We start from the raw sequence: 57,458 nt of genomic DNA, 5'->3' as shown, positions 1-57,458 counted from the left end.
GAAAGGCATCCTGCGCGTGGACCGGCGCAACAAAGTGGCCATGGTGGAACCGGGAGTTACCTTCGGAGAGCTGCGAAGCGCCGCGGCACAGGCGGGCATGCGGGTGCTTTCGCCCCTGCTGCCCCGCCACAACAAGTCCGTCCTGGGAAGCGCGCTGGAAAGAGAACCTATCCTCATCCCCAAGTATCACTGGGACATGACCGATCCCCTAATGTGCGTGGAGGCGGTATTCGGCACTGGCGACGTCTTCCGCACCGGCTCGGCGGCTGGTCCCGGTACCCTGGAGGAGCAGTGGGCCGTAGGGTGCGCACAGAAGAATCCCATGGGACCCGGGCAGACCGATTTTCTCCGCCTCATCCAGGGATCTCAGGGGAGCATGGCCATGGTTACCTGGGGCACGGTGAAGCTGGAGTTGCTGCCCGCCGAGGAAAGAGCTTACTTGGTCACCGCCGCCGACTTCAGTGCACTGCTCGATTTCACCTACGCCATCCTGAAGTTCAAGCTGCCCGATACCTGCATCATCCTCAACGGCGCGAACCTGGGCGCGATAGCTGAAAAGGACAGCGGGAGCCTGCCCCCATGGACTCTTGTCTATTCCATCTCGGGGTATACATACCGGCCGCGGGAGAGAGTGGCTTACCTGGAGAAGGATATCGCGGACATTGCTTCCATGATCGGGGTGGAAACCGCACGTCTCGCGGGTGGCATCGATGCCGGTGAGCTGGTGCGCGGGCTGGAGATCCCGTGCCCGCCACCGCACTGGAAGACGCGCGTGCGGGGAGCGTGCCGGGAGGTCTTTTTTCTGACCACCCTGGACCGGGTGCCCGCGTTCCTGTCCGCTGTGGAAAAGGAGATATCAGCGAACGGTTTCGCTGCGCGCGATCTCGGGGTGTACGTGCAACCCATCCGTCAGGGTACCGGGTGCCACCTGGAACTCGATCTCTTCTTCGACCCCACGAATGAGGCGGAAGCCGCGAAGGTCAAAACGCTCTACGAGAGCATCAGCCGCACCAGTATCGAGATGGGAGGCTTCTTCTCACGGCCCTATGGTATCTGGGCGGACCTGGCCTACGGGAGGGCGCCGGATACCGTGGCGGCGCTGGCGAAGATAAAGGGCATCCTCGATCCGCGTGGCGTGATGAACCCGGGTCGTCTCTGCTATGGGAAGGAGGGGTGAGACATGGCTTTACGGGATATGGAAAGGGATATGGCGGGGTGCTCAAGGTGCTCGAGCTGCAAGTGGATACCCCATAGCCAGGTCAAGAGCTGGAGATTCGCCTCGGGCTGTCCCTCCAGCACCCGTCATCATTTTCACGCCTACTCCGGCAGCGGGAAGATGATCATGGGCCTGTCTTTGCTGCATGGCCGGAGCGAACTCAACGACGGCGTGGCGGAGATCATCTACAACTGTCAGCTATGCGGCTCCTGCCAGGTATCATGTCAGGTGTACCGGGACGATATCGACCTCAGCGACGTGCTCCTCGAGCTGAGGGGTAAGTGCGTGGAGGACGGTTTCCTCATCCTCGAGCACATGGAGATGCTGCAGTCAATGAAGAAAGAGGACAACCCCCTGGGTATGCTCAAGGCCGACCGCGGCCGCTGGGCGGAGGGGCTCGATGTGCCGGACATCGGTCAGCGTCAGGTGGAGGTCCTCTTCCACGCCGGATGCCGCTACTCATACGACGAAGACCTGCGCGAGACGTTGCGGGAGACGATCTCCCTGTTGAGCGGCAGCGGGGTCGATATCGGCATCGCGGGCAGGGAGGAGGCTTGTTGCGGCGGCCGGGCGTACGAGTTGGGCTATCAGGGGGAGATGCGCAACTTCGCGGATGACATGGCTGGACGGGTCAAGGCCTCGGGCGCGGCTATTCTGGTCACGGCCTGCTCGGACTGCTACTACACCTTCAAGTACCTCTATCCCAAGCGGGGGCTGGACCTGGGGGTGGAGGTTCTGCACGTTACCGAGTTAGTGGGCCGCATGATCAAGGAGGGAAGGATCGAGCCGGCCGGGGATGTCCCCATGCGCGTCACATACCATGACCCCTGCCACTTGGGGCGGCGCGGCGAGACCTACAAGGCCGGATGGGACGGTGGTGATAAGCTCCAGCGGCCGGTGCGTTTCAAACAGAGCGGGCGCATGGGAGTCTTCGATCCGCCGCGGGATATCATCAGGGCGCTGCCCGGGGCTGAGCTGGTGGAGATGGAACGCATACGCGAGTATTCATGGTGTTGCGGTGCCGGGGGAGGCGTACTGGAGGCCTTCCCGGATTTCGCCGCGTGGACAGCCGCGGACCGCCTGGAGGAGGCCGCGGCTACCGGTGCGGAAGCGCTGGTCACCGCCTGCCCGTGGTGCGTGAGGATCTTCAGGGACACCGTCACGGAGACGGGAGTGGAGATGAAGGTCTATGACGTGATGGAACTGCTCTCTGCGTCTCTTGGAGGTGTTTGAGATGATGAAAGATGAAGTCTACCGGGAACTTCAGGAAGCACTGGGTCCCGAGAACGTCTCCCGCGAACCGGCGGTGCTGGATGGCTATACCTGGCAACCCTTCACCGACATCCTCGGCCTCCCCGATTCGTGGTGCCGCTACCGGCCCGTGGCGGTGGTGCTGCCCGGAAGCACCGGGGAGGTGCAGGAGGTGGTAAGGATCTGCGGCCGCAACGGCCTGCAGTTCAAGGCCATGAGCACCGGCTGGGGAGCCTGGAACGCTCTGGGCGGAGAGAACACCGTACAGATAGACCTGAAGAGGATGAACCGCATCCTGGAGATCGACGAGAAGAACATGTACGCGGTCGTGGAGCCGCTCGCCATCTGTTCCCAATTGCAGGCGGAAGCCATGAAGAGGGGATTGAACTGCCATATCATAGGGGCCGGCTGTGGCTCCTCACCCCTGGCCAGCGCCACATCCCTCTGCGGCTACGGATGGAGCGGCCTCACCACCTCCTACAGCGCCCGCAACGTACTGGGTGTGGAATGGGTGCTTCCCGATGGAGAGGTATTGCGGATCGGGACTCTGGGGCAGGACGCCGGGTGGTTCAACGGCGATGGTCCCGGGCCAAGCCTGCGCGGTGCCATGCGCGGCTTCATGGGCGCCTGCGGCGGCCTGGGGGTGTTCACGCGCTGCGCCATCAAGCTCTTCCCCTGGCCCGGCCCGGAGGAGCCACAGGTCGATGGCCTGCTGATCGACGTTACCGCGGACGTGCCGGATACCCACGCGATGTTCTTGATCGCCTTCCCCGACCTGAAACGTTGGGCCGACGCGGCCTACCACATAGCCGATGCCGAGATAGGGTACATAATGTGCAAGAATTCCATAGGCGCCATGGCCGCGACCATGATACCCAGGGGGCTCAAGAGACTTACGCGCTTCCCGGTCTTCAAGGAGATGCTCAAGGCCTTGCGCTTCCAGTTCCAGTTCATGATCTGTGCGCGCACCCCGCGGGAATTCGCGTATCAAAAGGCGGTCCTGGAGGAGATCGTCGAGGAATGCGAGGGCATATGCATCGACCTGCGCAAGCTGCCGGAAATGCACGGCGCTTTCTGGTGGGGATTCGTGCGCGCGGCCATGCCACCACTCATCTTCCGCATGGGCGGGACCTTCGGGACTTCATATGGAGCCCTGGAGGGGTTCGACCACCCCGCTTACCAGTCCCAGGAGGGTGCGCGCTTGAAAGCGCTGTTCACCGAGGCGGGAAGGCTTATGGACGACCTGGCGGATAACTCCTGGGGAGGGATCTACGAGGGCAGCACGGGCTTTGGCCACCAGGAGGAGCTCTATATCTACGACCCGCGTGACCCCGAGCAACTGGAAGCCGCGGAGGACTACCTGGCGAGCACGCTCACGGACACCGCACTGAAGAAACTCGGACCTGGCCTTGGCTTCGCGGGAGGCGCCATCGTGGCGGAGATCTTCGGGCCTCTCATCGGCGACTATCACGAGTGGCTGCGCCGCATCAAGGCCGCCTTCGACCCGGACAACGTAAGCGACCCCGCCTTTTACGTGTCCCCAGACCCGGAAAAGCTCATCATGCAGGAGGTGGAGCTGAGACCGCGTATGGCACTCAACCTGCTGGCCGCTGGGCAGGACGAGAAAGGCGGAAGCGAATGAACGCCCCAAGCACATGGTCCAGGAGCGCGCTAGCGGGTGACCTCCAGGCCGCGGTTGCGCCGGATCCATCGCTCGACGTTGCCGAACACCGCGCCGTCCACGATGAGGCCGATCACCAGGACGACGATCATCATGGCCATGAGGCCGGCGGCATCGCTCAGCTCGCGCGCGAACTGCAGGCGGACGCCGATGGATGGCCGTGACGCGATGATCACCAGCAGCTCGCCCGCCATGAGTGACCGCCAGGCGAAGGCCCAGCCCTGTTTCAGCCCGGCGACGTAGGCGGGGAGCGCGGCCGGGAGCACCACGTGCCGCCACGAGTTGAGGCCGCGGGCGCCCAGCACCTGGCCGGCCCGCAGCAGGATGGGCGGGATATTGTCGATGCCCGAGATGAGCCCGTTGGCGATGGCCGGAGCGGCCCCCAACACCACCACGAAGAGGATGGCCCCCTCGGTGAGGCCGAAGAGCAGGATGGCGAAGGGGAACCACACGATGGACGGCATGCTCTGAAGGCCTGTGATCATGGAGCCCACGGCCCGGCGCAGGACGCTGGACTGCGATACCGCCAGGCCCGATATCGTCCCCAGCGATACGGCGAGGGCAAAGCCGAACACGGCCCGCTGCATGGTGATAGCCACCGCCCTCCAGAAATCGGCGGTGGTTATGAGTTCACCGAGGCGTCCGAACGCCTCGTAGGGCGGCGGGAGCACGTAGGTCGGCTTCCAGCCGCTCAACACGGCCAGCTCCCATACTGCGAAGACCAGAGCTATCGCGGCAAGCTTCGGCCACAGGGACCTCCAGAGGGCGAGCGCCAGTGACCGCCTGTCCCGCCGCGGGATGTCGAGGGCGTCTACTCCCCGGATGTCCTGGTCGAGGGGGGAGATGGGTTCAGCCATGTCTCCTCACCTCGTCGCGGAGCCGCTCGGTGATCACCCGGGCGACCTCGCCGACCTCGGTCGAGTCGATGCGGCGCGGCCGCGCCAGCGCTATCGGGAACTCCTCGATCACCCGGCCGGGCCTGCTGGAGAGGAGCACCACCCGGTCGCCCAGGCGCACGGCCTCGCTCACGTCATGGGTCACGAAGAGCACGGTCACTCCCGTGGCGCGCCATATGCGTTCAAGCTCATCCTGCAGGATCCCTCTGGTCATCGCGTCGAGGGCCCCGAACGGCTCGTCCATGAGCATGATCTCGGCGTCCTGGGCGAGAGCGCGCGCGAGCGTGGCCCGCTGCTGCATGCCCCCGGAGAGTTCGTGGGGGCGGCAGTCCCCGAATTCGTGCAGGTGCACGAGTTGCAGCAGTTCATCCACGCGCTGCCGGCGCCCGTGCTTATGGAGGCGCCGGAACCGCATGGATGTCTCCACGTTCCGCCGCACCGTGAGCCAGGGGAACAGCGCGGGTTCCTGGAAGACCATCCCCACCCCGCGCCCGTCGGTGGTGATGGAGCCGCGATCGATGCTGTAGATGCCGGCGATGAGGTTGAGCAGGGTTGTCTTGCCGCACCCGGAAGCGCCGAGCAGGCAGACGAACTCCCCGGGAAAGACGTCCAGGGAGAAATCGGCGAGGGCGAGGACCTCGGACCGGCCGTTACCATAGGTCTTCCATAGGTGCTCCACGCGGACCGTGGGGGCCTCCGCCGGGCCCTCCCCGACTGCTGCGACAGCACCAAGGTCCTGGGCGGAGATGGTCATTGACTGACCTCCGGACGGCCTTCCTCGCGGAGGACCTCGTTGAGGATGTCGAGGGCGTAGATACCTTTCAGGTCGACCGGTTCGAGCAGCCCCACTTCAATGGCATCGTCGGCCGATCGCTGCAACGAGGACGCGATGGGGTCAAGGGTGAAGGTGAGGTTGTTCCAGGAACCCGAGATCACATCTGGTGCCAGGGCTTTGCCGGTGAGCTGCTCGATGTTGGCGTTAACCGCGGCCTGTGCCTGGAACGGGTCCTGGTTGGCGAAGTCGACGGCGCGGATGAGCCCGCGCAGCACGGCCCGCACCTGGTCCGGGTGCTCGTCCAGGAAAGAGGTGGCCACGATGAGGTGGGTCGTGACGAACTGGCCTTCGGGCCACAGGTCGGCCTCGTTCACCAGGACGTGCCCGCCACCCTCGAGCACCAGGCGGGTCGCCCACGGTTCCGGGACCCAGGCCCCGTCGATGTCGCCCGAGCGGAAGGTCTCAAGGGTCTGGGCATTGGATTGCGGGAGGATGGAGACGTCGCCACCTCCCTCCAGGGTGGTGGCATATCCCTGGTCGGCAAGCCAGGCGCGCAGGGCCACGTCCTGGGTGTTCCCGAGGGATGGCGTTGCGAGCCGCGTGCTGGCCAGGTCGGCGGGGGTGTCGACGCCCTCGCGGACCACCAGCGCGGCGCCGCCCGACGTGGTCCCCGATACGATGCGTACCGCTTCTCCGCCCGACTGGGCGAAGGCGTTGATGGCCGGGTTCGGCCCGATGAAGGTCATGTCGATGGCTCCCGAGAAAAGCGCCTCGGTGGCCTCCGTGCCCGCGTTGAAGGTGGCGGTCTGCAGGGAGACATCACCCAGCTCCTCCTGGAAATACCCTTCGGTGACGCCCAGGATAGCGGGCGCGTGGGTAACGTTGGGGAAGTAGCCGAGGCGGACCGCTGCGGGAGCAGCTGTTCCGGTCTCCCCGTTCGAGCAGGCGCCAAGGAAAGCCACGATGGCGAGCAGGGAGATGGCGATAGCGAAGATCATGACCGAGCGAAAGACGTTTGACATTGCGAGGGACCCTCCTCCCCATACTCGATCTACCAAGCCGACCAACCAGATCTATGCCCTATCAATCCTTGACGGAAGCAACACGGTCGAAGCCGTAGTAATTATATATAATTATATATAACTAGGCAAGATAACCCACCCAGGCCGTAAGATCTACTCGCCTTAAGCCGAAATCGCAGCTAGGGAAGGATATTCGGGGCAAGTGCTCCGCTCCGAGAGTGAGGTTTATCCATACCGAAAGCGGCCGATGCTTGAGAGCCGCCAGGGTGATATTCCGCCCTTTAGGCGAGACGCGAATCCCTTACGAGCCGGCGAGGCCCTCTTTCATAAGAATGGAGTACTATTGGAGCGGGGAATCAATATCGGTCTTCTCCGTGGCTATCTACATGCGCAGCGGAAAGGGGGATATCCTGATGTTCGATCAAGCGGAATTCGAGAAGGCCCTGGCCATGCCGAGGTTGCAACAGCCGGTACCGGAGTTCCTCACCGGCAACCGCGCCGGCGGCAAGGTCCGCGTGCTCACCGAGCCCGAGCTCAATGCCATGACCAGGCAGTGGTTCGTGGACTACGAGCGCAAGATCCAGTACTATGCCGAGCGCGGCATGGATATCGGCTGGACGCTGGAATGGGCCAAGAAGTACTGGTGGAGCTGGCTGATGCGCGACATGTCCCTGAATGAAGAACTCTACGAGCCGGACCTCCGCTACACCGACGTGTCGTCGTTCGGCCGCACCATCGTCGGCCTGGACGAGTTCGTGAAGTACAATTTCGCGTTCTTCGACGCCATCCCCGACTGGCGCTACGATCCCCTACCCGGACAGGTCTTCGTCGACTATACCCCGGAAGGGGAGGTGCGCATCCTGGTACGCTACCTCGGCAGCGGGCACTGGAGCGGCCCCCTCCGCCTCTACCCCTACGACGAGACCGCCCCGGCCATCTACGGGACGGGTGTTTTCATCCAGTGCCACGGCTTCGACCGCTACTATTTCAACCGGGAGGGGCGGATGTACGAGGGGGACACCAGTTATGACATCTTCGAGGCGACGCAGGCCGCCGGCATCCTGCCCCGCGATGACAGCTGGATGTTCCGTACGCTGTTGAAATCAACCAAGCTGGTGGGAACATTGCGCGGCATGCGCCAGAAGGTCCCCTTCCTGCAAAAGCCGGAATAAGCACTGCCGTCCTTGCCGATGGTGGTAGGGCCGATATAGGTGAGCGCCGGCAGGCTGCGCACCGCGCGGAACGGGGGCCGCTCCCCGCGGCTCACAAGCCCATGAGCGCGCGTCCCTTCCGCTCCAGGTAGGTCCTGTATGCGGCGATGGCGGCCTTTACGGCGGACGCGATGAGCCTCCTGGAAACGGGGTTCTGCACCAGGGGGCCGTGGAAAAACCGGCCGAAAAGCCTTATCCGTGCTGCGTCCCCCTGGCTGACCCGGGGGAGCGGCGCGTCGATATCCACGGGCCTGGGGAAGAAGCGCCGGGGTGAAAAGAACCACTTGAGAACGAGGTTGGTGGTGAGGGCGAGGATGTCCCACGCCCGCTCCTGGTTGCGGTGGGCTGGCATCTCCCCGGCGGCCATCTGCACCAGCTCCAGGGGCAGGTAGACGTCGAGGTCGCTGGCGGTCAGCACCTTGATCAGCGAGAGGAATGCGTAGCAGCCCGGGCAGGGTACGACCAGGGCGTCCGCGCCGGTGGCCTCGGCCTCCTGCCACCTGAGGTAGAGGGCCTGCAGCAGGTTGAGCAGGGTGTGGACGGGATTATCTGAGGTGGGACCGTACAGCGTGGGCACGGTCCCGGCCCAGCCACAGCAGAGCGCGTTCTCCCGGCAGTGGCGCATCTCGGCCACCCGGCATCCGGTGCGCTCCACTATCTCGCGCGTGGTGTCGGGGAGGACGGCGTCCATGTACCTGCCGCAGCAGTTATCGTGGACGGTGACCTTCATGCGCAAGGGCTGCTTTATCTCTATCTTTCCGCCGCGCAGCCGCTCCAGAAGCCAGGTGTCCAGGAGCTCCACCTCGAAGCCGGCTTCCACGCCGAACCTCTCGGGCAGGACGTCGGTGAACATCGAGGCCTCGACGACCATGAAGCAGTACATCTTCTTCACGCCCAGCTCGGTGAACTTCTGAACCGCCAGGCGGCCCAACCGTTCCGCCTCCGCGAAATCCCCGATCCGGTAGGCGTCCTCTCCCATGCCGAACATACTGTCGCTGCCCATGATGGCGGGCCTGAGGTCGTCGAGCAGCGAGGTCTGGGCGATGAACGGCACCAGGTTGTTATAGAAGCCGGTTACGAGGACCTCCTCCCTGGGCTGCCGGAGGTTATCCTCCCACGCGCGCAGGAGCGACAGCTCATCGTCTCCCATCAGCACCCTGATGGTTGACCACATGTTCTCGGGCTCGTTGGGGAAGATGAACTTGGCCATGTGGGGAAGGCCCTGGGCCTTTTTCATCTCGCCGTAGCGCTGCAGGATGAGGCCGTAGGGGCTGGCTTCCCGGGGACAGGCGAACTCGCAGACGTTGCAGGTCTCGCAGCGCCGCAGCACCAGGGACCCAGCCACATCGCCGCGGATGAGCTTCTCTATCTCCCGCTTCGCGTCATCCCCGGAAAGCTCGAGCACGGGGCAGCGCTGAAAACAGATGCCGCAGCGGTCGCACTCATCCTCCCTGAAGAAACGGAAACCGGCCGGTGGTCCCATGCTAAGCCCCCTGGTTTCGACCGGATGGAAATGACGGCCGCATGTATGACACGGTCAGCCCCCTTCCGTGGCCGCGGCGGGATCCTTGCCCTGGCGCAGATCGAAGATGAGGATGTCCAGGCTCACCAGCACGATCCACAGCGGGAACAACAGGTTCAGATAGGGAACGGAGTTCGCTGCCACCAGCAGCACCAGGGCGATGGCGAGGCCGAGCAGTCCCAGCCAGCGCCTGATGAAACCGGTGCGCAGCGCGACGGTGGAGGTGGAGATGATGAACACCGCGCCCATCCGCATGGCGAACACGTTTAGAAGCGCCAACCCCGTTCTGCTGCCGAGGTCCCACAGATCGTGCTGGCTGGCCGTGCCTGGAGGAGCATCGAAGCTCGCCAGCAGCCCGAAGGCCATAGCCGTGGCCGCGAAGAGCAGCGCGACGAAGAGCAGCCCGCTGCCCAGGAAGACGGTGGCGAAGAACTTGTCCTCCCAGTCTCCAAGGCGGTCGCGGATCACGCCGATGAACCAGAGGAAGGCGATGCCCGCGAAGGGGACGAGATTGATGGCGATCACCACGGACGTCTTACGGCCGCCATCACTGAGCCATTGACCGGCATCAGCGGGGTCCGAGGGCATGGAGATCCTCATGAGCATGATAGCGGCGGCCAGGAGCACTGCGAAGAGGATGCCGGCGATGGCGGCGGCGCGGGGCGCCTTCAGCCCCCTGGGCGTCATGCTATCCATGGTGATCGCTTCATCTGCCGGTCCATCGGTCATGGCTTTCACCTCGGCTTTCCGCTTCACGGCGTTACGATGTTGAACCAGGGATCGAAGTCGTCCATGAGGCCGAATACCTCGGCTAGCTTACTCGCATCGCCCTCGATGGTGACCTCCCCGGATGAGACCTTGTCCGCCACGTTGGCCTGTTGGGTCAGGATCTCGTTAAGCGCCGAGCGGGTGAGGGCGAGGACGGCATCGGGGGTCACGTCCCACTTCCCGGTGAGATAGTTAAGCACCCCGTTCTCCAGTTGGAGCAGGTATGCCTCGCCCGTGTCGGTGAAGTCGAAGCCGATGCTCGCGGCATGGCCCTCGGCCCTGGGCCCGTTGAGCCGTACCGCCATGTAGTCGAAGATCAGGCCCACGCTCATGGCCGTGATGGCGTCATCGCTGCCGCTCTTCGCCTGCTCGACCGGGACCACTCCTTCGCGCAGCTCCATGGCGCCGGTGAGGTAGAAATTGCGCCAGGGGCCGGATTCGGCCTGGTATCCCAGCTGCTCCAGGGCATCGGCCTGCAGCTCCCGCGCCTCCATATTGTCGGGCTGGGCGAAGACCAGGTGGTTGACCACCTCGGCCACCCAGCGGTACTCGCCCCTCGCAAAGGCTTCCCGCGCCCTGGCGAGGACCGCCTCGCCGCCTCCCATGTACTCCACGTAACGCGCGGCGGCATCGGCGGGAGGCAGGGGGTGCAGGTTGGCGGGGTTGCCGTCGAACCACCCCAGGTACTTCTGGTAGATGGCCTTGGCGTCGTGACTGATGGTGCCGTAGTAACCGCGGTTATACCACTCGCGCTCCAGCTCCTCGGGCAGCTTTATCTCCTCCGCTATCTCCAGCATGGTCATGCCGTGGTTCGCCAGCCGCAGCACCTCGTCGTGGAGGTACTTGTACATGTCGCGCTGCTTCGCCAGGAACTTCACGCAGCGGTCGTGCCCCCACGTCGGCCAGTGGTGGCTGGCGAAGACCACGTCGGTGTCGGCGGCGAAGAGCTCGATGGCCTCGTCGATGTAGCGGGCCCAGTTCCTGGCGTCCCTCACCTGGGCGCCGCGCAGGGTGTAGAGGTTGTGCAGGTTATGGGTGCAGTTCTCCGCTATGCACAGGGCTCTGAACTGCGGGAAGAAGAAATGCATCTCGGCCGGGGCCTCGGTGTCCGGGGTGTTCTGGAAGATGATCTTGACGCCGTCTATGTCCATCTCGGTGGGGGTATTGGAGATGATGACCGTTGGCTCTATGAGCGTTATCCTGCCGTTAGAGATGTTCTTGCCCAGGCCGGCGTCAACCTGTCCGCGGGGGCTTCTGGGCAGCAGGCTCCCGTACATGAAGTAGGCACGTCGGCTCATGGCGTTGCCGGCCATGACGTTCTCGCTCACCGCCGCCTCTGTGAAACCCTCCGGCGCGATGACATGGACCTTGCCCGCCCTGACGTCAGCCTCGGAGATAACCCCCTTGACGCCGCCCCAGTGATCGACATGGCTGTGGGTATATACCATCGCCACCACGGGTTTCTTCCCAAGGTGCTCGTATACCAGACCCATGGACGCCCGGGCGGTCTCGGCGGATATGAGCGGGTCGATGACGATGTAACCGGTGTCCGTCTCGATGATGCTCATGACGGACAGGTCGTGGCCCCGCACCTGGTAGATGTGGTCGGTCACCTTGAACAGGCCGTGGTGCATGTTGAGCCTGGCCTGACGCCACAGGCTGGGGTTGACACTGGGGGGCGCGTCCTCTTCCCGCAGGAAAGCGTAGCCGTCCAGGTCCCAGACCGGCCGGCCACCGTCGTCCTTGATGAGCGGGGGGTCGAGGCTGGCGATAAAGCCCCTCTGGGCGTCCTCCCAGTCCTGTCCGTCCTTCCAGTCCAGGTTCTTAAAACTCGATACGGCGTTGGCCTCCTCGGTGAAGGGGGTGGCTTCCTTGGGCTCTGACATGGTTGTTATCCTCCCTGTAGATCGGCTATTTTACGTAACCGTACTTGCCGCGGCAGCCGCCGGCACAATCATTCTACAATACCCGGAGCGGTGATTCTTCCTTATACGTCCCCGTTTTCTTATCGAGTCCCCCGCGACCGCCGGCGGGGCTTAGCTCCCGGGGAGGCCGGGGGCCGCGAGACGGAGTATGGTATCGGCGGTACGGTGAGGGCCCTCCCGGAGGAGAAGGCCGCCTGAATCGTGATAGAATGTTCGGGTGAAGACATATATGGGAAATAATGGTTGCCTATCGGGAGGGAAGGGATAATGGGAAAGAAGTTCAGGCCGGACTGGACGGAGCAGGCCCCCCGGCCCGGGACCATCCGGTCCATCGTCAAATACGGCGACCCCCGTCATTTCAAGCACCCCAGCGACGCCTGGGTAAAAATGATGCAGCGGGAGTTCCACATGAGCGAGACAGATTTTTCCGTCAAGCGGGACGAGGGGAACGAGCCGGTTGTGCTCGAACGCCCCCCGGCGCTGCAGGCGGAGCAGATCGAGGCGCTGGCGGCCATCGTTGGCAGAGAGAACGTGGCCCTGGATGACTTCAGCCGCGTGAAGTATTCCTCGGCCAAGAACTCCGAGGAGGTCCTGGAACTGCGCCGGGGCATCTACCGCGAGGTGGCCGACGTGGTCGTCCATCCCCGCGACAAGCACGACGTGCGCAGGATCGTGGAGTATTGCGATGGCGAGGGCATACCCATCACCGTCTTCAGTGGAGGCTCATCCGTCAACTTCGGCTGCCGTCCCTATAAGGGGGGCGTCTCCCTGGTGCTGAGCACGCACATGAACAGGCTCCTGGAGATAAACGAGTTCAATCAGACCGCCAGGGTGCAGCCGGGCATGTTCGGACCCGCCTACGAGGCAGCCCTCAATAATGCCCCCGAGGGCTTCGGTTGCAGGCGCCGCTACACCTGCGGTCATTTTCCCCAGTCCTTCGAGTATTCGACGGTGGGAGGATGGGTGGTCACCCTGGGGTCCGGCCAGGCCTCCACCTATTACGGAGACGCCTGTGACATCGTCTTCAGCCAGGAGTACGTGACCCCCGTCGGGACCATCAAGACCCTCGATTACCCGGCCACGGCCACCGGACCCAAGGTGCATGATATCCTCAAGGGCTCCGAGGGCACCTACGGCATCCTGGTCGAGGTGACCATGAAGATCTACCGCTACATGCCGGAGAACCGGCGGCGCTTCGGCTTCATGTTCCCCACCTGGGAGGCGGCAGTTGACGCCAGCCGCGAGATCATGCAGTCCGAGTTCGGGATGCCCGCCATCTACCGCATCTCAGACCCGGAGGAGACCGACCGCGGCCTCAAGCTTTACGGCGTGCCGGGCTTCGTGGACGCCGGCTTGGAGCGCCTGGGGTTCAAGCCCGGGCAGCGCAGCCTGTGCCTCGGCAACATCGAGGGCGACAGGGACTTCGCCCGCCTGGTGGCTCGCAAGGTCAAGGGAATCGCCCGCGGGCACGGCGCCATCCCCCTCACCGGCTATCCCGCGCGCATGTGGGAACATACCCGCTACACCGAACCATACATGCGCGAGGACCTCAACGATTACGGCATCTTCCTGGACACCCTGGAGACCAGCGTCACATGGGACAACCTGCACCGCGTGCACCAGGGGGTGCGTTCCTTCATCAAGAGCCGCCCCGGCACTATCTGCATGACCCACGCGTCCCATTTCTACCCGCACGGGGCCAACCTCTACTTCATCCTAATGGCGCGCATGGACGTGGAAGAATACGTGGCCTTCCAGGACTGCATCATCGAGCGGATACTGGAGCACGGCGGCACCCTGAGCCACCACCACGGAATCGGCCGCATGCTCGCGCCCTGGATGGAGGCCCATCTCGGTAAAGAGCAGATGGAGGTCCTGCGGGCCCTGAAGCGCCACTTCGATCCCCACGGCATCATGAACCCCGGAGGTCAGTTGGGCCTTGACGATATCCCGCCGCGTCGCTGAGCGGCGGCGTCAACCCCGCCCGATACGGTGGACCGCCGCCCGGCGCATCCTCTTGCGATACCGCAGGTACCGCGGCGGAGAACGGCTTCAAGGCGTTTACCGAAAGGACGATTATTAATGTGGTGGAAGTATTCGCGACGGCGGAACGGAGGTGCCGACGATGACGGTCAAGATCGACGTGCCACAGGAGAGCCTGCCCCACCTGCAGTCCCAGGACCTATTGGGAGACATATAGTTCTACCGGCCGGATTGCCGCTACCTGCAGGACGCGTGGCTGGAGCACCCCACTAGTTACGATCCGGCGCTCCTCTTCAACAACGATGACGAGGAGGTCTTCGTGCGTGCCCATGGCAACTTCGCCATCCCCGCCTCCTTCTACCTGGCACCACCCGAGGACGAGGTGGAGTACGCCACTTTCCGCCACTTCAACGCCGTCGACTCCAACCTCTGTTTCAACCAGCTCGCTTACGTGCTCTCCATGGAAGGGAGTAAGAGCGGGCTGGTGCCCCTGGACAAGTTCGGGGTGGACCCCGAGCACGTCCGCTGCCGCAAGGTCGCCGTGAACATGATGATCGCCAAGATCAATACCACCTTCGTGCGCCCCATCGATCCCTCCGACTTCACCGGCTGGATCGCCATCCGCACCATCTACGAGAGGAAGGGCATGCCCTTCATGGAGCTCGAGTTCCAGTTCAGCGACGTGGATGGTCCGGGGCTCGCGGTGGGGGAGTGCCGGGGCGTGGTCTTCGTGCAGAATTTCTGCACCGATCCCGATCACCCCAGGGGTTGCTGCGACTGAGGGATAGACCAGCCTCGAGGCGGGAACCCGCTCCCAAAAAGAAGTGGGACGCTACGCACGGGATTTTTCCGAGCGCCCGTCATGCGACGGCGCCGCCTTTGTGGTATCTTCCAGGGGCCCTGTCTCTCCGGATTGACCACGTGTGGGTGATGATGGCGCTTCAGTGGTGGCGGCACGGGCCTTCGTGCTCACCGCCGCATACCGCGTCCCCGGGCAACAACGAGCCGTCCAGGTAGCTGGAGAGCACCTCTTCGATACCTCCGGAAGCCCCGGCGACGATGTTTATGCCCGCGGCATTGAGGTGCTGGACGGCGCCGCCCCCGATCCCGCCGACGATCACAGTATCGACCCCGTGGCGCAGAAAAAGCTCGGCGAGGCCCCCACATGAATGTTCGGACGGAGCCGGGATGACCTCCCGGGACTTGATGGAACCGTTATCGATCTCGGCGAGGATGAACCCCTCGGAGCGCCCGTAATGTGAAGAGACCCTCTCGCCTTCCTTGACTATCGCCAGTATCATGTTTCCTCCTCGGTAATTGCTTTCCGCGACTAATGATATTTTAGGGATATAATGGGCATATGTCTATATTGTTACTCATGTGTCCCATGACGTGTATCATACGGACAGCCACGTGGGAACAAGCAGGCGCGTGATGCTTGATCGACAGGGGGGAGAGAACATGCCCTCGTGTGAAGAGAACGACCTACAGTCGATGTTGCGCGCCCAGGCCTGCGATTTTTGTGCCCGCATACTCAAAGAGGACGGACTGATGCCTCAAGGGGATGAGGGGCTTCTTCTACTGCGGTTCCGTGCGCTCAAGGGGGCGGGCTATCCCGGGATCCTCATCCCCACGGAGATGGGAGGGGAAGGGGGAGGATGGGCCGAGGCGGCTATCGTGATCGAAGAACTGGCCCTGGCGGATCCGGTCCTGGCTATGATGCTCCTCTCCCACCTGGTGTGCACGGCCGGCCTGCTCCTCTGGGCCGATGGACGCCAGGCGGCGGATCTCCTGCCGCCGCTTGCGAGATGTGATGTCCTGGGGGCTGTCGCACTGACCGAGCCGGAGGCGGGCACCGACTTTGCCGACCTGCGGACCTCCCTGGAGAGAAAGGGAGAGGCCTGTTACGCAAGTGGCAACAAGTGTTTCGTGACCAACACCGCGCCTGGAGAGGAGAGCGGCCTGCTCGCTTTCCTGAAGGGGCCCGAAGGCATCGCGGCGGCCTATATATCCTCGTCGAGTCCCGGGCTGCACCTGGCCCACCGCTACCGCTTCAGCGGATGGGAAGGGCTTCCAAACCACGCGCTGGTGCTTCAGGACTGCGCCTTTCCCGCCGGCAACCTGCTCCGAGAAGGCATGGTAAGGGATGACCTGCTGTCCCTCTTCGACGGGGCGGCGCTCCTGGTCGCGGCCATGGCCGCGGGTATGGCCCGCGCCTGCCTGGAGACGGTCTCGCGATACGCTGGGGAGAGGAGACAGGGCGGCAGGGCGCTCGCCGGCCACCAGGCGCTCTATTTCCGCATGAGCGACATGGCCACCAGCATCGAGTCGATGAAGATATCGCTGCAAGCGGCCGCGGGTAGGCTGGATGCCGGTGATCCCTGCCACTGCGAGCTGTGCATGCTCAAGCTCTTCGTAAGCGGCAAGCTGGAGGAGATCGCGTCTTCCGCCGTGGAGCTGGCAGGGGGATACGGCTACACGCTCAAGCGCCGGCAGAGACCGCACCGGGAGAGACAGGGGAGATGAAGGGAGGACCGAAGATGGGAGTACTGGTGGGCAAGCCAGCCCCCGATTTCGAGGCAAGCGCGTACGTGGACGGAGGGGGGCGTCCCTTACCCCATGCTCTCCGACGCCGGTGGCCGTATCGGTACGGCATTCGGCGTCTACGATGAGGAGGCGGGAGTAGACGTCCGTGGGCGTTTCATCATCGATCCCGAGGGGATAGTCCAGGCCATGGAGGTCCTCACCCCGCCGGTGGGCCGAAACGTCAGCGAGCTTATACGCCAGGTGAAAACATACCAGTATGTGAGCGAGACCGGCGAGGTCACCCCCTCGGGATGGCAGCCCGGAAAGCCGACCCTCAAGCCCAGGCCGGACCTGGCCGGAAAGGTGTGGAAGGAGTGGAAGCCAGAGTCGGCGTTCTAAGCCGCATCCCCATATAAAGTTGAAGACGGGGCGCAGGCCGTAAGCCGGCCGGCGCCCTTTCCGTCCGTGCACGCCGGTTGAGTCCGTACCGGGACGGCTCCTATATGCGCATGATCCGTCGACGGCGGTGACCGGCAGCGAGTGTATACTGTGAATGTGATATATTCGTAGGCAAACGGCGAAGCCGGAGGGAGATAAGGAATTGGCCAGGCCGATCAAACCAAGGCTCGTACGCGAGTCCCCCAAGGCGGAGTATTTTAAACCGCGGGGGATTCCCATGCTCGAGCTCGAGGAAGTGGTCGTGACCGTGGACGAACTCGAGGCCTTGCGCCTGGTCGACCTGGAGGGTATGTACCAGGAGGATGCGGCGAGGGAGATGGGCGTGTCCCGCCAGACCCTGCAGCGCATCCTAAATGAGTCGCGGGCCAAGGTCATCGACGCGCTGGTGGGGGGGAAGGCGCTGCGAATCGAGGGAGGCAGCTACATCCTGCGCGAGTCCTCCGGCCATTACCGCTGCGGACGTTGCGGGGAAGACGTCCCCCCCGGCTACGGCCGGCGGGGAAAGGGCTGGAAGTGCCCCGCCTGCGATTCCCAACCCACCAAATAGGGGCCTTACACTATCCTCCCAATCGGCATCATGCGCCCAGGTATCCCGCGGCCAGCTTCACGGCGTGGGCGGCGTCCACCCCGAAGGCGTCGGCGCCGGAATATTCCACCACCTTCCCGTTCACCGGTCCGCCGCCGATGATCACCTTCACCCTGTCCCGCAGCCCCGCCTCGGCCAGGCTCTCCACCGTCTCCTTCATGGAATCGAAGGCCAGGGTCAAGAGGCCCGAGAGGGCCAGAAGGGAAGCGCCGGTGTCCTTGAGTTTGCCCACGAAGGCCTCGGGGGCGACGTCAACACCGAGGTCGTGGACGTCGTAACCCTCGCAGCGCAGCAGGGTGGCAACGATGTTCTTGCCGATGTCGTGGATGTCTCCCTTCACGGTGCCGATGACCACGCTCCCCCTGGTGGGGCCCGCTCCCGCCTCGAGGTGCGGCTCGATGAGGGCGATGGCCTCCTTGAAGATCTCCGCGGACATGATCAACTCCGAGAGGAAGTACTCCTTGTCCTCGAAACGCCTTCCCACCTCGGACATGCCCTCCCTCAGGCCTTCCACCAGCGAGAGGGGGTCGCCCCCTTCATCGAGGACCTTGCGGACCTCCGCCAGGACCTCGTCCTCCTGCAGCCCGGCCAGCATGGTCGCGATAGCCTCAGACATACTAAAGTCTCCTTTCCGGCAGGCGATCGCGGGAATCCGGAGCCATCACAGCCAGGCTCGTGTCCCTCCTGAAGCCCGCGCCATATACAGACAACCGACTTGAACAGGTTCGCATGCTTACCTAGACATTTATAGGATCTTAAGGGACGGGCGTCAACCGACCCCGTTGTGGTCGGCTTCAGAGGATGTAATATTTATTATGGCAGATATCCCATGCTATGGAGCGGATTCGGAAAAGGGGTGAGGACATGAAGGTGTCTGGATGCGACCTGCTCGCGCGCTCACTTGTCGGGATCGGGACGCGCTTCGTGGTCGGCAGGGACGCGGGGGCACTTGGCCCGGTATTCGCGGCCCTGGAAAGAGAGGAAGGACTGACGGCGCTGACACCGCTGGGGGATATAGCGGGCCCCTTCATGGCCTACAGCAATACCTTCTACAATGCAGTTCCGGCGGTGATCCTCTCCTCCACCCCGGCGGACGCCGTTAACTCCCTCACCGGCGTGGGAACCGCCTGGGGGGACAAGGTGCCGGTCTTTCTCATCACGGTGTGCCCGAGCACCAGGTTGGGGGGGAGCTTCCCCGGGTTGACCCACCGGCGCACCTTCGCCCCCTTTACCAAGTGGAGCGAGACCGTCACTGCGATGGATGATATCCCCAGGCTGGTGGGGCAAGCCTGGCGGGAAGCCATGAGCGGGTGCCACGGTCCGGTACACCTGGACATCGCGGAGGCGGTGCTCGGTGAGGTGAAGGAGATGGGGGCGGAGGAACTGGAGGAATTGGTGGCCCGCGGCCTGGGTTCCCTCGAGATCGTGACCATAGACGGAGACCCCGAACTCATCCGCGCCGGCCTGCGCGCCCTGCTGTCCTCCGAGCGCCCGCTGCTCATCTCAGGTGGGGGGGTGACCCACGCCGAAGCGTGGGACGAGATGGACCGGCTGGTGCGGGCCCTGGAGCTGCCCGCCTCGACCTCCATCTCGGGCGAGGGCGGCATCCGCGGCGACAACCCCTTCTACATCGGCGGACCCAGCTTCCTGGGCGGCGAAGCCTTCCACCGTGCCGTTAAGCGCGCCGACTGCGTGATGGTGGTGGGCGCCGCCCTGGGGGGCTTCGAGGGATTCGGCTCGCCGCCCTTCTGGAACCCGGACGTGCGCATCATCCAGGTGGATATCGACCCCATCAACATCTGCCTCAACACCCCGGTGGAGATATCCATCCTGGGGGACGCGAAGGCGGTCCTTGTACGCATGCTGGAGATGGTGGAGGAGGGCGAGGTCAAGCCGAACCCGGCCCACCGTCCCTGGGTGGAGCACCTCCTGGCCAAGAAGAGGGGCTGGCGGGCACGGGTGGAAAGCCTGGCTGATGCCGAGTGGCCCGTCATCCAGCCGGCTTACCTGGCCAAAACCATTGCGGAGCTCTTCGAGCCGGATATATTCATCGCCGTCGACGGGGGCAATACCGCGCTGTGGTCGGCGATGTTCTGCATGAACCATACGCCCAAGAGCGGGGTGGCCCCGGCGGGGATGGGGACCCTGGGATGCGGCATTCCCGCGGCCATCGGCATAAAAGCCGCCGCGCCGGAGCGGCCCCTGGTGCTCATCCAGGGGGACGGTGCCTTCCTCTACAACGTGCAGGAGCTGGCGACGGCGCGCCGCCTGGGCATGGACTTCGTGGTGGTCATCTTCAACGACCGCTGCTGGAACATGATCAAGGGCGCGCAGGACATGATGTTCGGCGGCCGCCACGCGGCGTCCATCATCGAGGGCTCCGACTATGCCGCCATAGCCCGCGGTTTCGGATGCTACGGCAGGAGGGTGGAGAGGGCGGAGGATATCGAGCCCGCATGGCGGGAGGCACGGGCCTCAGGGCTCCCCGCCATCCTGGACGTCCTCATCGACCCGGACGCCATCCCCGAGACCCTTATCAGCTTCGCGATGGGCGGTGAGTTCGAGGGGGTGAGCCTGAACCCCTTGCGGGCCATAGGGAAACCCAACGTCAAGTTCGACCGGCGCCTCTTGAGCGTTGCCAAGTACGCCGTCAACATCTTCCTGGACAGGGACCTAAAGTGAGGGGGTGATGGGCATGCAGCTTCTGAATGGAGGAGAACTGGTGGCCAAGACCCTCGCCCAGGAGGGAGTGGACTGCTTCATCGGGATAATAGGAGGCCAGATACTGCCGCTCTTCGATGCCGTGTACCGGGACCCGGGGCTCAAGCTGGTGGCCCCCCGCAACGAGGCGGCGGCGGCGATGATGGCGGACGGATATGCCCGCGCCTCGGGCGATGTGGCGGTGGTCCTCTCCACCGTCGGCGCCGGGGCCATCTACTCGGCGGCGGGTACCGCCAACGCGTGGGGCGATCACGTGCCCATCCTCTCCATATCACCCCAGGTGCAGAGCTGGAAGATGTATCCGGCCCAGGAGTCGCTGCAGGGCTGCTACCAGGCGGACATGCTGTCGGGGGTGACGCGCTGGAACTGTGTCGCCTACAACTGGCGTCGCATCCCGCGCCTGGTGCAGAGGGCGCTGCGCGAGGCCCACTCCGGCGAGAAGGGCCCGGTTCACATCGATATCCCGGTGGACGTCTTTTACGAGTATCACGCGGTGACGGGCAAACGGCTCAAGAAGCTCATGCCCCCACCCGGGAGCAGCCGCTTCTCCGGCAGCTACCTGCCCGACCGCGACGCCGCCGCCGCGGCCCTGGGGCTGCTCGAGGCGTCGAGCAGGCCGGTGGTGGTGGCGGGGCTGAGCGTGCTCAGGGAGGGGGCCTGGGACTCGCTGTCCGCCCTGGCGGAGAGGTTGTCCTCCCCCGTGGCCTTGACCCCGCCCGCCCTGTCGGCGCTCGCTGGCGACGATCCCGGGTATATCGGCGTGTGTGGCCACGCCGCTCTCACCAGCCTGCCGGAGGCAATGGGCCAGGCCGACCTGCTGCTATTGCTCGGGACCACCCTGGGTGAGCAGGAGGAGGTCGTGGAGATGGTGGACCGCTCCCGCACCAGGGTCATCCAGACCTCGCCGGAGCCGGAGCTCCTGGGCTCCCTGGGGCCGGTGGACGCGGTCCTGGCTGGCGATGCCGCATCCATCTCCAGGGCGCTGGAGAATGGCATGCGCGGGGAGTCGGGCGAGAGGACGAAGTGGCGGCAGGCTTGCCGGGAGTCCTTCGAGGGCACCCTGGATAATACCAGGAAGGACGCACGCGGTAAGGGCCCCGGGGCCGCGGTTGATGCCCTGGGACAGGCCATGGGCAAGCAGGACCTGATGGTTCTGGATGGGAGGGAGTCCTTCTACTGGGGATCACTGCTCTGCCCCGCCGGCACGAATAATACCCGCTACCTCTCCCACGGGCTCAAGGGTATCGGCTACGGGCTGCCCATGGCCCTGGGGGTCAAGCTGGCACGCCCCCGGGAGCGGGTCTTCGCCCTCTGCGACACCGCGTCCCTGCTCCACCACGTCCAGGAACTGGACACCGCCCGGCGGGAGGACATCGGCGTGATCGTGTGCGTGGTGGGCGAGCCCTTCGACTGGAGAGGGGTGGCCGAGGGGTTCGGCCTTAATGGCGCCGTGGCCACCGGAGCGGCTGAGCTCATGGTGGCCCTGGAGAAGGCGGGCCGTGACCGGGCGGCGACGGTCATAGACATGACGCGCTTCGAGGCATGATGAGTTGAAAACGACCGGTAAAGACCGCAGCCGTTCGCAACGCGGGCGGCCGGAGAAAGGAGGTCGGAGATGACGGTGATGGAGCATCTGCGCATGCCGCGCCTCGCCCAGATCGGCATCTACGTCAAGGACATGGACAAGTCCATAGAGCGCTTCGAGAAGCTCTTCGGCATCGGGCCCTGGTTGGTCCTGGAGGGAGACACGGAGTACTGCCTGGACCGCGGCTGCGAGGTCACGGTCCGGGGCCGCATCGCCATGGGGTACACCGGCAGGGTCCAGCTGGAACTCATCAACATCGTGGCCGGGAGCAACCTCTATCTCGATACCCTGGGAGGGCTCGAGGAGGGGATACATCACCTCGGTTTTGCCGTGAACAACCTGGAGGAGAGGTTGCAGGCCTGCCGCGAGGCGGGCATCGAGGTGCTGCAGCGGGGGGTCCTGAAGCAGTTGGGACTGACCATCGACTACGCCTACCTGGACACCGTGGACGAGGTGGGCATCATCCTCGAGTTCATCCAGACCCGTTTCATGGGGCTCAAGGTCAAGCAGACGCCAGGTCCGGTGAAGCTGCTGGCGAGGGTACAGAGGCGTTTCGGCTTCCCCTGATGACTACGCGGCGAGGACCCCGCGACCGGTGGGACAGGCTGACCGGACAGGCCCGCTAAGCCCGTACTCCGTTGCCGGTGGCGAGCTGCGATGATCGGGGTTTGACTTCCGCCTCCAGGACCCCGCCGTCGGTGAGTTCCCATTCCGCGTCGGTGGCCGCGGTGCCGAAGCCTATCTCGAAGAAACCCTGGGCAAGCCCGACGATGATCATGGGCAGGGCGACGTTCTCCATGCGCAGCCGCATGCCCATCCTGCGCATGCTCAGTTCCTTGAGGTTCCCGAGCCCGCGCACCGCGAGCTGGGTGCGAAAATCCCCCTCGTCGGTGATGTCCTCGATGGTGTAGAAGCCGCTCTTGGTGAAGCGCCGCTGCGCCTCGACCACCGCCCGGGGGACCTCGTCCCCCAGCTCTTCCTCCAGCTCGTGGAAGACCGGGTCCAGCAGGACATCTCCCTGGATGGCCATGCGCCTGCGGGTGAATTTGTTCACGATGATACCCCGGTCCGGATACCATTGATAGCTGGACATCGTCCTGGGGCACCCGCAAGACGGGCACCTCTCGAGCTCGATGTCCCCGTCCACGTGGGTGTGGGGGCGGAACCACAGTCGCTCCTTGAGTTCCTTGGTGTGTGGCATGGGGTACGCGGTGATATTGTATAGATCGGGGAACATCCGCTCGTAGGAATAACCCTGTTCGACACCGGTAAGGAGTTCGACGGCGCCGACGTGGGCGGACACGGCGAGGGGGACGGAATGGGGTTCGGTGATGCTGACGGTGTCGAAATCGTTCTCGTCCTGCTCGTAGCGAAGGGCTACCCGGTTGTAGCTCCCCGCCCCGTTTATCCTGCCGATGTCGCGGAACGCCGCGTCGATAGGCTCGTAGTCCATCTCCCGGTTCCTGACCTTCTCCCTCACCGCCGCGGGGACGAAGGACTTGAGGTATCCGCGGTACGCCCGCCGTCCCGCGGTGATGACCAGGTGCTCGATGGGGGAGCCGATGATCTCTTCTATGCCCTTGAAGAGCGGGTCGAGGTTCTCGGTCTCGATGAAGACCATGCGGCTGCTGTGGTTGCGCGCTTGCACGATATCGCCGTTGTTCAGCCAGGAGTGTTCGGAGGTGATGATCTCGGGCAGTCCACATTCCAGGCATCTGTCGAGAGGGTTCATCCAACGCCACCTTCTCTCGTTCCGCTCGCCCTGCTGGCAGTATCTAACATATATTATCGGGCGTTTTCGCCATGGACTGAAAACAGAACGGGCGAGACTGTTTGCCGCCGGCCTCACCTGATCCCGTTCATCATGAGGTCGAGCATGAACGAGGTCACCTCGGGGACGGGATGCTGGGGGTTGAAGGTGAGATAGATGGCCAGGAATTCCACCATGCCCATGAAAACGCGGGCCAGAAGCTCCGGGTCTAAATCGCGGATCACGCCCTTGCCGATCGCTGCTCGGATCTCGGCAGCGATGGGGTCGGCCATCTGGTTGTGCAGGGCTTCGAACTTCTCCCGGGCGGAGGGGGCGCTGGCAGCCATCATCCCCCGCAGCTGGTTGATGATCCCGGAGAAGTATTCGTAGTTCTCTATGTAATATGTGGCGGTGATCGCCGCTTTCCTCTGGAAATCATCCTCTTTCTCGACCATGGCCTCGAAGGCCGAGACCATGTTCCGGGTCAACTCGTCGATGACCTCCATGAACAGCTCCTGTTTGTCCTCGAAGTAGATGTAGAAGGTGCCGATGGATATGCCCGTCGCGGCGGTTATGTCCTCGATGCGGGCACGCGAGTAACCCTTCTCCAGGAATACCTTGCGGGCCGCTTCCCTTATCTGCTGCCTGCGCCGCAGCGCGGTCTCCTTGCTCATATCCCCAGGTTTCCGCGGCGGCTTGATGCCGCCGGACGTCTCCGTCCCGTCTCTCTCTTCCAGGACCTTGCGCAGGAAGGACAGAGGCACCCTCGAGTCTCCCTTGACCTCGCGGACCGCAAGGAGTCGTTCCAGGTGGGAATCGTCGTAGTAGGCCATGGTCTTGCCCGTCCGCTCGGGTTCGGGCAGCAGGCCCTGGCGGACATAGTGATGGATGGTATGGCGGGGCACCCCGGAGAGCCTCTCCAGCTCACCGATCTTCATCCGCCTCTTCTCCATCGCCATCATGGCTCCTTGCAGCGACCGCCGTTCCTGACAAATTGCAATACAATATATCACAAGAAAATGGTTTATGGCAATAAATCGAAGAAGGTAATGGGCGTTTTGCGTGACCTTATCCTCATATGAATGCAGCTCATCATGTTAAGAACGCTTGACAAGCGGTTCTGGTAATGGTAGTCATGATCTGAATTATGAATGAATAATCACTCATAATATGACGGTTACTTCGAGGCATCGGGGAGAGGAAGGCAAGGGCAAGGACCGCTAATGGATATCTATAATTGCAGGGGCACCGATCAGTGAGATCGCACCGAAGGAGGTCGAGGTGAAGAAGATGAAGCTGGCAGCCGCCACCGCCGCGGTGCCGATGGTGGGTTGGGCCGCGTACAGCCTCGCTAAGATGAACAAGCCGGTCCCCTCCGAGGAGGAGGCGAGGGCCTATGCCAGGTCGCTGCTGGAGAAGGTGGGCCTGGGGGAACTCTACGGTACCTGGCGCGAGGAGCGGCTGGATCTGGGCGACCGTACGCTGGCCCTCTACCATTTCAAGAGCGAACCGGGCGACCCGGTGATGGTCTTCGTCCCCGGGACCAGCGTCTACGCGCTCCTCTATACCGAGTACATGTACAAGTTGAGCAAACAGGGTTTCAACGTGGTGGGCTTCGACCCGCGCGGCCACGGCATGAGCACCGGCAAGCGGGGGGTCTATACCCTGGGCCAGCTGGTGGAGGACGCCCGGGCGGTCATCGGCCACGCCATGGCGGCCTACGGTGACAAGGTGGCAGTCTCCGGCTCGAGCCAGGGCGGCATGGTCGCCTTCTACTGCGCGGCGGCCGAGCCGCGCCTCAAGGCCGCCGTGTGCCACAACGTCATCGCCCCCGATGAGCCGGACAACGAGAGGATGACCCGCTGGCCGGGCATGTTCCGCCCCCTGATGCCCTTCCTGTCCCTGCTGCAGCCGGTGGTCGGTTCGCCGTTAGGCAAACTGATGACCCCCGTCTATCTCTACCTGGACCTCAAGGCCGAGACCAGCCGGCTTATACCTGATGTTATGGAGTTCATCAGGGAGGACCCGCTGGTCGCGAGCGCGGTGAGCCTGTCCGCCCTCCACTCCCTGGCCTCGACTCCCCTGGCGGTGAAGGTGGAGGAGATAAAGACCCCGGTGATGGTCATCCATGCGGGCAAGGATAATATCTTTCCCGAGGACTACGTGCGCCGGGTATACGCCAGGCTGACCTGCGACAAAGAGTTCCTCTACATGGAGGGCGCGCCGCACCTGGTGATGACCGACTACGTGGACGACCTCATACCGCCTATATCGGCGTGGCTCAAGAAAACGATGGAAGTATAGTCGAGCGGAGGCGGCAATGATCCTCAAGGATATCCTCATCACCCTCTGCCTGGTCACCGGCCAGACCGAGCGGGCGGCAGGCTGCCTGGGGGTGCGCTTCTTCCTGCCCGAACTGTTCCGGCTGCGCTATGCCAACATGGGGGGGTTGGACCCCGATGTCTTCGCGCGGCAACTAGGCGGCCTCAAGTCGTTCGAGGAGTCGGCATGGTGCGGGTACTGGAACGCTATCGCCAGCGCTTACGAGGCGGAGGCGGAGAGACTCCTGCGGGAAGGAGGGGACGCCGGTGGGGAGGAGGCACGGGACCGCCTGGTCAAAGCACTCACCTACTACACGGTGAGTGCCTTTCCCGGGGATACCCCCCTGAGGATGGACGCCTACTACAAGGCCGCGCAGCTCTTCGAGCGCTCCGTCCCCTTGTTCGACGAGCGCATGGAGAAGGTGACGCTCATCGTGGCGGGCGAGGAGGTCAATGGATATGCGCGCTTTCCCGCGGGGGAGGAGAAGCACCCCCTGGTGATCGTCACCAACGGGCTGGAAGGCACCGTGCAGGAGATCGCCCTGCCGCTGCTGGCCTACCGGGACGCGGACATCGGCGTCTTCCTCATGGAGATGCCGGGTACCTATGCCTACAGGCAGCCCATGTCGGGGGCATCCGAGGCGGTATACAACGGCGTCATCGACCACTTCGCCGTTCATCCCCGGGTGGATGCCGGGCGCATAGCTATGGTTGGGACGAGTTTCGGCGGCTACTGGTCGGCGAGGATGGCGGCGGTCGATCCCAGGCTGAAGTGCGCCGTGGCCTGCGGCGCCCCCCTGCACTACGCTTTCGGGCTGGCCAACTCCCTGGGCACACCGGAGATCATCGCTTCCGTCCTCAAGAAGGTCACCGGGGCCGGCAGCCTGGCCGCTATGGGGCGCAGGCTGAATGAGCTGTCGTTCGTGAACAACGACCTCTACCGGCGCATCGATATCCCCCTGCTGGTCATCAACGGCGACAACGATACCCTGCTCGGCACCAGGGATTCCAGCGTCCTCGCGGCCAGGGTTCCCAAAGCGCTGCTCAAACTGTACGAGGACGATGACCACTGCGCCATGGGACATTACCGGGAATGGCTTGACCTCACCTTCGAATGGCTGCTCATGCAGTTCAGCCGCTGAAGGCGGCGAGCCCGACAGTGATCTTCGAGGAGGGGGTGGGTGATGAGAGTGCATTACCTCAACTGCGGCACCATGTATCCGCGGGGCGCGACGCTCTTCGTGCCGTACGAGGAGCGTTCCTGCTGCCTCTGCCTGCTTATCGAGGGCGACAGCGGGCTCGTGCTCGTGGACACGGGTTTTGGCACCAGGGACATGGCGGACCCCAACCGGCTGCGCCGCTATTACAACTTCATGATGAACATCCAGGTTGATGCGGAGGAACCGGCGGTGCGGCAGGTAGAGAGGCTCGGCTTCGAGCCGGAGGATGTCCGGGACATCATCTGCACCCACGTGGACCCCGATCACAGCGGCGGCCTCGCCGATTTCCCCCACGCCAGGGTGCACGTGTCGGAGACGGAACTGGACGCCCTCAACAACCCCCGCAACCACCTGGAAAGGACCCGTGTATGCAGGGTCCACTTCGCCCACGGCCCCAAGTGGGTAACCCACTTGCCGGACATGGACGGTACCTGGTTCGGCATGCCGTACACTAGGGACCTGCCCGGGCTCCCGTCCGGGATCGCGCTGGTGCCGCTGCCGGGACATACGCGGGGCCAGATAGGCGTGGCGGTGGAGACGGGGGACGGGTGGGTCCTGCACTGCGGAGACGCCTACTACGTAAAAGAGGAGCTGAGGGAGATCGGCAAGGCCCCCATCGGCACCAGGGCCTTCCGGCGCTTCGCCCACTGCGACCCCGCGCGCGCCGCGCAGACCATCGCGGCGCTGAAGAAGCTCCTGAGGGAGCACGGCGAAGAGGTCAGGACCATCGCCTCCCACGACCAGTTCGAGTATCGCAACATCTTCGGCAGGCCGTTCGATTGATCTGCCTCAAGCTGATAGGCGGGGCCTGAGATCATACCCATGGAGGCGAGAAGAATGTTCAGAAAGGAACTGGTGACCTGGATAGATATCGACGCCGCGGCGGAAGATGTCTGGAAGGTGCTGACCGACTTCGGCTCGTACCCGCAATGGAATCCGATGATCAGGCAGGCCAGCGGCAAGCTCGAGGCCGGAGAGAGGCTGCAGGTGCGCTTCGAGCCCGAGGGCAGCAGGGGGTATACGTTTCGTCCGCGGCTGACGGTCGTGGACCCCGGCCGGGAGCTGCGCTGGCTGGGGTGGCCGCGTTTCCCCGGGCTGATCGACACCGAGCATTACTGGATCATGGAGGAGGCGCCCGATGGCAGGACATATCTGATGCACGGGTCGTCTGTCTCCGGTCTCTTCGCTCCCATGGTTGGTCCTGCGATGGAAAGATCGACCAGGGGTCCCTTCGAGGCGATGAACCAGGCCCATAAGGAGCGTGCCGAAGCGGGGAGAAAAGGGGTTCTCCCGCTTTCACGCGGGGAAGGAAAAACGGGGGCGGAGAAGAAGGTATAGGGCGGAGAGACCGCGGCAAGGAGGGAGAGGTGCTCTTCGCCTATACCGAGGCTTCGCAGCAGGCATTGGACGGCCTGAGAGACCTTAACATGCTCAAGTGGTACGCGGTGCCGCTGCTGCTCATCCTGGCCTATATCTACTCCAAGGAGATCAAGGAAGCGTGGGCGTCGGGGAACTGGGACCCCATTCTGGCGGCGCTGGTCCTCTTCGGCTGCGACTTCTTCAACGAGACCTGGAACGGCTGGGTCTTCCACCTTTCCGAGAGGTCGGCGGTGTGGACCACCCCCGGGCCCACCGCCTACCGGGTTATGGTGGGCTGGAACATCGAGATCATCTTCGGCTTCCTCCTCTTCGGCCTGATCTACTACCATACCCTGCTCCCCGACCCGGAGCAGAAGATCCTGGGCCTGCCCAACCGCTGGTTCTTCGCCGTTTTCTTCGCCGTCCTCGCCGTGATCATCGAGATACTCCTGAACATGGGCGACCAGCTGATATGGGAATACCCCTGGTGGTACCTCTCCTGGGGCGGCGTCTGGATCATCTTCCTGCTTGGATACTTCTACTGGTTCGCGGCGATCAACTTCATGCTGAGCATGAAGACCTACAGGAGCAAGCTCATCTTCGTCGGGATCATCTACGCCGTCCCCATTTTCCTCAACGTGCTCGCTGCCTTGCTCGGCTTCCGCTATTGAGCCGCGCGGACCCATCGCCGGCTGTGCCGTCGTTGTCAACGTCACGCCCCATGGATATAAATAGAGGAAAAGCACCGGATGGGAGGGGTTTATCGTGCTGGACGTGTTGATCAAGCGGGGCAAGGTGGTGGACGGCACCGGAGCGGCGGCGCGTGTTGCCGACGTTGCGGTGAAGGACGGCAGGATCGCCGAGGTGGGGGACCTTCCGGGGGCGGAGGCGCAGCGGGTCATCGACGCCTCCGGCAAGGTGGTCTCTCCGGGTTTCATCGACATCCATTCCCACAACGACATGTTCGTCATCCGTGACGACTACGTGACCCTCTTCGAGCCATACCTGCGGCAGGGCATCACCACCAGCGTGGTCTCCAACTGCGGCTGGTCGGTAGCACCCTGGCTGCCGGAGAACTCAGCGCTCTTCCGCTCCACCCTGCATTCCATGGGCGTCTCCGACGCCTTCGAGCCGCAGTGGGAGACGGTTAAGGAGTTCAACGGGTGGATGCGGGGCCGGGGCCTGCCGCTCAACTTCGTGCCCCTTTCGGCGCACGGCCCCCTCCGCATCGCGGTCATGGGCGAGGAGGCCCGCTTCAGCGATGAGGACGAGCTGGAGAGGATGAAGGAGCTGCTGCGCAGGGACATGGAGGATGGCTGCCGCGGGTTCTCCACCGGGCTCACCTATTTCCCGGGCATGTACTGCCACACCGACGAGATCGTGGAGCTGGCCAAAGTCGCGCACGAGTACGGCGGCCGCTACGTCACCCACATCCGCAGCATCACCAACACCTTCGCGCGCGCCGTCGAGGAGGCCATCGAGATCGCGCAGCGCAGTGGCGCCTCGCTGCAGGTGAGCCACTTCATGGCCGTTCCGTACTTCGGCCGCATGGGCGATATCATCTACGAGCTGGTGGGTTTCTTCGAGAAGGCCAACCGCGTGGTGCCCCTGCCCGGCATACCCAACACACAACTCAAGAAGGGCTACCAGGCGGTGGACCGCGCCCTGGAGCAGGGGACCGACGTGGGGCTGGACTTCATCCCCTACGTCATGGGCAACACCACCGTCACCCAGCTCTTCCCGCCCTGGGCGCTCATGGGGGGCACGGAGGCGCTGTTGCGCCGCCTGGCCGACCCGGCCCAGCGCGCCCGTATCCGCCACGACGTGGAGACGGTCAAGGACAGCTGGCCGCAATGGGAACCAGGTTCCTGGGCTACCAACTACATCGGCTGCCTCAGCTACAAGATGCTCTCCATCCTCTCGGTGGGCAGCGAGAAGAACAGCTACATGGAGGGGAAGCGGGTGGTCGACCTGGCCAGGGATGCGGGCAAGGACAACTTCGACTTCCTCTGCGACCTGGCCATCGAGGAGGAGGGGGCGGCGGGGTTCCTCATGGGCATCCCGCCCAAGCCGTGGTCGGAGAAGGTCTTCCTGCACGGACAGGACCACCCCCAGCTCTCCGTGGGCGCGGACGTGCTCTTCCCCGAGAAGGGGGCGGCTCCGCAGACCGCCTTCGGGACCTTCCCGCGCATCTTCCAGCATTACGTGAAGGAGCTCGGTTACTACACCCTGGAGAACGCCGTGCACCGCTGCACCGGACTGGCCGCTTCCCGCTACGGCCTCGACGACAGGGGGGTCATCAGGGCGGGCGCCGCGGCGGACATCACCGTCTTCGACTTCGAGACCATCCGGGACAATTCCACCTACGAGGACACTCAACAGTACCCGGACGGCATAAATTACGTGCTGGTGAACGGCAGAGTGGCGGTGGAGGGCGGCGCCTACCGGCCGGAGGTCCTGGCCGGGGACGTACTGGCCAGGAGTTGACGGCATCGTCCATGCCGGCCGAAGAAGAGTTGGATGAGGGGGATCAGAAGAGATGAACCTGGCCGATTTTCTCATCGAGACCACCGCCCGCATTCCCGACCATACCGCGCTCGTCTTCGAGGACGAGTCGCTGTCCTTCCTCGAGATGGACCGCGAGGTCGACGCCCTGGTGCGCGGCCTCTGGGGCCTGGGCCTGCGGCCGGGTGACCGGTGCGTGCTGATGATGCCCAACTCCATCGAATGGGTCCTGGCTTATTATGCCCTGGCCAGGATGGGGGCGGTGGTGGTGCCGGTGAACTTCATCTACCGCAAGGGGGAGCTGCGGCACATCTTCAGCGATTCGGGCGCCAGGGCCTTCATCGGCCACGCCGGTTACCTGGAGGAGGCGATGCCGGTGGTCGAATCGCTTCCGGACATGAGCATCCGCATCGTCAACGGGAAAGACGTCTCCGCCGGGTGCGTGCCGCTCAGCGGGGTCTTCGACCGCGGGCGAAGCGGCGTGACCTACGCCGCCACCGCGGCGGGCGACCCCTTCGCCATCATCTACACCAGCGGCACCACGGGCCTGCCCAAGGGGGCGGTGCTGACCCACGGCAACCTCATGGGAGACGTGCTGGCGGTGTCGGGGCTGCGCACCACCGAGCCCGGCGATGTAGTCCTCTCCGCTTTGCCCCTCTTCCACATCTACGGTCAGACCCACGCCCTCAACCTCTCCGTCTTCAGCGGCCTCACCCTGCGTTTCTGGGACCACTTCGACCCCGCCGAGACCATGGCGGCCATCGAGGAGGAGGAGAGCACCGTCCTCTATGCCGTCCCCACCATGATCAACCGCCTGGTTGAGCTGGCGAGCACATCTCCCCCACGCCGCTCCAGCCTGCGCTTCTGCGTCTCCGGTGGCGCTTCGCTCCCCGTGGAGGTATTCAGGAGGTTCGAGTCCCTCTTCGAGACCTGGATCATGGAGGGCTACGGCCTCACTGAGTGCTCGCCCACCTGCCTCGAGAACCCGCCCGGCCGCGCCCGCACCGGATCCATCGGCTTCCCGGTGCCGGGTTTCCGAGCCCGCGTGGTCGACGACGACGACAACGATGTCCCGCCGGGCGAGGTGGGGGAGCTGATCGTCTCCGGGCCGGGGGTTATGAAGGAGTATCTCAACCAGCCCGAGGCCACCGAGGCCACCCTGAGGGGAGGGTGGCTTCACACCGGCGACCTCGCCCTCCAGGACGAGGACGGCTACTTCTTCATCGTGGACCGCAAGAAGGAGATGATCATCCGGGGCGGCTACAACGTCTATCCGCGCGAGGTGGAGGAGGTCTTCTATTCGCACCCCGCCGTGCTGGAGGCGGCGGTGCTGGGCATCCCCCACGCGGACCTGGGGGAGGAGGTGGGGGCGGCGGTGGTGCTCAGGCCAGGGGCCGAGGCGTCACCGGACGAGCTGCGCCGGTTCGTGAAGGAGAGGGTGGCGCCGTACAAGTATCCCCGGGTGATAAGGATAGTGGGCGAGCTGCCCAGGAACTCCGCCGGCAAGGTCCTGAAACGGGAGATCTCGTTCGAGGACTAGCTTCCCTCGACCGGGCGGTTGCGGCCCAGCCTTTCGTGGGCCCCGACCCATTCGTCCGAGGTTATGGCCCCCACCAGGGAGATCTCGCCCGCCAGCACCACCGCCGCCGTTATCTCCGCGAACTTGAGGGCGTTGCCCGCCCCCTTGCACCCCAGGATGCTCAGGGACTCACTCTGGGTCGGGAGGTTGGTGCCGCCCCCGACGGTGCCCACTATGAGCGAGGGCAGGGTGACCCCGAAGTAGAGCCCGCCGGGGGCCGGCCGCAGGTCGAGGATGTCCACGTGGGACTCGGCGACGTTGGCGGGGTCGTTGCCGCAGGCGATGAAGAGGGCCGCGATGCCGTTGGCGGCGTGGAAGCCGTTGCTCACGCAGCCGGCGTAGATGGCGCTGAGGGTCCCGCTCAGGAAATTGTCGAGGATGACCTCGGGCGTGGTGCGCAGGCGCTCCTCCAGCACGGACGCGGGGATCTCCACCTCGGCCGAGACCTTCTTGCCCCGGCTCTTGAGCACGTTGATCTGCGAGTACTTCTTGTCGGAGCAGAACTTGGAGGCCAGGTTGAACGACTCGACCTCGCCCGCGCGCGGGTAGGCCTCCCGGATGTCCCGGCATATCTGGCTCACGGCCAGGTTGACCATGTTCTGCCCCGCCGCGTCCCCGGTGAAGAGCCCGAAGCGTACGTAGACGTTCCTTCCCAGGTTGAAGACGTCCACGTCGCTCAACCTGCCGTGGGAGGTGGTCTTGGCGACGGCGCCCTCCATCACCGCGCGGTTCTCCGCCAGCCAGCGGGTGAAGTCTTCCGCGGCGGCGAGGGAGGTGAAGCGGAAGACCGGGGCGCGCTCCATGTGGTCCTCGAAGACCTTGACGCGGCATCCACCCGATTCCCGGATGACCCGCATGCCGCGGTTGTAGGAGGCGACCAGCGACCCCTCGGTGGTGGCCAGGGGCACGTAGAACTCGCCGTCGGCGTGGTCCCCGTGGATGAGCAGCGGGCCCGCGAGGCCCACGGGCACCCTGGCGGTGCCGATGTAGTTCTCGATGTTGTTCTTGACCGCGTCGACGGGGTAGGGGTCCTTCGCTATCCAGTCGATGCCCGCCCCCATATCCGTTACGAAGCGCTGCCTCTCGAGGACGTCCTCCTCCCCGCCGCCGCGGGAGACCTGATGAGGTGAATCCGAGCCCATGATCACTGTCCTTTGCTGTTCCGCGCAATCCCTGTATGCGGGAGGACAGCCGCTTGGTCGCCTATCATGATGTCGCCGCTGCCCCGAAGATAATTATAAACAACTCCACCAGCCTTCTATAGGTGGGGTCAGGTCTTGGGTTTTGGATACCATTATATGGAATCCAAAACCCAAGACCTGACCCCGTTAACTACCTTCGAAGTCGCGGGTGAATTCCTCCCTGTACATGATATCCATGAGCTCGGGCACCGGCATCCTCTCCTGCGGCGGGACATCCACCCTCTCCTGGAGCAGGCGGGCATAGTCGGCCATGGCCCTCTCCACGTCGCGGGTGTCGAAGACGCGCAGGCTCTGCAGCAGCTCCACGATGAGGCCGCGGGCAAGGAAGGTGTCCATGCCTTCGTGTACCGCCCGCTTGATGGCGTGCACGGCTACGGGAGGGCGCCGGGCCATGAGGTCGGCGAACTCCTGCACGCGGTCGTTGAACTCGGCCTTGTCGAAGCAGTCGGTGATGATGCCCCACTCCTTCGCCTCCTGGGCCGTCAGCTGGTTGGCCTTGAGCATCCACTCCAGGGCCTTGGCCCGACCGAGATGGCGGGGCCACCTCTGGGTCCCGCCCCCGCCTGCCACGATGCCCACCAGCACCTCCGGCTGCCCGATGGTGAAACCCTGGTCTCCCACCATGAAGCGGAAGTCGAAGCAGGCGGCGAACTCGGTGCCCCCGCCGTTGCAGGGGCCGTTGATGGCCGCGATGGTCACCTTGTTCAGGCGTTCCACGGCGCGGTAGAGGCGGGTCATCTGCAGCCATAAGAAGAGGGTGAAGTAGCGGTCCTTCAGCTTCCTGGTCTGCCGGAGGCTCAGCTCCTCCACCGCGGGGAAGTGGTCCATCACCAGGGAGTTCATTGTGTTGCCCCAGTCGATGACGGCGCGTCCCAGCGGGCCCCTGGCCATCCTGGCGAAAGGGGAGGTCTTGTTCTCCTCACAGGTGCGCGCCAGCTCGGGGATGGAGAAGTGCATGATATAGGTGTCCTCGATTCCCCCGGTGAGCACCAGCACCCGCACGGAATCGTCTGCCTTGACGGACTTCACCACCTCCCACAGCTCCTCCAGGATGTCCACGGTGAGGAAGTTGACGTGGGGGTTGTGGATCTCCACCCACAGGGTGTATCCGACCTGCCTGGTCACGAGGTATTGCATCGTCTGCATCACGCTCCCTTCAGGTGGCGCGCCACACCTACAGGAAGGCGCGGGTGAGCGCGACCGAGATGATGCTTACCACGCCGGTGAGCGCCGCACCCCAGGCCAGGTCCACCACGGTCACCAGGGTAGGCCATTCCTTCAGGGTGGCCTGGTTGGTGAGGTCGTAGGTGGCGTAGGCGAAGAGCCCCAGCAGCGCCCCCCACAGCAGCACCCGCAGGTAGCCGGAGCCTTCGTCCACCGCCCGCACCACCACCAGCACCGAGGCCCCGAACGCGTAGATTAGGTAGAAGGCCACCGCCGGCGCCAGCCGCGGGGAGTCCGCCAGCAGGGAGCCGATGTGGGTGGAATAGAACCTCTTGGACATGGTGAAGAGCCACACCGCGTCGATGGCCAGCATGGGAAGCAGGAAACAGAAATAAGCGATGACGTATCTCTTCATCTCATCCCCCTTGTCCGTCGGGTCAGGCCGCGGCAAGACCGCGTCCGACAACTCGAGATCATATCGTAGGAAGTCGATCAGCCCGCTTTCTTGAACCAGGGTATGAACACGCTCGTCCGCCGCTTGTACTCGTCCCACCCAGGGGTCTTCTCCATCAGCCTCTCGGTCATGGGGATGCCGGAGACGAAGAGGAGCATGGAGGTGATGACCAACGGCCCGATGACCCCGATCCACCCCCAGGGCTGGTTGACGGCGATGACGAAGATCCCCCACCACATGGTGGCCTCGCCGAAATAATTGGGGTGGCGCGTATATCTCCACAGCCCCTTGTCGATGATGGTGCCGCGGTTCTCCGGCACCTTGAGGAAGGAGTCGAGCTGGTGATCGCCCACGGTCTCGAAGAGGAAGCCCACCACCCAGATGGCCAGGCCCAGGTAGTCGGACCACACCAGGCCGTCCCGCAGGCCCGCCATGATCAGCAGCACGGGGGTGACGTTGAGCATGAGGATGACGCCTTGAAAGAGAAAGAGCTGGAAGTAGCTGCGCAGCACGAAGTACTTCCCCCATTCCTCGCGGAACTTGACGTAGCGCGGGTCCTCGCCCCGCCCCCGGTTGCGGCGGAAGATGCGAATCCCCAGCCGCAGCCCCCACACCGTAACCAATCCCGCCACCAGGTACTGGCGGGCGCCGATGAGCACGCCCTCCGCCCCCTCGACAGCGTTTACGATCAGCACCACCCAGGTGGTGACTATGAAGCTGGGCCCCCAGGCGATGTCCAGGATGCTGTTGTCCTCGATGATGGTGGCGACGATAAAGAGGATGGTGAAGTAACAGAAGCCGACTATCGCCGCGTAGAGTAAGGTCTCGGGTATGTTCAACGGACTACCTCCTCTTTCTCGGGGTCATTCCCGCTCCTCGAGCCCTTGGCGTATGACCTCCCTTACGTCCGCGGCCAGCCTCTCGATATCGCCCTCGGCGTATTCCCCTATATCGACCGGAGGGTGCACGCGCATGGTGGCGCGGCCGGGGAAGAGGTTGAGGGTCTTCGGCGGCAGGATGGAGCGGGTGCCGGTTATGCTCACGGGAAGTATGGGCAGGCCCAGCTCCCGTGCGAGGACGAAAGCCCCCTTCTTGAACTCGCCCAGCTCGCCGGTGCGGCTGCGCGTGCCCTCCGGGAGCATGATGATGGAGGTGCCGCCCTGGATCTTCTGGCGCGCGTTCTCCAGCGACTTGTAGGCCTCCCCGGGGTTGGAGCGGTCGATGATGATGTTCCCTCCCTTCAAGGTGGCGTAGCCGAACACGGGGTACCTGCGCAGCTCTTTCTTGATCACCCACTTGAGGTCGATGCCCAGCCAACCGAAGAGGACGAAGATGTCGTAGGAGCTCTGGTGGTTGGAGGCCACGATATAGGACTGGTCCCTGTCGATGTTCTCCCGGCCGATCACCTTGACCCGCATGGGGGTGACGAAGGCACAGAAGCGCGACCACCACACGCCCGCGATGCGGTTGGCGGCGCGGTCGTCGCGGAGGAAGATGAGGATGACGCCAAGGCCTACGAAGAAGCAGGTGGAGAGGACCAACAGCGGAGCAAAGACCAGGAATTTGTATGGCTGGTAGAGCAGGCGGAGGAGACGATTCGTGCCGTGCATGATATCCTCCACGGTCGTATGCGTATGAGCATCCATCCCGTTAAACCCCCACTGAGCGCAGGCAAGCCTTGTCCCGGCACACCCATATTCTACCCAAATCAAGGTGGTTATAAAGGGCAAAGACCATGGGTTTCCGTCCCGTCGCCGGGAGTATGGATGCAGGGCGGGATTTTCCATTTTCACCACCTTCCGCCCATAAATCCTTAACTTCTGACCCCCAGATTTAGGGGCACAGGAGTCGGATCGTGTAAGGACCGGTCCCCGGGCGGTTGCGTCCGGGTGAGGAGAAAGGAAGAAAAATGGAGACCGAGGGCTCGCAGGGCGAAATGCAGGAAGAACGAATGCAGCGAACGGAGGAGGCAGACCAGGCGGAGCAGGCCCAGCAGGCGCAGCAGACCCAGCAGGTCCCGCTGGCGGAGGAAGGAGAGTATGCGCGGGATAACCCGCAGGCCTGGCAGGTGCCGGCCTATCAGCCGCTGGCCCCGGGGACTCCACAGGGTAAAGAGCCGCGGGCCTGGCTGAAACCGGTAGGAGTGGGCGCGCTCATCATGGCCGTGGGCCTGGGGAGCTTCTTCGGGGGCATGGCGGTCGGGGGCGACGAACAGCAGAAGCAGGTTGCGGTGGGAAGTGCCGGCCAGGGAGAGCAAGTGGTGCCGGACCAGCCTAACGGCGACATGGGGCAGGCGATGCCGGGCCGCATGGGCGCCATGGGCGAGGTGACCGCGGTCAGTTCCTCCAGCATCTCCGTCGAGGACGTGAGGTCCGGTGAGGCCAGCACCTTCGAGATAGACTCCTCCACGGAGATACTGGACGAGGGCGAGACGGCCGGTGTCGGCGACATCGAGGTGGGGGACAGCGTCATGGTGATCCCCGGCGATTCCGATGAGTCCGTAGCCGCGCGGATCATCATCAACCCCGCCATGGGCGGCCCGGGCGGTCCTGGCGGCCGGGGGGCCCAGCCACCGGGAGAGACCACGCAACCGGATTCCTCGGATTCCACATCCACCTGAGCGGAGGACCAGTATACGCGGCCTGCGCGGGACCTCCATCAGGTAACCCGGTCCCGTGCGGGCCATATGGCGGGAGGAGGCTGCGGCGCTGGACCTCCCGCGTGCCCACCTGTCCCCGCACAGAGCGCCCGCGGAGAATGGACAGTATAGAGTGTATAATAGTGAACCGTCACGGGAGGGGAGTGAAGGAGAACCATGGTGCAGTACCCTCTTCTCTTCAGTGAGGCGGACATCGGGAGCCTGACCATCAGGAACCGCACCGTCCTGGTCCCCATGGTCACGGGCATGGCCGGCTACGACGGCACCCCCTCACGGCAGATCACGGACTATTTCGAGGAGAGGGCGCGGGGCGGCGTGGGCCTGATCATCACCGGGGCCACCCGCGTCAACACCCTCCACGGGGCGACGGCACCGCGCCAGCTCTCCATGGCCCATGACCGCCACATCGCCCCCTTCGCGGCCATGGTGGAACGCGTCCATGCCCACGGGGCCAGGATCTTCTGCCAGCTCCACCATCCCGGGCGCCAGGGCCTCTCGCTCATGGGCATCACCGCACCGCAGATCGAGCTCATGGGACGCCTGTGGCCGGGCATGTACAGGCTCCTCCCGGGCATGTTCGCCCTCACCGGGAAGGTCCCCGCCTCGGTCACCGACTGGATGGTACACAACATACGCTGGCCCGCGGTGGTGGGTCCGTCCAAGGTGCCCAGCCGCCTCTACAACCAGAGGACGCGCGCGCTGATGAGATGGGAGGTAAGGAGCCTGGTGCGGGATTTCGTCCGTGCCGCCCGGCGCGTGCAGCTGGCGGGAGCGGACGGCGTGGAGCTGCACGGGGCCCACGGCTACCTCATCCAGCAGTTCTTGAGCCCCCAGAGCAACCGGCGCCGCGACGGGTACGGCGGCAGCCTGGATAACCGCATGCGCTTCCTGCTGGAGATAGTGAGCGGTATCCGGCGCGAGTGCGGCAGCGATTTTCCCCTGGCCGTCCGGCTGAGCGTGGACGAGTTCTGCCGCGCCATCGGCGAGCCAGGCCAGGGTATCCAGTTGGAGGAGGGGGTAGAGATGGCACGGCACCTGGAGCGCGCGGGTATAGACGCCATTGACGTAACCTCGGCCAGCTACGAGACCTATAACTGGTGGCTGGAGCCCATGTCCTTCGAGTGCGGCTGGCGCAAGTACCTGGCCGCCGCGGTGAAGGAAGCGGTATCAATCCCGGTCATCGCGGCCAACCTCATCCGCTCGCCCGAGCAGGCCGAGGCCCAGCTCGCCGAGGGCACCCAGGACTTCATCGGCCTGGGGCGGCCGCTGCTGGCCGACGCGGCCTGGGCAGCCAAGGCCGAGCAAGGCAGGCCGGAGGAGATCGTGCGCTGCATCAACTGCCTGCGCTGCATGGAGTCGCTGGTGGAGAACGTTACCAAGGGGCTTCCCCTCGAGTGCGCCGTCAACCCCCGGCTGGGACGGGAGAGGGAGACGGCGGAGCCGCGGCGGGACGGGGGCGGGCGCACGGTGGCGGTGGTCGGAGCCGGCCCGGCCGGCCTGGCGGCCGCCGAGGTGCTGGCCTCCCGTGGCTTCAGGACCGTGGTCCTCGAGCGCAGCGGCAGCGCCGGCGGACAGCTCAGGCAGGCGGGGGTGCCGCCCAAGAAAGACAAGATCGACTGGTGCATCCAGGACCTGGAGGGCGCCGCCCGGCGCGGCGGGGCGGAGATCCGCTTCGATACCGAGGGAACCGCCGCGGCCCTGGAGGAGCTGGGCCCTTGCGCGGTGATCGTGGCAACTGGAGCCGATCCCGTCGTGCCGGACGTCCCCGGGGTAAGGCTGGAGCACGTCCGCACGGTCAGGGAGGTGCTGGAGGGGACGGTGGAGCTAAGGGGGAAGTCGGTGGCGGTCATCGGCTCGGGGCTTACCGGCCTCGAGACCGCCGAAAAACTTGCGGAGGACGGCAACCGCCTGCTGGTGGTGGAGATGCTGGACGAGATAGGGCCCGGCGCCTATTTCCAGAACCTGGAGGATGTCCTGGGCAGGCTGCGGGAGCACGATACGGAGTTCATCACCTCCCACAGGCTGGTGGAGATACGCGATGGCGAGATCGTGCTGGAGCGCGTGAAGTCCGGCGCTCGTACCACCCGCCGGGTGGACGCCGTGGTCCTGGCGGTGGGAGTGAAGAGCGACGACCGCCTGGCGCGGGAACTCGCGGGGCGCTTCCCGCGCGTGCGCGTCGTCGGCGACGCGCGCCGGCCCGGGCGCATCTACAACGCCGTCCGCGATGGTTTCGACACCGCCTGGACCCTGTAGATCTAAGGGATCAGGTCTTGTTCTTTGGATACCCCGGTATGTTCCCAGTTAGCACCAGCGGTTTTGCGCGATGATCAAAGACCTGGCACCTTACCTTCCGTGGCCGTTCCAACACCGCCTCGGCCAGCGCCCAGGAGGCCAGGCTCTAGAGCATCCCGCAAGACTAGAGTTGCAGAAGACCCCTTGCCCAAAACGCGGAGAACAGGACCTGGCCTACTGCGGTCGACCCCTTGCGTTAATATTATGAAGATAATATTATCATCATAATATTAACTTATCCGCAGCGGCGGGGAGTGACCGGGAGGTAAGCACGGTATGAGCGAGAGCATCTACGAGGAACTGGGAAGGCACCTGGACAAGGCCATCGCCGGCGTGCCCATGTCGCCGACTCTCATCGCGATCCTGAAGATACTTTACCCGGGCGAAGAGGCAGAGGTGGCCCTGAAGCTCGCCCTCTACGAGAACCGCACCCTGGCCGATGTCGAGGCGGCTCTGCCGGAGAAAGCCGGGCGTATGGCGGAGATACTGGACGCCATGGCCCACCGCGGCACCGTGTTCACCTCGGAGAAGCCGGGCCGGGAGAGGATCTACCGCCTGCTCCCCAGCATCGTGGGTTTCGTGGAGGTCCCTTTCCTAGACGGCGAGGACACGCCGACCAAGCGCGAGCTGAGCCGCCTGTGGAAACGGTACATCGACGAGGGGTTCGGCGAGGAGATGGCGCGTAACATACCGCTCATCCGCGTGGTCCCCATCGCCGAGTCTTTCGAGGACTCATCCGAGGTGCTGCCCTTCGACGCCGTCGTGCAGAAGCTCGAGGAGACCAACTTCATGGCCGTGGGCCACTGCCCGTGCCGCCAGATCGGCAAGTACACCGGCGAGGGCTGCGACCGTCCCACCGAGCGCTGTATGCACTTCGGCAGCCTGGGCCGCTACATGGTAGAGGTGGGTAAGGCGCGTGAGCTGACCAGGGATGAGGCCCTGGAGATGCTCAAGATGGCGACGGAGGAGGGCCTGGTCCATGTCTGCGACAACGTGGAGGGCACCTTGCACACCATCTGTAACTGCTGCCCCTGCTGCTGTGGCTTCTTCCGGGTGAGGTCGCAGCGTGGCCTGGAGACGTACGCGCGCTCCAATTACGTGGCCTACGTGGAAGCGGACGACTGCATCGGCTGCGGTACCTGCGAGGATAGGTGCCCGGTGAAGGCCATCACCCTGGTGGATGGCATCGCGGTGGTGGACGAGGGCCTGTGTATCGGCTGCGGGGTATGTACCCCGACCTGTGAGGGCGCGGAGGCCATAAAGCTCAGGCAGCGCGAAAAGACCAGCCCGCCCCCGGACTTCGAGAGGTTCCTCACCGCAAGGATGAAATCGTAGTGCTCCGCTGCGGAGCAGGCCGTACGGGACGGGAGGAAAGCCATGGCGAACGCGAAAGCCGAGAGGAAAGAGAAGAGCCGAGAGAGGATCCTCACATCGGCGGGAGCGCTCATGCGCGAGCGAGGGATCTCCAACGCCAGCGTCGCCGATGTCATGGGGGGAGCGGATATGACCGTGGGCGGGTTCTATGCCCACTTCCCCTCCAAGCGTGAACTGGTGGTTGAGGCGTTGCGGGAGACCCTGAGGAACTCGCGCGCGCTGCTCGCGGCGGGGGCCGCGGGCAAGAAGGGCGCGGAGTGGGTCGGCGACGTGGTCCGGGCCTACCTCTCGCGGTCGCACCGGGACAATCCGCAGGCGGGGTGCCCGCTCCCCGCGGTCCTGGGCGAGGTGGCGAGGGAGGACGCCGCGGTCAGAGAAGCCCTTGCCGCGGAGATCGGCGCCATGGCCGACGAACTCGCCGTGCACCTCGAGGAGGCGGGAGCCGCTGACCCGGCGGGAGGGGCGGTGGCCGTGCTCTCCACCATGGTCGGTGGCCTGACGCTGGCCCGCGCGCTCGCGGGCACCCCCCTCTCCGATGACGTGCTGCGCTCCTGCCGTCTCTTTCTCGAGCGCTCCACGGCTTGATCCGGAAACCGGGGGCACAGGCAGTATAAGATGTCACGCTGCGTCCCGTACTGCTTTCTCCTGATCATGGCCGCACGCTCTTTCCATGTCGCCGCTTTGGCCTTTTAATAATAGTTAGCGTCGAGGGCTGCATGGTCAGAGGGGGGATATGGAGATGAAGACCACCGTCGGGCGGACGTGGCCGTGCCTGCTCGCGTCCGCGCTGTTGATCGCGTTCCTGATGGTTATATGCGGCTGCGGGGGGAAATCGGGACAGACGCACACCTGGGGATTTCAGAACTCATCGGACTTCACTTTCGACGCCCAGCTGGTGAGCGTGGGCGAAGGAGGTGCGGCCCTGGCTGAACTGAGGGCGCTGCCCGGCGAAGCCTTGTGGACCGCGACCTACGCCGATCCCCAGCCGGCGCAGGCACCGGAGTTCCACCAGGTCGCTTTCGACGTGGAGGGAAACCTCGTGGTGGTCGGCTCCAACACGGATATGCCGAAGAGGCCGATAACGGGGCAGCTCATTGTGGCCAAGTACAGCCCGCGGGGAGAGGTACTGCCGGGATGGCCCAAGTTCTACACCGATCCGGTGTACCGCTGGAACGAGGGGGAGGACGTGGCCCTGGACGGAGAAGGCAACATAGCCATCGCCGGCTACTCCATCGTGGACGGACGCTCCTGGGTATACTCCGTGTGGCTGCTGGACGCCGGCGGCGACATGCTCCCGGGCTGGCCGCAGTACGTGGCCAGCAGCCAGGCCTATGGCACGGGAGTAATCTTCGATTCCAGCGGAGAGGTCATCGCCTGCGGGGCTTCCGGGCCCACCGGGCACGAGAACATCGTGCTGGCCAGGTTCAAGCGGGACGGCAGCATGGTGGAGGGGTGGCCCAAGGTCCTGCAGCCGGTGGCGGGCCAGGGGGCGTTCTCGTACGACCTCATGCAGGACGGTGCGGGAAACCTGGTCGTGGCGGGATATACGCAACCTGCCACAGGCGGCCGCGACGCGGTGCTCTACAAGCTCGACCGGGACGGCAAAGTGCTGGCCGGCTGGCCGAAGATCTGGGATTCCGGCTCCGCCGGTTACGACGAGTATTTCGCGGTTTCCCAGGACGCGGGCGGCGATTACTGCGTGGTGGGGACGGGCCAGGGGGCGGACGAAGAGAGCGGCAGGCTCCTGGTCACCCGCTACAGCACGGAGGGCGAACAGCGCCCGGGCTGGCCGCGGATATACGAACAGGCAGGAGTGCGCGATTACAGCCCTCCCGATGCCTGGCGGGGCAGGGTGGACGGCGGCGGAAACATCGCGGCCGCTTTCATCGTCGGGACGCAGCCGCCGCAGGTACTGACCCTCAGGTACGATCCCAGCGGCTCCATAGCAAACGGCTTTCCGAAGGCGGTGAGCAGGGAAGGGTACTTCGTGGGCACGCGGTCGTGCAGCGTGGACGATACGGGGTATGTATATACTCTGGGCTTTTCCTACCAGGGCAGCGACGAAGACGCCGATCACACCGCTTTCATCGTCAAGTATGCGCCGGGGGCCTACTCCCCGGGCAGGCCCTCACTGACCACCAGGACCGGGCCCGTTTACCGTGACCTGTATGGGTTCGGTGAGGTCCTAGGGACCGGGAACCAGGGCAGCGTGTCATACCAAATCTCGCCGGACGGAGAGGAATGGTACTACCATGACGGCTCGGGATGGAAGGTCGCGGCAGCAGAGGGCGATGCCAACACGGCGGCGGAGGTGGACGGGTCCATTGCCGCCTTCGCGGAAGAAAACGGGCCCGGCACACTGTATATCAGGGCTTTTCTGGTCAGCGATGGCAGCCAGCCAGTACAGCTGGAGTCAATGAGCGTGGAATACGAATGACCGCGTGAAAAAGATGTGCATCCGTGAAGCATCAGAAAAAGATATAACCGAGCTGAACCGCGTCATCCGCGCTTCTTTCCACGACGTCGCGGAGCGCTACGCTCTGACGTTGGAGAACTGCCCCACCCACCCGTCCTTCTGTACGGAACAGTGGATAGGAGAGGCTATGGCCGCAGGGACCTGGTTTTTCATCCTGGAGGACGGCGGGGCGGTATGCGGCTGCGCCGCCCTGGAACGGGCTGAGCCCGATGCCTGCTACCTGGAGAGGCTGGCGGTTCTGCCGGAGAGGCGGCGCATGGGCCACGGGAAAAGCCTGGTCAGCCACGTCCTGGAAGAGGCGCGGGCGGCTGGCGCCCTGCGCGTGGAGATAGGCATCATCGCCGCCCAGGACGAGCTGAGGGACTGGTATCTGGAGCAAGGTTTCCGGGAGACGGGACGGAAGAGCTTCAAGCACCTGCCCTTCGAGGTGGCCTTCATGGCCTGCCGCCTGTAGTCTTTCCCCATCCATGCGGGATTGCATCCTCCGCGCACCAGAGCGGGGCCCAGCCCGTTCCGACGGACCCGGCCACGTAGATGGTTAGCATTGCAAAACATATCGCCGGCAGGTAGGTTGAGATAGAGGAGTTATGCGGTCGTGGCAAACCGCTGGCGAGAGATATCGCGGAAGGAACGAGGTGAAAAGATGGAGAGGAACCTGAGGCTCATCTCCGGGGAAGCCCTGGAGGAAGAGGACGGACTCGTCCCCCGGCCCGTCCCCGATGAGGACGGTTACCTGCTGGACGCCTACTCCAGCGCCGTCTCCGGCGCGGCGGAGAGGGTTAGCCCGGCGGTGGTCAATATCGCCGTCACCCAGAAGGCACAGAAACGCGCCAAGCCGGGAAGCCCGCCCGCGCGGGAGGCCCAGGGCACCGGCTCCGGTTTCGTCTTCACCGGCGACGGATTCATCCTCACCAACAGCCACGTGGTGCAGGGAGCGCGCAAGGTCGACGTCACCCTGCCGGACGGCAGGTGCCTGCAAGCGGACATCGTGGGCGACGATCCCGACACCGACCTGGCCGTGGTGAGGATAAGCGCACCCGCCCTGGACCCCGTGTGTATGGGCGATTCGCATCTGCTGCGAGTGGGCCAGCTGGTGGTGGCGGTGGGCAACCCCTACGGCTTCCAGTGCACGGTCACCGCCGGGGTGATCAGCGCGCTGGGACGCTCCTTGAGGTCGCGTTCGAACCGGCTCATAGACAACGTCATCCAGACCGACGCCGCCCTCAACCCGGGCAACTCCGGGGGCCCCCTGGTGAACTCGCGCGGCGAGGTCATCGGCGTGAACACGGCCATCATCTATCCCGCCCAGGGGCTGTGCTTCGCCATCGCCGTGAACACCGCCAAGTTCGTGGCCGGCAGGCTCATCCAGTACGGACGGGTGAAGCGCTCATACATCGGGGCGGCGGGACAGGACATCTCCCTTAACCGGCGGGTGGTCCGCTATCACGACCTCTCGGTGAGCCGCGGGTTCCTGGTCACCCAGGTGGAGCCGGACAGCCCGGCAGCGCAGGCGGGCGTCAAGGAGGGGGACATCATAGTCGCTTTCAACGGCTGTCCCGTGGCCGGCGTGGACGACCTGCACCGCATGCTCACCGAGGAGACCATAGGGGTGGCCTCTAACCTCACGGTGATCAAGCGGGCCAACAAGCGGGACGTCGAGATAGTCCCGGCGGAGAGGAAGGCGCGGCAATAACAACCGCGAGGCCGAGACATGGTCTTGCCGAGGATGCAGGAGGGACGCTTTGCGAAGGACAACACTGCTAGGGCTTGCCGGGACCGCGGGCATCGCCGCGCTGGCCGCGTCGAGCATGATGGAGCCCCGGTTGCAGCTGCATGAATGTGACTGGTCGATCTACGAGCGGGGATCGTCCCGCCGCAGTTTTCTCAGCCCTTCCCACTTCCTCTACCACCTGCGGGAGCTCCTGTCCGTTCAGGCCGCGCTGGCCGAGGTCTATCTGCTGCATGCGATCTCACCGGCATTCCGCGAAAGCATCATGCTGGTCACGGCCATGGCCAACGAGTGTTCGTGGTGACAGTTCGCACATCGGCGGTTCGGTCGGATCGCGGGGATGACAAGGGAAGAGATAAATGACCTGGCAAGCCTGGACCCGGAGAGGTTCGATGAACGTGAACATGCGGCGCTGTGCTGGGTGCGCGAGACGCTGACCTTGCGGGAAGGCGCTTCCGCCGCTGCGCTCGAGCGGTTCGAAGAGGCCTTTGACGAGAGGCAGAGGCGCCACGTCATAGCCGCCATGAAGGGGATGTACTTCTTCAACCTGGCCGGCAACACCATGGACGGATTGCTGGGACATATATTGGGCAGGCAAGAGAGGGCAGAGGCCTGTTTGATAACAGGGGACTAGACCTACCGGGAGGCCCCCGGTTTTAGGCACCCATTAAACCAGCAAGGATTCGGCGCTCTTGGTATAAGGCATGTTCGACGCGGAATAGCACTTCAGCCGGGGGAAAAGGATCTCCTCAGACGATTCAGGCCACCGGGGCGCCGGGGATGGGCATGGCGCTCACGGGACCCGCGCCGGCGAGGAGGTACTCCGCGGCCTTGAGGCCGCTGAGCATGGCCGAGGGCACTCCGCCCAGGGCCAGCATGGAGTAGGCCTGGTATCCGGCCATGTACAGGCCGGCGACGGGGGTGCGGATGAGTTCTGTGGACCCGGCCTCGCCCTCGGAGAAGTCCCACGACCAGCCGGCCACCGCTCCCTCGCTGCGGCCCCCCCGCTCCTCGAAGGTGAGGGGGGTGGCCACGTCCATGCAGAGGACGGCGCCCTCCAGGCCGGGCACCATCACGGCCACCTCTTTCACCAGCGCGGCCGCCAGGCCCGCCTTGTACGCGAAGTACCCGGGGGTCCGGCGCCGCGGCGCCGGCCGGAAGCGGGCGAAGTGGCGGTGGGGCACGGCCACGCGGATGACCAGCACGGCACGGCCGCCGGGCGCGAGAGAAGGGTCGTCCGCCGAGAGCAGCGCTGCTTCCAGTTCCTCTCCCGCCAGGGCATGGGGGTCGGTCTCCGGCGCGTCCCAGTCCGGCCCGTCATCATCCGGCGGCGCACCTCCGGTGTCACGGCGGTAGATGATGCGGCTTGCGTCCCGGAACGCCGAGAGGTCCGCCCGCGCGCCGTCCAGCCCCAGGCATACCTGCAGGTTTGAGGAGGTCTGCCGCGCGGACGATACCGCCTCGTAAAGATCGCCGGGTACGGCTTCCCGGGGTACGAGCCGCGTCAGTGTGGCCTTGAAATCCGCGTTGGATATCACCGCGCCGGCCTCCAGGCGCGTGCCGTCCGCCAGCACCACGCCCGCGGCCCTGCCGCCCTCAACCGCGATGCCTGCCACCCGGGTGCGTAACAGCAGGCTGCCTCCGCCAAGGGAGGACCGGGTGTCGCCGCTGTCCGCATTCCACCCGGCGCCGGGTTCCCAGCCGAGCCCGGCCGCGAGGGTATCGGAGAGACGGCGCAGGCCGCCCTCCGGGTAGTGTATGCCCTGGTCGCAGAGGAGCGACCACATGGCCGCGAGCAGGGTCGTGCCGGAGTAGGGTTCCCGGCTGCCCATGCTGCCGAGGATGCGGCGCAGCCTCCAGTCAACCACCAGCCTGTCCAGGTAGGCGGCGCCGCTGATGGACTCCTCACGGCGGGCGCTCGACGCACCCTCTCTCACCAGGCGCTCGCGCTGAGCGCTTATGCCCTGCATGTGGCCGAAGAAGCGGCTGATGGCCGCCTCCTCGCGCGGGAACAGGGCGGCAAGTGCGGTGATCATCTCCCCGTAGGGCAGGGACAGGGGCGCCTCCAGGCCGAAGGCGTGCAGGCGGTAATGGACGCGCACCAGCTGCGGCCCGTCCTCTATCCCGACCTGCCGCAGCACGTCCCCCACCACGCCCGGGCTGCTGAAACCCAGGGGACCCATGGGGAAGCCGAAACCCTTGCGCCGGTAGGTGTAGGCGGTGCCGCCGGGGTGGGGGTCGGATTCGACTACCAACACCCTCAGCCCATCCCCGAGCAGGCGCGCCGCCGCGGTGAGGCCGCCGAGGCCCGCACCCACGATCACCGCGTCGAATTCCTTTCCCATGGCCCTCCATCCATCCCGGCAACCGTAACGGGACAGGCACGGTTATTATTCCCCCGCCGGGGATGGTCCGTCCATCCCCGGCCTTCCGGCACGGGCCTGTTTACGGCCCGATGATACAATGGTTAAAACCAAAGATGAGTACCGAGGAGGGATCGATATGCGTGATGCCGCCAAGAACGTCACCAAGACGATGGCGAAGCTAGGGACGCTGCTCGCCTTATGCGCGGTTCTGGAGCCCTTCGTCAGGGAACGCCACAACCGTAGTGAGAAACGCCCTGGCGTGGTGTGGTCTCCCGGACCCGGAGAGGCGTTTATCCTCAAGAACGCCGAGGTGGTTGACGTGCTCACCGGCACGGTATTGCACAAGCGGGGACTGCTTATCCGAGACGGCAGGATCGAGGAGATACTAACCGAGAAGAAGACGGCCGCGCTGGAGGGCGTGAAGGTCCTGGACGCCGCGGGCAGCTACGTCATACCCGGATTGATCAACGCCCACTGCCATATGTTGCTGACGGCGACCCTCTCCTTCACGCCGGGGGTATTTGCCGCCATGGGCAGGCAGATCGAGCGCAACTTCGAGGATTGCATCACCCACGGCGTGACCACGGTGAGGGACGTGGGGTCCCTGCCGCTGCTGCTGCGCCGTTACGTAGAACGCATCGAGGACGGCGACCTGTTGGGGCCGCGTGTATATTATGCGGGGTCGTTCATCAACGCCCCGGGAGGATACCCCGCGTTTATCCCCGCCCTGCCGCCGCAGGTCGCGGACAAGGTCGGGGATTTCGGGATCGGGGTGAGGACGCCCGCAGAAGCGATAGAGGCGGTGGAGAAGAACGCCGCGGCGGGCGCCAGCCTGATCAAGACCGCCTTCGACGACCGCACCCTCTTCCTGGGGCAGAAGCCGCTGCCCATCCTGGACGACGCTTCCCTGCGGGCGGTGGTGGAGGCCGCGCACGAGCGGGGGATGAAGGTATCGGCCCACCACCGTTTCCGCGCCGGTTTCCTGCGCGGCATCGCCTTCGGGCTAGACGGCATGGAGCACCTTCCCTCCGATGCGGTGCTCCAGGACGCGGACGTCGAGGCCTTCGTGGCTGGGGACAACTATATCGTCCCCACAGTTCAGGTGGGCTGGGCGCTGTGCGGCGTCAGCAGGGACGACCCTTACCTCGACGATCCCCGGGTACGGCAGGTACTGGCCAACCGCCTGGAGGTGGTGAAGGCTTTCTATATGACCCTGTGCGAACCGGCGGTGCACAAGGCCCTCATGGCCTTTGAAAAGACCTACCGCGATCCCGCCACCCAGGAAAAGCGCCACCGCCCCTTCACGCTGGAATCCAAGATATTCACGGAAGCGGTCGTGAAGGGGAGCGAGAACCTCAACAAGCTGTACCACGCCGGCGCCCTCATCGGTTGCGGCAACGACGGGGGGACGCCCCAGAGCTTCCCGGGCGGCCTGGGCATGGAGATGGTCATCATGGAGTCGATGTCGGACATGAAGCCCCTCGATGTCCTGCAGGCCGCCACCATAAATAACGCCCGCATCCTCGGAGTGGAAGACGATCTGGGCACGGTGGCCAGGGGGAAACTGGCCGACCTGGTGCTGCTGCCGGGGAACCCGCTGGACAGTATGCATCACGTGATGAATCCCTGCGCCGTCTTCAAGGGGGGGAAACTGGCCTTCGCCACCCACCAGCCGGAACTCATGGTCAGCCCTTGACCCCATCCGGTGCTGGACGCGCGGAATCCGTTTCCCGTAATGTATAGGGGCGCGGGGTTGATGTTATCGGAGAGAAAGGCCATACAGGATGTGGTGGAGATACGTCTTTATCCGCCCCCTGTTCGCAATCGGGGGCAGGACGGATAAATATAACCTCAAGGTCTCCGGCACCGAGAACGTGCCAAAGTACGGGCCTTTCATCGTGGTCTCGAACCACCAGAGCAGCCTGGACATAATCGCCGTCTCCCTTGCCCTCAAGCCAGCCCTCACCCACAGCCATATGTGGCCCTGGGCGAAGAAGGACATAGAACGGGGCAAGGAGGGGATAATGGGCTGGGCCTTGTGGAAGGTCTTCGGGGTCATACCCATCGACCGCGAGAAAAAGGACCATTCCGAGGCTATCCTCCTCAGCCTGAAATACCTGCGCCGAGGTGAGCTGGTCTTCGTCTTCCCGGAGGGGACGCGAAGCAGGCCCAAGCAACTGAAACCCTTCCAGTTCGGGGTGGCCAACCTGGCCCGCGCGGCTCCAGCGCCCATCCTGCCGGTGGCCACCTACAGGAGGGATGGGGACGGCGGCATCCAGGTCAACATCGGCAGGCTCTTCACCCTGCCGCCCAAGAGAAGGATGTACGAAGTGCTGGAAGGTATCGAGGGGAAGGCGGAGAGCCACTTCATCCAGCAGGTGGAGGTGCTGCGCCAGTGGGCGGACACCGTGCCCAAGGACAGGAAGGGCATGAAGCTCATCTCCAGGATGGTGAAGATCGTCACCGATTTCGTGTCGCGCCAGGACATACCCTTCGACCTCTTCTTCCGCCTGGCGGAGGAGGAGGACAACGAGTATATCAGGGACCGGGTGTTCGAGCTGCTGCCGGACGACTGGCAGAAAGTGGAACCGGATGGCAAGCCCAAGCCGCTCTCCATCATCAGGAGAGACTGACCCCCGTGGTCAGGATAGAGGAATAACGGGACCGGGAGGAGGAGATATGCTCTGGACCATAGAGGCCAAGGACGATTTCGGCTACGGTCTGGCGGCGGCGCGCGGGCGGGAGCGCCTCTTCCGGGCGGTGCTCGGTCAGGCGGGGCTATGGTTGAAAAGAAGGGGGGCCGACCCGGCCCTGGCGGCGGCGAAGGCGCGGCGCCACCTGGGCCTGCTTGCGGAGCGCTACCCCGCCCACCTGGAGCGCATATGCGGACTGGCCCGCGCCATCGGGGCCGATCCTGTCGATGTGGCCATGGGCGAGCTGGCGCTGGCGTCTTGCGCCGGCACCGGGTGCACCAACTTCACCGCCGTGCCCCCCGCGACCTGCGACGGCAAGGTCTACGTCTCATGGAACTTCGACCTGCCGCCCTGGTTCCGCACCATCGTCGGCAGGATGCCCCTCTACGTCAGGGACATCGCGGGATGCAAGCCCTACGTTTGCATGGGGCTACCGGTGCTCTTCGGCATCGGGGTCATGAACGGCGACGGCCTGTCGTCCTGCGTGAACTCGGTGGGGGCCATGGACAGCGGCGAGGGCCTCACCTTCTTCGAGCTCAACAACCTGGCCATGGAGACCCAGTCCACCGTGGACGGGGCGGTGGGCGTATGGCGGGACAACCCGCGCGAGGTCGTGCCCGGGCTGGCCATCGCCATCATCATGAACGCCAATAGCATCTTCGCGGATGCAAACGGCGACGCGGCGGTCATCGAACACTCCCATAACCACATGGCGGTGGAGAAAGCGGCCGGGCACGGCGGGGTGCTGGCCTCGGCCAACCACCACCAGTTCCTGGACCGTTCCCTCTCCGGCGGCGCCGTCCCCGGGATCGAGCCCCTGATCACCGGCTCCTATGCGCGCCTGGCTCGCATGTGGGAGCTGCTGGAGAGGTTCAAGGGAAACATAGACCTCGCCGCCGTCCGCATGATCACCACCGACCACGGCCTCAACTACTCCACCCTGGGCGAGTTCGGCATCGAGCCCAGCATCTACGGGGAGCGCGTGGACGACGCCACCATCTGCTGCCACCCCTGGAACTTCTTCCGCCACCTGCGCCGCCTGGAGCTGGTGGAGGCAATGGTGGAGATGAACGTGGCCCGGACCCTCAACAACATCCTCATGGACCCCGGGCGCTGCACCATCTATATCACCCCCGGTAACCCCTGCCGTAAACAGTACGTGCCCGTATGGGTGGGGGACGCCCTGCGCATGGAGTGGGCCGACAAGGCCAGACAGGAGATAGACTATGCGCCGGAGTGGCGGCCGCGGAGCTACGCGAAACGCCTCGATCCCCTGTTCCGCCGTCCGGCCGCCACTTCGGTCAGCGACCGCCTGCGCTCCATCGCATTGGGGATCTTCGCCGGGCTGGACCGCCTCATGGAATCCCTCCTCGCCGCGGATTGAACGCGCTTCCTCAAGCCCGCATCCGGGGGCGGCCGTAGGCGCGGACGGTCACCCTGCGCTCCAGCACCGCGGGGTTGCCCGCGGGATCGGCGATGCTGAAATCGTCGGTATGCTCGTCCAGTTCGATCTCCCCCGCGCCCGCCCGCCGCGCCGCCTCCATGGCCAGGGAAGTGGCCTTCTCCACCGCCGCCGCGGTAGCCGCCGGGAGGTCGGGAAAGTCATACCTCCCGTCCGGCGCGAAGGCCCGGTAGGTCTCGTCGGGCTGGCGCCTGAGGGTGACCTCCTCGCGGTGGCTGACCACCCCGGCCACCGCGCCCACGGCGTTGGCCACCTCCATGTGCGGCGGCACCGCGCACTCGCAGGACAGGAACGAGGCCACCGGCGCCAGGAAGAGCGCGGCGGGAGCTCCCGCCGCCAGGATGGGGGCCTCCAGGCTCAAACCCAGCTGGACCCCGCGGTCCTTCTCGCCGCGCATCCATCTCTCCAGCAGGGTGCGGTCTCTGCCGTCCAGGCCGAGCAGGAAGACGAGCACCTGCCTGGCGATGGATTCCCTCGCCGCGCCCTTCACCCTGGCGATGAGTTCGGCGGGGGACGCGCCCACCAGGGCCGCGGCGGTCTCCACGGCGGCACGCGAGACGGCGGCCTCACCCACGCATGATTCCCCGCAGGCGTTGAAGATGTCGGTGGGGGTGAGGGAAGCGCGCATGACCGCTCCCTGGTGTTCCAGGTTCATGAGGCGCAGTGATGCCTCCGGGCCCAGGTCGGATGACTTCAGCTCGAGAAGCGAGAGCGGCCCCTTCTCCAGCATGTCCATGAGCCCGTCCGGAGCTGAAGCGGTAACCGCGGGGTCGCCGTCTTCCGTCCTCACCCAGAAAGTGAGCATGTCCGGCACCGACCACCTGGAGCGGGACTCCGCGATCCGTGCCAGCGCCTCCAGCACAACTTCGCCGTGGGGGAGCATGGCGAAGGGAAGCACGCGGCGAGGACCCAGCTCCAGGCCGCCGCCGCGGGAGAGCTTGATCCAGGAATCGCCCCCCAGGCCCACGGTGCGGATGTCGATGGCCTCCACCCGCGTGGCCAGGTCGCCCACCACGGCCCCATCGCTGTTGATGGGAGGAAGACCGCCCTGGACCCAGGCGATATCGGTGGTGGTGCCCCCGATGTCGATGACCACGCCCTCGCGCCGCCCCGACAGGGCCAGGGCGCCGACCACGGAGGCCGCGGGTCCCGACAGGATGGTCTCCACCGGACGCTCCAGGGCCATCTCCGAACCCATGAGGGTGCCGTCGCCGCGCACCACCATGAGGGGGCAGCGGATGCCGCGCCTCTCCAGGATCACCTGGACGGAAAAGATGAGACCGGTTATGAGGGGGATGAGGCGGGCGTTGATGGCCGCGGTGGTGGCGCGGCGGGGGGCGTCGAGCTGCATGGAGAGCTCGTGCCCGCAGACCACCGGCTTGCCGGTCTCGCGGGAGATGATATCGCGGGCCCTGATCTCGTGGGCGGGATTGCGCACGCTGAAGTACCCGGACACGGCGAAGGCATCGGCCCAGGCGTCGCTGCCGCGGGCGGCCGCGCGCAGGCCGTCCTCGTCCAGTGGCTCCGTCTCCTCTCCCCGCACGTCGTGTCCTCCCGCGAGGCGGACCACCCGCGCCCCGAAGGGCGAGACGTTGGCCGCGGCATCATAGCCGAGGAGTACGAGGCAAGCCTTGCCTCCCCGGCCTTCGACGATGGCATTGGTGGCAAGGGTAGTGGACAGGCAGGCCAGGCGTGCCCGCCTAAGCAACCCGTCGGGCAGGCTGCCCAGGACCCCGTCTATGCAGCGCGTGAGGTCATGGTGGCTGGTGGGATACTTGGCGGATGCCAGCACCTCGCCGCAGTCGAGGCCGTATACGACGGCGTCGGTGCAGGTGCCGCCGCAATCGATGCCCAGGCCCAGGTGATCGCCGCTCTCGCTCATCCCCTTCTCCCTGTCTCGAAACACTCATATATTATTAGCAGGAAACGCCGGCCGGCGCGACGGACCGCTCCGCACGTGCCGGCGGCGGGGGATGGGGGCGGTTGGTTTCGTGTTATATTGATGGCCGAAAGCCATGCGGCACCGTGCGCTCACAACCGATCGGGAAGTCCTGCCCGGGGCGGCGCGGGAACGCTCAGCGAAAGGCGGTAGTGGCGATGTCTTCGCGGGAAAGAAACGAGGCGTGCGCGGACCTCTGCCCTTTCTTCACTCCAAGAGGGGTTGTCATCGTGGGGGCGCGGCGGTCGCCGGGTTTCGGTTTCATCCTCCCCCTGGCCATGCGGCGCCAGGGGTGGGGGGACCGCATCCACCTGGTCAATCCGGCGGGGGGCGAGCTGCACGGGTTTCCCCTGTATAAGACCATCGCCGACGTCCCGGCCGGGCCCGACCTGGCGGTGGTCATCGTGCCCGCGCACGTGGTGCCGCAGGCACTGGCGGAGATAGGGGAGAGCGGGATCAGGCATGCGATCATCGAGAGCGCGGGTTTCACCGAGACCGGGGAGGAAGGGAGGGCGCTGCAGGAGGAGGCCAGGAACACCGCGGCCCGATACGGTATCCGGGTCATCGGCCCCAACTGCGTGGGGGTGATCAACACCGCCAACCGGCTTTCCACCGTGGAGGTGGTAGAAGAGGCGTTCACCCCGGGGCCGGTGGCGGTCATCGCCCAGAGCGGGGTATTCGGCAACATCCTCCTGGACGGCCTGTACCAGAAAGGGCTTTTCATCTCCAAGGCGGTCACCCTGGGCAACCGCATGGACGTCAACGAATGCGAGGTCCTGGACTATCTCCACCGGGACCCGGACACCTCCGTGATCATGATGTACCTGGAGGGAGCGGCGGACGGCCGGCTGCTCAAACATACCCTTGGCCGGGTCACCCGGGACAAGCCGGTGCTGGTGCTCAAGAGCGGCCGCACCGGTGCCGGACGGCAGGCCACCGCCTCCCATACAGGCAGCATGTCCGGGGAGGATGAGCTCTACGAGGCGGTCTTCCGGCAATCCGGCGCCATCCGGGCCCGCAGCCTGGACGAACTGGTGGACGTGGCACGTGTCTTCGCCACTCAACCCCTGCCGCCGGGCAACCGCCTCGGGGTGGTCACATCCAGCGGCAGCCTGGGCGCGCTGGCCACGGATGCGGCCGTTGAATCGGGGCTGATGCTGCCGGCGCTTGACACCGCATCGGTGGAGAAGGTGCGCGGCACCGCCCCGCAATGGATGAACGTGCGCAATCCCCTGGACGTGGGGCCGTCCGGCCAGTTCATGCCGGCAATGACCGCGCTGCTTGAGGACCCCAATATGGATATGGTGCTCTCCATCGCGGTCATGCCCTTCGCGGTCTTTCGGGAGTTCTCACAGCGGGGGATTTCGGTCAAAGACTGGCTGGGGACGGCACCGGAGCTGCGCGACCTTGCCCCCCACAAGCCGGTTGTTCTGTGTTCCCTTGGAGACCAGGGGTTCATCTCCGACCTCGACGAGGCTATCGGACCGGACGTGCCCGTGCTCACCTCTCCCGAATCCGCCGCCCGGGCACTGGCCGCGCTATATCACTACAAGACGATGCGCGGGAAGAGGGCCGGCTGACCGCGGGGGATACACGGCGGCCCCGGGATGGTAATATAAATGCATCGCGTGACACATGCGCGATTCGGGTGGGTCGTCTTCTAACCGGAAGGTCGGGCGATGAACGCTAAGCTGTGCTCCGGGTGCGGGGCTCCGAGGCGCATCACCAGGGAACACACCTGGCTCAACAACGGCCTGATCGTGGAGACCAGGAACCCCGAACGCCGCATGCTCTTCTTCGAGAGCGACAACATCGTCGAGCTCTTCGCGAACATCGAGGAGATCGTGGGGCACGATATCGACCGCATCATCACCGAGAGCCAGCATATGACCACCTTCGACTATGTCGTGAACCTGGTGCCGGGGGTGGTGAGAAGGATAGTCCGCTATGCGGGGCTGAAGATGCTGGCGAAGAACCTCATAGGCCTCACGCGGGTCATGGGGCTCGGCGACGCCGAACTCGAATCCGTGAAGTTCAAGGGCGGGGACGACGATCACGTGGCGGTCGTCGTGCGCAACCCCTGGTTCCTGCAGTGCTTCTCCGGCCAGATATCGGGGGGGATGGAAGCGGTCACAGGGTTGGAGTCGCAGGCCACCTACGAGGAGTTAGCCCCCGACACCTACCGCATCACCACCCATATATCCTCCCATCCCAAGGAGATCACCGAGCTCCTGAAGGAACGCAAGCGCGTGCCCAAGCAAGGCCACCTGGACCTGCCGAGGTGCGCCATCTGTGGAGGCCCCCAGGACCTGGACCAGTTCGAGTGGAACGTGGCGGAAGGCACCATCGAGACGCGGGCGAACCGCAGGCGCATGGTCCTGGCGGGTCCGGGGGAGTTCGAGCCCATCTTCGAGGTGCTGGAACAGGAACTGGGGGAGCACATACCGAAGGTCGTCATAGAGGCGGAGAGGCGTTTCGTGACCGAGGGCTTCTACTCGCGGGACGACATCCGGCAGGAGAAGGACCTCGTGCGCCATTTCGCCCTGCGGGGACTGGGCAACCTGCGAGAGATCAGGCTGGAGAAGAACCGGCTACTCGGCCGCCTGGAGAACCCCTGCATGAACCTGGTCATCGTGGGCCTCTTCCTGGGGTTCTATGAGCTCATCTTCGGCCAGCCCGGCGATGTGGCATGGGAGGTAGCTCCCGACGGCGACCTGACCATCGACATCAACGCCGCGATCTGATCCCGGCTTCCAGCCACCTCGTTTATCCGCGCAACTGCCCCCC

General features: G+C 64.8%; 48 protein-coding genes and 2 pseudogenes (1 of these 50 running past the window's edge). 33 read left to right on the top strand and 17 right to left on the bottom strand.

Translation table 11 applies throughout. The features are described 5' to 3' along the window. The 3 genes in view from AB1384_13515 to AB1384_13505 are tightly spaced (at most 3 nt apart) and all read left to right on the top strand, a layout consistent with a single transcriptional unit that may run on beyond the window. Positions 1–1,177, top strand: the 3' portion of a protein-coding gene (locus AB1384_13515) for an FAD-binding oxidoreductase (protein MEW6555289.1). Its footprint begins 278 nt before the window's first position; 1,177 of the gene's 1,455 nt are visible here — the last part of the coding sequence; its start codon lies off the left edge, out of view; its stop codon occupies positions 1,175–1,177. Positions 1,178–1,180: 3 nt separating this feature from the next. Then, a complete protein-coding gene (locus AB1384_13510; GenBank protein MEW6555288.1) occupies positions 1,181–2,449 on the top strand; it encodes a (Fe-S)-binding protein in 1,269 nt (422 codons plus the stop codon). Position 2,450: 1 nt separating this feature from the next. After that, on the top strand, positions 2,451–4,109 hold the full coding sequence (locus AB1384_13505; GenBank protein ID MEW6555287.1) for an FAD-binding oxidoreductase: 1,659 nt from the start codon (positions 2,451–2,453) through the stop codon (positions 4,107–4,109). Positions 4,110–4,138: 29 nt separating this feature from the next. Here the strand turns inward: AB1384_13505 and AB1384_13500 are convergent, their stop codons facing one another. Genes AB1384_13500 through AB1384_13490 form a run of 3 tightly spaced genes read right to left on the bottom strand, consistent with a single transcriptional unit; the run spans position 4,139 to position 6,841 of the window. Further along, positions 4,139–5,005 carry an ABC transporter permease gene (locus tag AB1384_13500; protein ID MEW6555286.1) on the bottom strand — a complete coding sequence of 289 codons (867 nt, stop codon included), beginning with the start codon at positions 5,003–5,005 and terminating at the stop codon, positions 4,139–4,141. Next, a complete protein-coding gene (locus AB1384_13495) occupies positions 4,998–5,798 on the bottom strand; it encodes an ABC transporter ATP-binding protein (protein ID MEW6555285.1) in 801 nt (266 codons plus the stop codon). The genes AB1384_13500 and AB1384_13495 overlap by 8 nt, the downstream gene beginning before the upstream one ends. Then, positions 5,795–6,841: an ABC transporter substrate-binding protein gene (locus AB1384_13490; protein ID MEW6555284.1), complete on the bottom strand. Its 1,047-nt coding sequence runs from the start codon at positions 6,839–6,841 to the stop codon at positions 5,795–5,797. Before AB1384_13490 ends, AB1384_13495 begins: the two co-directional genes overlap by 4 nt. 413 nt (positions 6,842–7,254) lie before the next feature. Here AB1384_13490 and AB1384_13485 point away from each other — a divergent pair, with 413 nt between their 5' ends. Beyond that, positions 7,255–8,013 carry a nuclear transport factor 2 family protein gene (locus tag AB1384_13485; protein MEW6555283.1) on the top strand — a complete coding sequence of 253 codons (759 nt, stop codon included), beginning with the start codon at positions 7,255–7,257 and terminating at the stop codon, positions 8,011–8,013. Positions 8,014–8,104: 91 nt separating this feature from the next. On the opposite strand, the gene AB1384_13480 is transcribed toward AB1384_13485, so the two are convergent. From AB1384_13480 to AB1384_13470, 3 genes are read right to left on the bottom strand one after another with little or no spacing between them, the layout of a single operon-like run. After that, positions 8,105–9,535, bottom strand: coding sequence for a (Fe-S)-binding protein (locus AB1384_13480; protein ID MEW6555282.1), 1,431 nt, complete (start codon positions 9,533–9,535; stop codon positions 8,105–8,107). 54 nt (positions 9,536–9,589) lie between these two features. Further along, positions 9,590–10,303 carry a hypothetical protein gene (locus AB1384_13475; protein ID MEW6555281.1) on the bottom strand — a complete coding sequence of 238 codons (714 nt, stop codon included), beginning with the start codon at positions 10,301–10,303 and terminating at the stop codon, positions 9,590–9,592. 23 nt (positions 10,304–10,326) lie between these two features. Further along, on the bottom strand, positions 10,327–12,228 hold the full coding sequence (locus AB1384_13470; protein ID MEW6555280.1) for an alkyl sulfatase dimerization domain-containing protein: 1,902 nt from the start codon (positions 12,226–12,228) through the stop codon (positions 10,327–10,329). A gap of 306 nt (positions 12,229–12,534) precedes the next feature. On the opposite strand from AB1384_13470, the gene AB1384_13465 reads away from it, so the two are divergent. Together AB1384_13465 and AB1384_13460 are read left to right on the top strand one after the other, a co-directional pair. Further along, the gene (locus tag AB1384_13465; GenBank protein ID MEW6555279.1) at positions 12,535–14,232 is read left to right on the top strand and encodes an FAD-binding oxidoreductase; all 1,698 of its coding nucleotides are present in this window, start codon (positions 12,535–12,537) and stop codon (positions 14,230–14,232) included. Between the two features lie 250 nt (positions 14,233–14,482). Next, positions 14,483–15,031 (top strand): annotated as a pseudogene (locus AB1384_13460) (FcoT family thioesterase). 160 nt (positions 15,032–15,191) lie between these two features. Here AB1384_13460 and AB1384_13455 read toward each other — a convergent pair. Next, positions 15,192–15,551 carry a NifB/NifX family molybdenum-iron cluster-binding protein gene (locus AB1384_13455; protein ID MEW6555278.1) on the bottom strand — a complete coding sequence of 120 codons (360 nt, stop codon included), beginning with the start codon at positions 15,549–15,551 and terminating at the stop codon, positions 15,192–15,194. 160 nt (positions 15,552–15,711) lie between these two features. Here AB1384_13455 and AB1384_13450 point away from each other — a divergent pair, with 160 nt between their 5' ends. From AB1384_13450 to AB1384_13440, 3 genes and pseudogenes are all read left to right on the top strand, one after another. Continuing rightward, positions 15,712–16,776: an acyl-CoA dehydrogenase family protein gene (locus AB1384_13450; protein MEW6555277.1), complete on the top strand. Its 1,065-nt coding sequence runs from the start codon at positions 15,712–15,714 to the stop codon at positions 16,774–16,776. A 72-nt stretch (positions 16,777–16,848) separates the two neighbouring features. After that, positions 16,849–17,175: pseudogene (locus tag AB1384_13445) on the top strand (redoxin domain-containing protein). 202 nt (positions 17,176–17,377) lie between these two features. Next, on the top strand, positions 17,378–17,782 hold the full coding sequence (locus AB1384_13440) for a DUF134 domain-containing protein (GenBank protein ID MEW6555276.1): 405 nt from the start codon (positions 17,378–17,380) through the stop codon (positions 17,780–17,782). A 28-nt stretch (positions 17,783–17,810) separates the two neighbouring features. Here the strand turns inward: AB1384_13440 and AB1384_13435 are convergent, their stop codons facing one another. Next, complete coding sequence (locus AB1384_13435) at positions 17,811–18,437, bottom strand: cobalamin-dependent protein (GenBank protein MEW6555275.1); 627 nt, start codon at positions 18,435–18,437, stop codon at positions 17,811–17,813. A gap of 248 nt (positions 18,438–18,685) precedes the next feature. On the opposite strand from AB1384_13435, the gene AB1384_13430 reads away from it, so the two are divergent. From AB1384_13430 to AB1384_13420, 3 genes are all read left to right on the top strand, one after another. Further along, on the top strand, positions 18,686–20,503 hold the full coding sequence (locus AB1384_13430) for a thiamine pyrophosphate-binding protein (protein MEW6555274.1): 1,818 nt from the start codon (positions 18,686–18,688) through the stop codon (positions 20,501–20,503). A 13-nt stretch (positions 20,504–20,516) separates the two neighbouring features. Further along, complete coding sequence (locus AB1384_13425; protein MEW6555273.1) at positions 20,517–22,088, top strand: thiamine pyrophosphate-binding protein; 1,572 nt, start codon at positions 20,517–20,519, stop codon at positions 22,086–22,088. Between the two features lie 69 nt (positions 22,089–22,157). Beyond that, the gene (locus tag AB1384_13420; protein MEW6555272.1) at positions 22,158–22,694 is read left to right on the top strand and encodes a VOC family protein; all 537 of its coding nucleotides are present in this window, start codon (positions 22,158–22,160) and stop codon (positions 22,692–22,694) included. Between the two features lie 55 nt (positions 22,695–22,749). Here the strand turns inward: AB1384_13420 and AB1384_13415 are convergent, their stop codons facing one another. Both AB1384_13415 and AB1384_13410 read right to left on the bottom strand, forming a co-directional pair. After that, positions 22,750–23,859 carry a hypothetical protein gene (locus AB1384_13415; protein ID MEW6555271.1) on the bottom strand — a complete coding sequence of 370 codons (1,110 nt, stop codon included), beginning with the start codon at positions 23,857–23,859 and terminating at the stop codon, positions 22,750–22,752. Positions 23,860–23,972: 113 nt separating this feature from the next. Then, entirely contained in the window at positions 23,973–24,830 is an 858-nt protein-coding gene (locus AB1384_13410; GenBank protein MEW6555270.1) for a MerR family transcriptional regulator, read from the bottom strand. 337 nt (positions 24,831–25,167) lie between these two features. Between AB1384_13410 and AB1384_13405 the strand changes: the two genes are divergently transcribed. The 7 genes from AB1384_13405 (at position 25,168) to AB1384_13375 (ending at position 32,822) form a co-directional block, all read left to right on the top strand. Then, entirely contained in the window at positions 25,168–26,181 is a 1,014-nt protein-coding gene (locus tag AB1384_13405; GenBank protein ID MEW6555269.1) for an alpha/beta fold hydrolase, read from the top strand. 16 nt (positions 26,182–26,197) lie between these two features. Further along, a complete protein-coding gene (locus AB1384_13400) occupies positions 26,198–27,340 on the top strand; it encodes an alpha/beta hydrolase (GenBank protein MEW6555268.1) in 1,143 nt (380 codons plus the stop codon). 42 nt (positions 27,341–27,382) lie between these two features. Further along, complete coding sequence (locus AB1384_13395) at positions 27,383–28,201, top strand: MBL fold metallo-hydrolase (protein MEW6555267.1); 819 nt, start codon at positions 27,383–27,385, stop codon at positions 28,199–28,201. A gap of 54 nt (positions 28,202–28,255) precedes the next feature. Beyond that, complete coding sequence (locus tag AB1384_13390; GenBank protein ID MEW6555266.1) at positions 28,256–28,756, top strand: SRPBCC domain-containing protein; 501 nt, start codon at positions 28,256–28,258, stop codon at positions 28,754–28,756. A gap of 29 nt (positions 28,757–28,785) precedes the next feature. After that, complete coding sequence (locus tag AB1384_13385; protein ID MEW6555265.1) at positions 28,786–29,448, top strand: hypothetical protein; 663 nt, start codon at positions 28,786–28,788, stop codon at positions 29,446–29,448. Between the two features lie 94 nt (positions 29,449–29,542). Continuing rightward, positions 29,543–31,264: an amidohydrolase family protein gene (locus AB1384_13380; protein ID MEW6555264.1), complete on the top strand. Its 1,722-nt coding sequence runs from the start codon at positions 29,543–29,545 to the stop codon at positions 31,262–31,264. Between the two features lie 52 nt (positions 31,265–31,316). Then, complete coding sequence (locus AB1384_13375) at positions 31,317–32,822, top strand: long-chain fatty acid--CoA ligase (protein ID MEW6555263.1); 1,506 nt, start codon at positions 31,317–31,319, stop codon at positions 32,820–32,822. On the opposite strand, the gene AB1384_13370 is transcribed toward AB1384_13375, so the two are convergent. From AB1384_13370 to AB1384_13350, 5 genes are all read right to left on the bottom strand, one after another. Next, a complete protein-coding gene (locus AB1384_13370; GenBank protein ID MEW6555262.1) occupies positions 32,819–34,003 on the bottom strand; it encodes a hydroxymethylglutaryl-CoA reductase in 1,185 nt (394 codons plus the stop codon). The genes AB1384_13375 and AB1384_13370 overlap by 4 nt on opposite strands. A gap of 186 nt (positions 34,004–34,189) precedes the next feature. Next, positions 34,190–35,209, bottom strand: coding sequence for an enoyl-CoA hydratase/isomerase family protein (locus AB1384_13365; GenBank protein MEW6555261.1), 1,020 nt, complete (start codon positions 35,207–35,209; stop codon positions 34,190–34,192). A 28-nt stretch (positions 35,210–35,237) separates the two neighbouring features. Then, on the bottom strand, positions 35,238–35,642 hold the full coding sequence (locus AB1384_13360) for a DUF2177 family protein (GenBank protein ID MEW6555260.1): 405 nt from the start codon (positions 35,640–35,642) through the stop codon (positions 35,238–35,240). Between the two features lie 77 nt (positions 35,643–35,719). Further along, positions 35,720–36,520, bottom strand: coding sequence for a DUF1295 domain-containing protein (locus AB1384_13355; protein ID MEW6555259.1), 801 nt, complete (start codon positions 36,518–36,520; stop codon positions 35,720–35,722). 24 nt (positions 36,521–36,544) lie between these two features. Beyond that, entirely contained in the window at positions 36,545–37,291 is a 747-nt protein-coding gene (locus AB1384_13350) for a lysophospholipid acyltransferase family protein (protein MEW6555258.1), read from the bottom strand. 341 nt (positions 37,292–37,632) lie between these two features. On the opposite strand from AB1384_13350, the gene AB1384_13345 reads away from it, so the two are divergent. The 9 genes from AB1384_13345 to AB1384_13305 all read left to right on the top strand — a co-directional run bounded on the left by AB1384_13345 (position 37,633) and on the right by AB1384_13305 (position 46,845). Beyond that, positions 37,633–38,301: a hypothetical protein gene (locus AB1384_13345; GenBank protein ID MEW6555257.1), complete on the top strand. Its 669-nt coding sequence runs from the start codon at positions 37,633–37,635 to the stop codon at positions 38,299–38,301. 198 nt (positions 38,302–38,499) lie between these two features. After that, on the top strand, positions 38,500–40,593 hold the full coding sequence (locus AB1384_13340; protein MEW6555256.1) for an FAD-dependent oxidoreductase: 2,094 nt from the start codon (positions 38,500–38,502) through the stop codon (positions 40,591–40,593). A 315-nt stretch (positions 40,594–40,908) separates the two neighbouring features. Then, positions 40,909–41,967: a 4Fe-4S binding protein gene (locus tag AB1384_13335; GenBank protein MEW6555255.1), complete on the top strand. Its 1,059-nt coding sequence runs from the start codon at positions 40,909–40,911 to the stop codon at positions 41,965–41,967. 42 nt (positions 41,968–42,009) lie between these two features. Next, positions 42,010–42,591: a TetR/AcrR family transcriptional regulator gene (locus tag AB1384_13330; protein ID MEW6555254.1), complete on the top strand. Its 582-nt coding sequence runs from the start codon at positions 42,010–42,012 to the stop codon at positions 42,589–42,591. A 154-nt stretch (positions 42,592–42,745) separates the two neighbouring features. Continuing rightward, positions 42,746–44,443, top strand: coding sequence for a hypothetical protein (locus AB1384_13325; protein ID MEW6555253.1), 1,698 nt, complete (start codon positions 42,746–42,748; stop codon positions 44,441–44,443). A gap of 13 nt (positions 44,444–44,456) precedes the next feature. Beyond that, the gene (locus AB1384_13320; protein MEW6555252.1) at positions 44,457–44,936 is read left to right on the top strand and encodes a GNAT family N-acetyltransferase; all 480 of its coding nucleotides are present in this window, start codon (positions 44,457–44,459) and stop codon (positions 44,934–44,936) included. A gap of 189 nt (positions 44,937–45,125) precedes the next feature. Beyond that, a complete protein-coding gene (locus AB1384_13315) occupies positions 45,126–46,175 on the top strand; it encodes a trypsin-like peptidase domain-containing protein (GenBank protein ID MEW6555251.1) in 1,050 nt (349 codons plus the stop codon). A 49-nt stretch (positions 46,176–46,224) separates the two neighbouring features. Further along, on the top strand, positions 46,225–46,515 hold the full coding sequence (locus AB1384_13310; GenBank protein MEW6555250.1) for a hypothetical protein: 291 nt from the start codon (positions 46,225–46,227) through the stop codon (positions 46,513–46,515). A gap of 36 nt (positions 46,516–46,551) precedes the next feature. After that, a complete protein-coding gene (locus tag AB1384_13305) occupies positions 46,552–46,845 on the top strand; it encodes a hypothetical protein (GenBank protein MEW6555249.1) in 294 nt (97 codons plus the stop codon). A gap of 124 nt (positions 46,846–46,969) precedes the next feature. Here the strand turns inward: AB1384_13305 and AB1384_13300 are convergent, their stop codons facing one another. Continuing rightward, positions 46,970–48,556, bottom strand: a complete 1,587-nt coding sequence (locus AB1384_13300; protein MEW6555248.1) for an NAD(P)/FAD-dependent oxidoreductase — start codon at positions 48,554–48,556, stop codon at positions 46,970–46,972. Between the two features lie 157 nt (positions 48,557–48,713). On the opposite strand from AB1384_13300, the gene AB1384_13295 reads away from it, so the two are divergent. The 3 genes from AB1384_13295 (at position 48,714) to AB1384_13285 (ending at position 52,654) form a co-directional block, all read left to right on the top strand. Next, positions 48,714–50,273, top strand: coding sequence for an amidohydrolase family protein (locus AB1384_13295; GenBank protein ID MEW6555247.1), 1,560 nt, complete (start codon positions 48,714–48,716; stop codon positions 50,271–50,273). A gap of 88 nt (positions 50,274–50,361) precedes the next feature. Next, positions 50,362–51,210: a lysophospholipid acyltransferase family protein gene (locus tag AB1384_13290; GenBank protein MEW6555246.1), complete on the top strand. Its 849-nt coding sequence runs from the start codon at positions 50,362–50,364 to the stop codon at positions 51,208–51,210. A gap of 46 nt (positions 51,211–51,256) precedes the next feature. Further along, positions 51,257–52,654 (top strand): C45 family autoproteolytic acyltransferase/hydrolase, encoded by a 1,398-nt coding sequence (locus AB1384_13285; protein MEW6555245.1) that lies wholly within the window; start codon positions 51,257–51,259, stop codon positions 52,652–52,654. A gap of 10 nt (positions 52,655–52,664) precedes the next feature. Here the strand turns inward: AB1384_13285 and AB1384_13280 are convergent, their stop codons facing one another. Continuing rightward, positions 52,665–54,614: a hydantoinase/oxoprolinase family protein gene (locus AB1384_13280; GenBank protein MEW6555244.1), complete on the bottom strand. Its 1,950-nt coding sequence runs from the start codon at positions 54,612–54,614 to the stop codon at positions 52,665–52,667. Positions 54,615–54,829: 215 nt separating this feature from the next. On the opposite strand from AB1384_13280, the gene AB1384_13275 reads away from it, so the two are divergent. Both AB1384_13275 and AB1384_13270 read left to right on the top strand, forming a co-directional pair. Further along, positions 54,830–56,251 (top strand): CoA-binding protein, encoded by a 1,422-nt coding sequence (locus AB1384_13275; protein MEW6555243.1) that lies wholly within the window; start codon positions 54,830–54,832, stop codon positions 56,249–56,251. Positions 56,252–56,350: 99 nt separating this feature from the next. Further along, entirely contained in the window at positions 56,351–57,415 is a 1,065-nt protein-coding gene (locus AB1384_13270; protein ID MEW6555242.1) for a hypothetical protein, read from the top strand. Positions 57,416–57,458: the final 43 nt, after the last annotated feature.

It is taken from the genome of Actinomycetota bacterium (genome assembly GCA_040757835.1).
Taxonomy (GTDB): domain Bacteria; phylum Actinomycetota; class Geothermincolia; order Geothermincolales; family RBG-13-55-18; genus SURF-21.
Note: the sequence above shows the minus strand (reverse complement) of the source record. Positions and strands in the feature narration are given on the sequence as shown.

Coding starts and splice junctions, on each gene's coding strand:
- AB1384_13510 (MEW6555288.1), top strand. CDS start 1,181: ATGGCTTTACGGGATATGGAAAGGGATATGGCGGGGTGCTCAAGGTGC.
- AB1384_13505 (MEW6555287.1), top strand. CDS start 2,451: ATGATGAAAGATGAAGTCTACCGGGAACTTCAGGAAGCACTGGGTCCC.
- AB1384_13500 (MEW6555286.1), bottom strand. CDS start 5,005: ATGGCTGAACCCATCTCCCCCCTCGACCAGGACATCCGGGGAGTAGAC.
- AB1384_13495 (MEW6555285.1), bottom strand. CDS start 5,798: ATGACCATCTCCGCCCAGGACCTTGGTGCTGTCGCAGCAGTCGGGGAG.
- AB1384_13490 (MEW6555284.1), bottom strand. CDS start 6,841: ATGTCAAACGTCTTTCGCTCGGTCATGATCTTCGCTATCGCCATCTCC.
- AB1384_13485 (MEW6555283.1), top strand. CDS start 7,255: ATGTTCGATCAAGCGGAATTCGAGAAGGCCCTGGCCATGCCGAGGTTG.
- AB1384_13480 (MEW6555282.1), bottom strand. CDS start 9,535: ATGGGACCACCGGCCGGTTTCCGTTTCTTCAGGGAGGATGAGTGCGAC.
- AB1384_13475 (MEW6555281.1), bottom strand. CDS start 10,303: ATGACCGATGGACCGGCAGATGAAGCGATCACCATGGATAGCATGACG.
- AB1384_13470 (MEW6555280.1), bottom strand. CDS start 12,228: ATGTCAGAGCCCAAGGAAGCCACCCCCTTCACCGAGGAGGCCAACGCC.
- AB1384_13465 (MEW6555279.1), top strand. CDS start 12,535: ATGGGAAAGAAGTTCAGGCCGGACTGGACGGAGCAGGCCCCCCGGCCC.
- AB1384_13455 (MEW6555278.1), bottom strand. CDS start 15,551: ATGATACTGGCGATAGTCAAGGAAGGCGAGAGGGTCTCTTCACATTAC.
- AB1384_13450 (MEW6555277.1), top strand. CDS start 15,712: ATGCCCTCGTGTGAAGAGAACGACCTACAGTCGATGTTGCGCGCCCAG.
- AB1384_13435 (MEW6555275.1), bottom strand. CDS start 18,437: ATGTCTGAGGCTATCGCGACCATGCTGGCCGGGCTGCAGGAGGACGAG.
- AB1384_13430 (MEW6555274.1), top strand. CDS start 18,686: ATGAAGGTGTCTGGATGCGACCTGCTCGCGCGCTCACTTGTCGGGATC.
- AB1384_13425 (MEW6555273.1), top strand. CDS start 20,517: ATGCAGCTTCTGAATGGAGGAGAACTGGTGGCCAAGACCCTCGCCCAG.
- AB1384_13420 (MEW6555272.1), top strand. CDS start 22,158: ATGACGGTGATGGAGCATCTGCGCATGCCGCGCCTCGCCCAGATCGGC.
- AB1384_13415 (MEW6555271.1), bottom strand. CDS start 23,859: ATGAACCCTCTCGACAGATGCCTGGAATGTGGACTGCCCGAGATCATC.
- AB1384_13410 (MEW6555270.1), bottom strand. CDS start 24,830: ATGGAGAAGAGGCGGATGAAGATCGGTGAGCTGGAGAGGCTCTCCGGG.
- AB1384_13405 (MEW6555269.1), top strand. CDS start 25,168: ATGAAGCTGGCAGCCGCCACCGCCGCGGTGCCGATGGTGGGTTGGGCC.
- AB1384_13400 (MEW6555268.1), top strand. CDS start 26,198: ATGATCCTCAAGGATATCCTCATCACCCTCTGCCTGGTCACCGGCCAG.
- AB1384_13395 (MEW6555267.1), top strand. CDS start 27,383: ATGAGAGTGCATTACCTCAACTGCGGCACCATGTATCCGCGGGGCGCG.
- AB1384_13390 (MEW6555266.1), top strand. CDS start 28,256: ATGTTCAGAAAGGAACTGGTGACCTGGATAGATATCGACGCCGCGGCG.
- AB1384_13375 (MEW6555263.1), top strand. CDS start 31,317: ATGAACCTGGCCGATTTTCTCATCGAGACCACCGCCCGCATTCCCGAC.
- AB1384_13370 (MEW6555262.1), bottom strand. CDS start 34,003: ATGGGCTCGGATTCACCTCATCAGGTCTCCCGCGGCGGCGGGGAGGAG.
- AB1384_13365 (MEW6555261.1), bottom strand. CDS start 35,209: ATGCAGACGATGCAATACCTCGTGACCAGGCAGGTCGGATACACCCTG.
- AB1384_13360 (MEW6555260.1), bottom strand. CDS start 35,642: ATGAAGAGATACGTCATCGCTTATTTCTGTTTCCTGCTTCCCATGCTG.
- AB1384_13350 (MEW6555258.1), bottom strand. CDS start 37,291: ATGCACGGCACGAATCGTCTCCTCCGCCTGCTCTACCAGCCATACAAA.
- AB1384_13345 (MEW6555257.1), top strand. CDS start 37,633: ATGCAGCGAACGGAGGAGGCAGACCAGGCGGAGCAGGCCCAGCAGGCG.
- AB1384_13335 (MEW6555255.1), top strand. CDS start 40,909: ATGAGCGAGAGCATCTACGAGGAACTGGGAAGGCACCTGGACAAGGCC.
- AB1384_13330 (MEW6555254.1), top strand. CDS start 42,010: ATGGCGAACGCGAAAGCCGAGAGGAAAGAGAAGAGCCGAGAGAGGATC.
- AB1384_13325 (MEW6555253.1), top strand. CDS start 42,746: ATGAAGACCACCGTCGGGCGGACGTGGCCGTGCCTGCTCGCGTCCGCG.
- AB1384_13320 (MEW6555252.1), top strand. CDS start 44,457: ATGTGCATCCGTGAAGCATCAGAAAAAGATATAACCGAGCTGAACCGC.
- AB1384_13315 (MEW6555251.1), top strand. CDS start 45,126: ATGGAGAGGAACCTGAGGCTCATCTCCGGGGAAGCCCTGGAGGAAGAG.
- AB1384_13305 (MEW6555249.1), top strand. CDS start 46,552: ATGACAAGGGAAGAGATAAATGACCTGGCAAGCCTGGACCCGGAGAGG.
- AB1384_13300 (MEW6555248.1), bottom strand. CDS start 48,556: ATGGGAAAGGAATTCGACGCGGTGATCGTGGGTGCGGGCCTCGGCGGC.
- AB1384_13295 (MEW6555247.1), top strand. CDS start 48,714: ATGCGTGATGCCGCCAAGAACGTCACCAAGACGATGGCGAAGCTAGGG.
- AB1384_13290 (MEW6555246.1), top strand. CDS start 50,362: ATGTGGTGGAGATACGTCTTTATCCGCCCCCTGTTCGCAATCGGGGGC.
- AB1384_13285 (MEW6555245.1), top strand. CDS start 51,257: ATGCTCTGGACCATAGAGGCCAAGGACGATTTCGGCTACGGTCTGGCG.
- AB1384_13280 (MEW6555244.1), bottom strand. CDS start 54,614: ATGAGCGAGAGCGGCGATCACCTGGGCCTGGGCATCGATTGCGGCGGC.
- AB1384_13275 (MEW6555243.1), top strand. CDS start 54,830: ATGTCTTCGCGGGAAAGAAACGAGGCGTGCGCGGACCTCTGCCCTTTC.
- AB1384_13270 (MEW6555242.1), top strand. CDS start 56,351: ATGAACGCTAAGCTGTGCTCCGGGTGCGGGGCTCCGAGGCGCATCACC.